Below are 57,671 nucleotides of genomic sequence, written 5' to 3'. Positions count from 1 at the left end.
TTATAATCCTACAACACGAGAACTTATTTTTAGAATAGATCCTTCTGTTGTAGAAGAAAACGATCCTGTTTCTGAAATTCGTTTTAAAGTAACAGTAGTTTCAACTTGTAGTTTACTTAGTGATGCTTGTTCAAATAATATTGATAATCAGGCTTATGCAACTTATAAAGGAACCATAAATCCAGATTTTGTAATATCAGATGATCCAAGTTATAACAGTAATACAGGATGTTTATTAACACCTGGAGCCACTAACTTTTTAGCCGATTTAAATGATTGTACGTTTACTGAAGACGTTATTTTATGTGGTGCTAGTACCGTATTAACAGCTGGTAGTGGTTATGATGCTTATTCATGGTCTACTAGCCCAACAGGAACACCGGTTATTGGAAATACACAATCTATTACTGTTACAACTCCAGGTACTTATTACGTTCATAATACCGCTGTTGCACCTTGTCAATCTACCGATCAAGTGTTTAATGTAGTTACTTTTGGTGCTGGTGTTACAAACCCAGTAATTCCTTTTGCAGATGAAGTTGTAACATGTCCAAATGATGGGAAATTACTACCTAATATATTCCTTTGTGGCGCGAATGATTCTCGTTTCATTCAAACTAACATCACCGATACATCATCCATGATTTGGGAAAAATTAGATGAAGCGAGTTGTGCAGCTGTTACAGAAGAAGATTGTGCCAATGAAAATCCTGCATGTACTTGGAATCAAGTAGCAACAGGACCAAATTTTATGGCTGACACAGCAGGACAATATAGGTTAACAATGAATTATACTGGTGGTTGTTTTAATCAGTTTTACTTTAATGTTTATGAAAACTTATTAGTGCCAACCGTAACTTCTAGAGATATTTACTGTACAACACCTGGTCAAATTACAGTTGGAGGTGTGCCAAGTGGATATGAATATAGTATTGATAATGTAAATTATCAATCAAGCAATGTATTTACTATAACATCTCCAAACTTATATTCTGTGTATGTTAGACAAATTGGTGTTTCACCAAACCCATGTATTTTTTCGGTACCAGATGTACAAATAAGACAACGCGATTTTACAGTTTCAACCATCGTTACACAACCTTATTGTAATGGCGAACAAGGTAGTGTTGTAATTGCAGCTAATGATGTGCGTCCGCAATATTTCTTTTCAATTTACCAAGGTGCAACGTTAATAAATAGTGTAGGACCAATAACTAATAATGATTATACATTTGCTAACCTTAACCCAGGAACGTATACTGTTAATGTTTCTACGGAAGATGGTTGTGTTTTTACAGGTGATATTGAAATTATAAATCCTCCATTATTAACAGCTACTTCGGCACTTACAAAACCGTTAACTTGTACAGATGGTGAAATTACAGTATATCCAGTAGGTGGTACGCCACCATATTATTATTTTGTGAATAGTACAACAGTTTTTCAAAGTACACCTATAATAGAAGTTACAACAGCAGGTGTTTATAATATTACCGTTGTAGATTCTAATAACTGTTCTGCCGATACGTCTATAACAGTTGCTGCAACACCTGCGCCAGATTTCAATATTGTTAAGTCAGATATTTTGTGTTCAGATGCTGGTAATGTTGGTGCTATTGGAATTAATGTAACTAATGCCAATGGCAACAGTTTAATGTATAGTATAGATAATGGTGTAACATATTTTAATTCACCAGCATTTACAGGATTAGCAGCTGGCACTTATGATGTTGTTGTTCAATACAGTATTGGAACAGATGTTTGTACAACAGCACCACAAACAATAACAATTACAACTGCTACAGCAATTTCTGGAACAGCTACATTAACATCGCCTTACACATGTACAACTAACGGTGTAATAACAGTATCTAGTGTTACAGGAGGTACAGCACCGTATTCATACAGTATTGATGGTGTAAACTTCCAACCAGGATTAACATTTTCAGGATTAGTGAATGGTACTTATACAATTACTATTCGAGATGCTAATAACTGTACATTTGCCACAGCACCAGTAACGGTAGATTCTTTAAACCCACCAACAGATTTAAGTTTTAGTAATACTGCTTTAAGTTGTCCGTCTGTAACTTCAACAGTAACGGTTACTTCAACAGGCGGTTTTGGTACTTTGGAATATCAAATTATAGCACCAGCAAGTTCTGCAACTGCATATCAAACTTCAAATGTGTTTTCAGGATTAACTCCAAACACTTATACATTTAGAGTGCGAGATGCTAATAATTGTACTTACACAGAATCGTTCACTATTGCGCCATTAGTTCCAATAACAATTAGTACAATTTTAACAAAAGACTTAGATTGTACAGCATCACCAGACGCTGTTATAACAGGAAGTTTTTCAGGTGGTGTTTCACCATTTACGTATGCAGTATCAATAAATGGAGGTACATATAGTACATTAGGAACTACAACTTCACCATTTACATATACAACACCAAACCCAGGAGCATATCAATTTAGAATAACAGATGCTAATAACTGTACTGCAGAGTCAAGTGTGCAAACGGTTAATGCCATTTCATTACCAGAAATAAGTTCGGTAACTTCAACGCCAAATTTATGTTTTGGAGAATCTTATGGTGCTATACAAGTAACTATTAATAATGCAGTTGGTACACCACCTTTTGTAATTAATGTAAATAATGATACAACAGGTACAAATTATGGTACACAAACATCTGGATTACCAGCTGGAAGTTATACAATAACGTTAACCGATTCTAAGTCTTGCCAAGATACAGCAACAATTATAATTGCTGAGCCTACACAGGTATTGGTAAATTATCATGCGGTAGATATAAGCTGTGACCCAATTTTTGGTGTATCAAAAGGTTCAGTTATTATAGATAATGTTACTGGTGGTACAGCGCCTTATAATTATTTTGTAACAGGAACAAATGGTTATGCAGCTTCAGAACTTAATTCATCTGGAACAACATCTGTAACTTTTGATGTTGTTGATTTTGGATTGTATCAAATAAATGTAGTTGATGCTAATGGTTGTTCTGTTTTAATTCAAGATGTTTTAGTGGCCTCACCACCAAACAATTTAGATATTGTAATAAACACTACAGCAGATTGTATTACTGGAGGTGAAGCAGAAGTAAGTATTGGTACTGCTCTGGCTAGTGTAGGTCCATTTTATTTTAGTATATATCATGGTCCAAGTTCAGTATATCCAAATCCAGTTGGAACATGGATTCCTGAAGATGCATTGGGTAGTAAAAAAGCAACATTTACAGGGTTAACACCAGGTGTTACTTATACATTTATAGTTTATGATGACGCAACAAATTGTAGTTATTACCAAACTGCAACAGCACCTATACCAACCAATTCAACCTTAACAACAACAGCACTAACATCTAACAATATAACTTGTGTAGGTAGTAGTGATGGAAATGTGTCATTTACAATTAACAGTACATATGGAATACCTACAAGTATAGTTTATGAAATATGGGATTCATTAGCAACAACACCAACAGGTATTACTGGAACAGGTGTTGTTCCTGCGGGTGGATCTTTATCAATAACAAATGCAGGTGCATTACCGTTTGGAACATATTTTGTTTTAGTAAGAGAAACTACAGGCCCAAATTTAGGTTGTAGTGTGGTAACTGTTCCTTTTAATATTACAGAATCTGCTATCGATTTAAGTATTACTGCTTCAGTAGTAAAAAATGCAAATTGTAATCCAGCATCTGGAGTAATTAGTGCTATTGCTAGAGATGGAACAGCGCCTTATTTATATCAAATTACTACATCGGCAGTTGCACCAACAGTAACAGACCCATCTTGGGCTTCTGTAAATACATTTAATGTTAATGCGAATAGTTATTATGTACACGTAAAAGATGCCTATGGCTGTATAAAAACTACACCAGTTGTTGTATTGCCATCAGATCCTACACCAGTAATTACGGCAACATTAAATAATCAATGTACTGTAACTGAAGGTAATTTTGCTATAGATGTTGCATTAACAACTACAGGAATAGCGCCGTATAGTTACAGTATAGATGGTGGTGTGTTTCAAACAAGAACAGCACCATTTACAATATCAAATTTAGCTTCTGGAACACATACTGTTGAAGTTCGAGACGCTAATGGCTGTGGAAATTTAGAAATAATAGATATTGTTGCACCGTTACAATTAACACCAACAGTTACAACATTAACAACTTGTAATGATGATGATGGTGTAATTACCTTAGCAGGTTCTGGAGGTTCTGGCACTTATACTTACACTATAAGTCCAAACCCTGCTACAATAAGCATTACAGGAAACATTATTTCTGGCGTACCATCAGGTACTTATACTGTAACAATGATAGACAATAGTACATTATGTACAACAGATGTTTCTGTGTTTATGCCATCAGCTACACTTCCTGTAGTATCTATTGGCTCGCCAACTGCGGTAACGTGTTTTGGAAATTCAGATGGTACTTTCGAAATAACTGTAAATGGGTATTCAGGCGCTTATAATTATGAAGTGTTTAATAGTTCAGGAACGTCAATAATTGGTGTTGTTTCTGCTAATACAGCATCTAATCCGTTATTAGTTACAGGAATTCCAGCAGGAAATTATACGGTTGTTATTACAGAAACTGCAAGCCCGTTTTGTTCGGCAACATCAAACGTAACAACTATTATTTCACCATTAGCACCATTAACTTTGGTTGTTTCTGAAACGTCTAACGTAACTTGTGATGACGATAAAGGAACAATAACTGCTGTAGCCTTGGGAGGTTATGGCACTTACGAATATGAATTAACTGGTGCAGTTTCAGTACCATATTCATCAAATGGTACATTTAGAAATTTATCAGCAGGTACATATACAGTAAACGTTAGAGATTCTGGCGGATGTATTGATACGGGTAATTTAACACTTACAATACCTACACCAATAACTGCAGCGGTTTCTGCAAATACAACTTTATTATCTTGTTTTGGAGATAGTAATGCTACTATAACAGCCAGTGCGGTTTCTGGTGGACAAGGAAGTAATTATTCTTATACGCTTCACATGTCTGCGCCAACAGTAACGTCATCCGGTCCACAAGCATCACCCGTTTTTGGTGGCTTAGGTGTAGGTACTTATTATGTGGTAGTTACTGATGGTTATAATTGTGAATTTACTTCACCAAACATTATTATATCACAACCAACACAAATTCAATCTACATTGGTTAAAGCTACATCGCAAACGTGTACAACCAATAGTACATTAACACTTAGTGCCTCCGGTGGTACAGGATTATATTCTTATAGTGATACTGCTTCATTTGCAACTATTTTAGGAACATTTACAACTTCTACAACTTTTTCAGTACCATCAGGTACCTATAAATATTATGTGCGAGATGCCAATGGTTGTACAGCTATTGTATCAAATGAAATAAAAATTGATCCATTACCAACTTTAACTGTCAATTTAGATGTTACAAATGCAACAATTAATTGTGCTGGCGATAATACTGGTGTAATTGTTGCAACAGCGCAAGGCGGTTTAGGTAGTTATGTATATACATTACAAAATAGTTTTGGAGTAAATATTCCTAGTGCTGTTCAAAACAGTCCAGGTGTTTTTACAGAACTTCCTATTGGAACGTATCAAGTACGTGTAGATAGTGGTGATTGTTTAACTACAACGGCACAAGTAACTATTACCGAACCTTCAGCACCTTTAACAGCTAATTTTGTGCCTACAAATATTACATGTCCTGGTACAAATAATGGTCAATTAGAAATTACTGCTTCAGGTGGAACAGGTATAATAAAGTATGCTATTTCACCGCGATTAGATCAATTTTTTGAATCATCAACGTTTTTAAATTTATCACCTGGAAATTATCAAGCTATAGCGCAAGATGAATTAGGTTGTTATATACTTTATAGCTTTGTTATAGATGAACCATTACCTGTAGTGCTAACTATTGTACCAAATTCAATAATTCCTGAAGTATGTACAGGTGATATGAATGGCGAATTTAGTATTGATATCTCAGGCGGAAACATGCCATATAGTGTTGCTTTAGATGATGCTAATGGAACATACATAACTGGAACAGCAACACAAACCCAGTTCGATTTTACTAATTTACCCGGTGGCGATCACATTGTTTATGTAAGAGATGCAAATGATTGTGAAACGGAATGGAATATTACTTTCCCAGAATCTGTATTAATTAATGCTGAGGTTGCAGTTGTTTTTGGATGTGAAAATAACATTTCAACTAATACAGTTACCGTAACGGTTGATGCTAGTACTGTTAATTTATCCGATTTAGATTATTCGTTAGATGGTGGTACATATCAAAGCAGTAACATATTTACCGATGTGCCAGCAGGAACGAATCATAGTATTACAGTAAGACATACTAATGGTTGTGAGAAACCTACATTACCTTTTGAAATAGAACCATACAGCCAGTTAGCATTAGTGTTAAACAATGGTGGTTTAAATGAAATTGTAGCTGTAGCCACAGGAGGATCTGGTGATTATGAATACACACTTAATGGTGAAGCCTACGGAAGCACGAATACCTTTTTAATTTACGAATCTGCCACGTATACAGTTACGGTTACCGATAGTTATGGATGTTTTGCAACTGCTTCTGGGTATTTTGAATTTATAGATTTGTGTATACCTAATTATTTTACACCAAATGGCGATGGCAATCAAGACCAATGGGGTCCAGGTTGTGCATCACAATACGGCAATTTAACATTCAATATTTTTGATAGATACGGACGAAAAGTGGCTACACTAGGTGTTGGACAAAAATGGGATGGTAAATATCATGGTAAAGAATTACCAACAGGCGATTATTGGTATGTTGTTAAACTAAATGATAAAAAGTACGATAAAGAATTTGTGGGGCATTTTACGCTTTACAGATAATTAGTGGGTTATTCACTAAGTAAAAATATTAATATGAAGAAATTAATCATATATCTACTATTCTTAGCTATAGCAACAAGCTATGGACAAGAGTTGAATTTACCTGTTTTTACACAATATTTAGCAGATAATAATTTTGTGGTTTCACCTACTTATGCAGGTATTGGTGATAATTTAAAAATTAGAGGCAATGCATTAACACAATGGGTTGGTATTAAAGATGCACCCGACAACCAATCGTTTTATGCCGATGTTAGAATTGCCGATAGAACAGGTGTTGGTGTTTCTTTTTATAATGACAAAAATGGATTTACCCTTCAAACTGGTGCTAAATTTTCTTTTGCGCATCATCTTATATTAGATTATTATTCAAAACAATATTTATCATTTGGTATTTCTTATAACTTAAATAATTTTAGAATCGATATTAGTAAATTTGAAAGCTATAACTTAAATAATGGTTCACCATACGTAGATCCAGGTATTACTGACGATAGACGAACTTCCAACAACAATTTCGACGTTGGATTATTATATAGAAACAAAGGATTTTTTGCTAGTTTTAATGCTAATAACCTTTTAGATAAAAAAATTGATGAAGGTATAAGAAAAGCAGAACCAAGTTTAATACTTAATTATCAAATTTATTCTGGTTATACCTTTAGAGGTCCTAAAAAAAGTGGTTTAGAATTTGAACCTTCTGTGTTTTATCAAATGTTTAGTAGTGATAAACGATCAAGTACCGACGTAAATTTTAAGTTTAGAAAATATAACAGAGATGAAGATTATTTTTGGGCAGGTGTATCATATCGTTTTCTTAACGACCAGTTTATGAAGCCTTTAAATGTTGGTCCTATGGTAGGTTTTAAAAAAGATATCTTTTATTTTGGATATGCCTACCAAGTAACAGCCAATGAATTATCTGGCTTTAACTCTGGTACACACGTTATTACCATTGGTTTAGAGTTTTTACAAGGTCTTAGCAATTGCCCTTGTACACAAAGTCCAGTTCACGATTAACATAAAATTAATAGAAAAAATAAACCTGTTACACTATTTTTGCACTTTATAAAATAGATTAGTAACAATAATGGAGTTAAAGCAAAAACAACGCATTGCACTAAGTATATATTTTTTTCTATCAGGCATTTGTTTTGCTTCATGGGCATCACGTATTCCAACCATAAAAGAAAATTTCAATTTTAACGATGCACAGCTAGGTACAATTCTTCTGGCAATGCCAATAAGTTCACTTATTGGACTTCCTATTTCAGGTTGGTTAGTTTCAAAATTTGATAGTCGCGTGCCGTTAATGGTATCCTTTGTGTTTTTTTCAATAGCATTAGCATTAATAGGTTTTGCAACAACCCCTTTTTTGTTGGTATTATCAGTTTGCCTATTTTCATTTTGCATGCGTATTTTAAATATTTCAGTAAATACACAATCTATTACGCTCCAAAAAAAGTTTGAAAAGCGAGTAGTTGGTGCGTTTCATGGTTTATGGAGTACAGGTGGTTTATTAGGTGTTGCATTTTCAACTTTAATGGTAAAAATGGGTATTTCTATGCAAATACATTTACTTAGTATTTCAATATTTGGTTTAATGTTGGCAATAATAACTTATAAATTCACCATAAAAGATGATAAATCAACTACTGGAAACAAATTAATAATGGGTAAACCAGACCCATTTATTTTGTATTTAGGTATTTTAATATTTTTTGGAGCTATTTGCGAAGGCGGTATGTTCGATTGGAGTGGTGTATATTTTAAAGAAGTAGTAAACGAAGATGTATTTACCTATGGTTACTTAATGTTTATGACTACCATGGCATTATCACGCTTTTTCTGCGATAAGTTAGTTGGCGTAATTGGTTTACAAAAAATGTATATTTTAAGTTCTGTTTTAATAGCATCAGGTATATTAATAGCTGTTTTATTTCCGTTTTTCTGGCCTGCATTGTTAGGTTTTTGTTTTGTAGGTTTTGGCACTGCTGCAATTTTTCCTGTAACTTTATCATTGGCAGGCACATCAAAAAAATACTCACCAGGCATGGCAGTATCTATTGTTACAACCTATGGAATAGTAGGCATGCTTATTGGACCACCGTTAATTGGCTATTTGGCGCATGCTTTTAACTTGCAGCGGGCGTTTATAGTTTTTATAATATTGGGTTTAATGTTTATACCCGTATCTCGTGCATTTTTCAAGTTTCAAGCTAAAAACGAATAGCTATTTTTGTGCGTTACCACAAGGGTCGGGCTATACGCTGCAAGTCCTCGCTCGTACCTCGCTGTGGGCTTTACGCTACTATCCCTAACGCAAGTTAAATGTCATCTAAAAATTGAAGTAATATTATATAAAAATTTACCAAAACTACTGCGTGGTAGCTCGCCATTTTTTATTTTCCGTTTACGGTCTTTTTGTTGTTTTTTATAAAAAGTAAAGTAATTTGAAGTTCTAAATTTATTTTGTCTTTTTCGTTCTAGTTCTTCAGGCGAACAAACATATGATGAATTTGATATAGCACCACCAACTACAACTAATTCTCCACTAACATCTTCAGTCATTTCAAGCATGATGTCGTATTTGGTGTTATCGGTTATTTTAAGTTCTCTAGTTTCAAATCCTAGGTAGCTAACAATCAAAACATCACCGTTTTTTGCATTAATTGAAAATTTGCCATCAAAATCGGTTACAGTGCCAACGGTTGTACCTTTTATTAACACATTTGCACCAGGTAATGGCTGTTTGCTTTCATCAATTATAAAACCAACTACCGAATCGCTTTTTACAACAGGTGGTGCTACTTTACCAATAATAATAGGTTTTGGTGTGCTTGTTTGTACAATATTAGGTTTTCCTTGCGAATGCATGTATTGACTACCTAAACCAATAAAAGCGAATAAACCCGAAGCCACTAAAGACAAATAGTTGTTAGTTTCCTTTCTACTAAAAACAATATCTCTTTGTAGTTGCGTTGTTTTAAAACGTCCACAAAGGTTTGTATTTTGCGCAATGGTTTTAAAAATTTGCTCGTCGGTTTTGCTAGTAAAGTCGAAAACAGTTTTTTTACATAAAGCGCAATGACGCCCTTTTTCTGTTGGTGTCATTGCATCCCAATTTTCGCTACAAGGCTTCGGAATATCTATTTTTATAATTTTTCTCATAGTTCAAATAACTATGAGAAAACCAATATTTAAAAGTTAGAATGCGTGAACAGGCTATTTCATTGCGTGAAATTTACTTTTCAGTAATTTCAACTTCAAAAAGTTTATCCCAGTATTTACCGGTAACAAAAACCGTTTTAGTTTCAGGGTTGTATGCAATACCATTTAAAACATCTAAGTTTGTGTGTTGCGTTACTAATTTTTTTAAAGGTGAAAAATCTATAACACCAATAATAGCACCGTTTTTAGGATTTATAATCGCCACACCATCTTTTTGCCAACGGTTAGCGTAAATGTTACCGTTTATCCACTCCAATTCATTAATCTCTACAATTTTACCTTTATTGGTGTAAACTTGTATCGAATCTTCTTCAATCAAAGTATCAGGGTTTAATATCCAAATAGTTTCGGTTCCATCACTTTTGTATAGTTTTTTAGAGTCATTACAAATACCCCAACCTTCTTTACTATTTCCATATTTAAAATCGTCTATTTTCTCAAAAGTATTAACATCATACACAAAACCAATACCAGCTTGCCATGTTAGTTGATAAATTTTATCATTTAAAATAGTTAAACCTTCACCAAAATAAGCATCAGCTAAGTTTATATTTTTTAAAACAGCTCCTGTTTTGTAGTTTATTTTGCGCAGTTTAGAGGCTTTGCGTTGTCCTGTGCTTTCATATAAATCACCTTTATAAAATTCTAGACCTTGGGTATATGAAGTTACATCGTGGGGATATTCATTAATTATTTTATAAGTATAAACTTTTGGAGCTTCACTATTCAAAATAGTTAAAGGTGTGTTTACTACGACCTTTTCATTGTTAAAATATACTGTAGCTTCAATGGTATGTTTACCTAATTTAAATGCGTTTAGACTAGTTGTCGCATCAATTTTTTTACCATTTAAAGTATAGTTTACAGAATCTAAAGAATGTCCTTTTTTGTTTTCTAAAGTGATTTTTAAGGTTTCATTGTTTGAAATATCGCCTTTTATAGCATTGGTTTGTATATTAAAATCATTTTTATTTTGTCCTGTATTAGATCCACAAGAAATAATAATGATACTTAAAGAAATGATTAATAGGTTTTTAAATGATATCATAAGAAATATAAAATTTGAAGCAAGATATTTATTTAAAATCAGTTTAAAAAATCATTGTGATAATTTTAAAAGATTGTATCTTTGCACTGGCAAGTCCTACACAACCAGCTCCTGTTGAATCCTCCAGGGCGGGAACGCAGCAAAGGTAAATGGTCGTAGCGGTGTGATGTAGGTAGCTTGCCTTTTTTTATTTCTTTTAAAAGCAGAAATCTTCTCTAAATTTTCAAATCTTTTTAGTTTTATATTCATTTACAATAATTCATTGTTAATTTTACATTGTTAATTTTTAGTTGAACATGAAAAAAGTTGTTTTAATCACTGGAGGTTCTTCAGGAATAGGAAAATCAGTTGGAGAGTATCTTACATCAAATGGGTTTATAGTATATGGCACAAGTAGAAATCCGGAAAACTATAAAAACAGTCAATTTCCTATTTTAGAATTGGATGTTAAAAAGATTGAAACCATTCAAAAAACCGTTAAAATAATTATAGATAAAGAAGGTAAATTGGATGTGCTAATTAATAATGCTGGTGCGGGCATTACTGGTGCTATTGAAGAAATACCTGAGGCTGAAATTAAGGCTAACTTTGAAACTAATTTTTTTGGACCTATTAATGTTATTAAAGCAGTGTTGCCTCAAATGCGAAAACAGCAAGCTGGTTTAATAATAAATATTACATCTATTGCTGGTTATATGGGTTTGCCATATCGTGGTATTTATAGTGCAAGTAAAGGTGCTTTAGAGCTTGTTACTGAAGCTTTTAGAATGGAGTTAAAAAGTTTTAATGTGAAAATGACAAATATTGCGCCTGGTGATTTTGCAACCAACATAGCAGCAGGAAGATACCATGCGCCATTACTTGATAATTCACCATATAAAAAACCTTATGGTGATACATTGAATTTAATGAATGCTCATGTTGATAGCGGAAGCAACCCAGATATGATGGCTAAAGCAGTATTAAAAATTATTAATACTAAAAATCCAAAAGTACATTACAAGGTTGGGGAGTTTATGCAGAAATTTTCAATTGTTTTAAAACGAATTTTGCCAGATACCATCTATGAAAAAATGTTAATGAAACACTATAAATTATAGTTATTTTCTATTAATAGCACCTAGAAGTTGTTCTTCAAAATTTATTGAAAAGATATTGGTATTATTATAAACTATTTTTTGATGCTTATCAACCACAATAGTTTTCGTCATGGGTTGAATAGCTAAAGCTTCAATAGATGCTTCAGGAGTTTTAAATTGGTATTCGTCTTTAAACTTAAACCTGTTTTCTTTTAAAGCGTGTTTTGGCTTTTCAATACCGTAATTATCAATATTTATTACGATAAATTTAACTTCAGGATATTTAGTTTTAAGTTCATTAAGTTTATAATGGCTTTCTTTAAAGTGATTATAAAATGTGTTAGACCAAAAACAAACAACAGTAGGTGTTGTGATTAATGAGTTAATTTCAACTTCATTATTGTTGTAATCAACCAATTTAACACTGGGGAAACTAGCACCTTCTTTTAAGTTGTTTAAAGATGCTACATAATGTTTTACTAATGTATTGTTTTTTTGATCTGTACTTTTACTTAAGAATGCATTTAAAATAACATCATTATTTTCTACATCTTTATTTTTCGATAAATAATTTATGGTAAAGTATTGTAAAAGATCATTTTTAACAACACCATCTTTTACCAAGCTATCGGTTATTTTAAGCTTATCCATATTATAGCACAACGAACTTCTTTTAAAAACTTCATTATCTGTACTATGTTTTAAGTGGTCTTTAAGTGCTAAGTTGTTAATTGTATATCTTAAAAATGAACTGTAATGATAATGGTCTTTAAAAAAAGCGTCGTTATAATCTATTGAGCTTCTGTAATTATAAAAATTATTAGGTAAAGATTTTAAAATAGCTTCTTTATTTTCATCAAAATGTACAAATGGATACACTTCTTTGCTTGAATAATAGCTAAAATCAATATTGGCTTTTGCTATTCTATTAAATAATTCCGACGTAGGGTATTTGGTTTTAAAAGCATTTAATTTTTCAAGTTTAAAGGCTTTTAATGAATCTATTCTGTTTTGGTAAACGTGTGGTTTTAATTGGCAAAATTTAAAAACTTTTTTTTCTTGAATTTCGTTTTCTAAAAATTCATTTATAAGATAGTTATTTTTTTTATCGCCTTCTCCAGTAAAAACTAACGATTCGTCAAATTCTAATGTGTTTAATCTAAAAATAATACTATCCTTTGGTTCTAATAACACCATTTGTATTTCTCCACCATGATAAAATGTATATAAACCAGCATCTAAATCGTTTACTTTGTAAAGAAATCTGTTTTTAGCATCCAGTTTAATGGAGTCTATTACAACATCCGATTTAGATAAAACAACATAATCGCTATTAGGATTTATAATTTCACCACCAAAATACGCATAATTATCCGCCGCATTATTGCCGTCATTTTTGCAATTAAACAGAGTTAGTAAGAGTAGTAGGCTTAAAAAATATAATTTCATCTAAGTAATGTCCGTTTCTAATTTATTATGAATTTATTAAATCATTAAAAATTCACAATTCTAATTCATGTGTTTTAAAACATACACAATTTACTATACAAAAATATGCGATGTATTTATAAAGTCCTGTTAATGCGTTGTTAAATGTTGCAATGTAATAAATGCCTAAAAAATTATAGTGTTTTTTTTGAATTTAGTGTCTATTTTAAAATAAACAAACTAAGTTTCGTCTTACCGTTTGAATTCTTTACTTTTGCAAAAAATTATATTTCAGTTTTATGTTATCAGTATCAAATCTATCAGTTCAATTTGGCAAACGTATTCTTTTTGACGAAGTAAATACCACTTTTAATACAGGAAATTGCTATGGCATTATTGGTGCAAATGGAGCTGGTAAATCTACTTTTTTAAAAATTATTTCGGGTAAACAAGATCCAACTTCTGGTCATGTGCATTTAGAAACTGGCAAACGTATGTCTGTTTTAGAGCAAGACCATAATTTATACGATGCTCATACAGTTTTAGAAACTATACTAATGGGTAACAAACCATTGTATAAAATTAAAACAGAGATGGATGCATTGTATGCTGATTATTCAGATGAAAATGCCGATAGAATAGGAGAACTTCAAGTACTTTTTGAAGAAATGAATGGGTGGAACGCCGATAGTGATGCCGCAGCAATGTTATCAAACTTAGGTATTAAAGAGGAATTTCATTATACCTTGATGGGCGATTTAGATGGAAAGCAAAAAGTACGTGTGCTTTTAGCACAAGCATTATTTGGAAATCCAGATGTGTTAATTATGGATGAGCCTACAAACGATTTAGATTATGAAACTATTTCGTGGTTAGAAAACTTTTTAGCTAATTATGAAAACTGTGTAATTGTTGTATCGCATGACCGTCACTTTTTAGATGCCGTTTGCACACATATTTCTGACATTGATTTTGGAAAAATTAATCATTATTCTGGAAATTACACGTTTTGGTATGAATCGTCTCAACTAGCAGCACGCCAGCGTTCACAACAAAACAAAAAAGCAGAAGAAAAGAAAAAGGAATTAGAAGAATTTATTCGTCGTTTTTCTGCTAACGTAGCAAAAAGCAAGCAAGCAACCAGTAGAAAAAAGATGATTGATAAACTTAATATTGCAGATATTAGACCAACAAGTCGCCGCTATCCAGCCATTATTTTTGAGCGCGATAGAGAAGCTGGCGACCAAATTTTAAATATTCAAAACCTTGCAGCTTCAAGTGAAGAAGGCGATGTACTATTTAGAGACATCGATTTAAACTTAGCTAAAGGCGATAAAGTAGTGGTATTTTCAAAAGATTCTAGAGCAACAACTGCATTTTATCAAATTTTGAATGATAAACAAAAACCAGATGCAGGAAAATTTGATTGGGGTGTAACAACTACACAATCGTATTTACCTTTAGATAATAGTGAGTTTTTTAATAACGATTTAACCTTAGTAGATTGGTTGCGCCAATGGGCAACTACCGAAGAAGAACGTGAAGAAGTACATATTAGAGGCTTTTTAGGAAAAATGATTTTTAGTGGTGAAGAAGCATTAAAAAAATCAAATGTACTATCTGGAGGTGAAAAAGTACGTTGTATGTTAAGTAGAATGATGATGGTAAGAGCTAATGTGTTAATGCTTGATGAACCAACAAATCACTTAGATTTAGAAAGTATTACGGCGTTTAACAACTCGCTTACAAATTTTAAAGGCACCATGCTATTTACAACGCATGATCACGAGTTTGCTCAAACCGTAGCAAATAGGGTGGTAGAGTTAACACCAAATGGTATTATTGATAGATACACAACATTTGATGAATACATGCAAGATTCAAAAATTAAGGAATTAAGAAATAAAATGTACTCGGTTACGGTTTAAAAACTGTTTCAATTTATATAATAAAAAAAAGAGTTACGATTGTAGCTCTTTTTTTATGTTTTCTAAAATACCAGTTGCTTTTTCAAACTCATCTTTATGAATATATACTTCTTGTTCGCCTTGAATAGAAGCTCCAAAACCGGCTAACCTTCCAGATTCACTTTCATCTTTAACAACGGGATTAATGCCTACATTTATTAAAGCATCATTAATGCGTTGCACAATAATAAAATTTCCTGTGAATATTTTTATATAATTAGAGTCTGTCATAATATCAGTTTTAATAAGTTATAGCATTTTAAATATACAAAATAAAACCTCAAAAAAAAAGCTCAACCGTTACGTTGAGCTTTAATTATATTTTAAAAGAATCAAATTTTATTTCTTTGCAGAAAGATTTTTCATTTCTTTTTCAACCATATCGTAGAATTGATCAATTTTAGGTAAAACTACAATTCTAGTGCGTCTGTTTTTAGCTCTGTTTTCAGATGAATTGTTTTCAACTAAAGGCACATAATCAGCACGTCCAGCAGCAATTAATTGTGCAGGGTTAACACCTAATGTTTGTAACACTCTAATGATAGATGTAGAACGTTTAACACTTAAATCCCAGTTGTCAATTAATACACCACCACCATTGTAAGGTACGTTATCAGTATGTCCTTCAACCATACATTCAAAATCTGGTTTGCTATTTACAACTTTAGCAACTTTTGCTAATACTTCTTTCGCTTTTGAAGTTACGTTGTAGCTTCCGCTTTGGAATAATAATTTATCAGCAATAGATATAAAAACAACACCTTTTTCAACATTAATTTCAATGTCTGGATCGTTAATACCTACTTCACGTTTTAAACTTGTTACAACCGCAAGTGTAAGACTGTCTTTTTTAGTTAAAGCATCTTGTAAACGTGTAATTTTCATATCTTTTTCTTTGATACTTTCTAACGTTTTTTCGATGTTGCTAGCTCCTTTTGCAGATAAAACTTGTAAATTGTCATTGCTTTTTCTTAAATCGGCAACTTGTTCTTCTAATGCAGCAGCTCTAGCAGTTGCAGAAGCTCTATCTTCTAAACATGTATTTAATTTTACAGTTGCAGAATTAAGTAAATCTTGTGTTTCTTTTTGTTTTGCTTCAAGATCTGTAAATTGTTTTTTAGATACGCATGAACTAAATAATACTAGTGCTGATACGCTAAGTAATAAAACTCTTCTCATAATTATTTGATGGATTAATGTTTCTTATTTTCCTATTGCAAAAGTATGTAAAAAAGGATTATTTGTTAAATTTTAACAAAACTTTTACTAAGAACTTATCAACTTTTGAATTTTATATCTTTTTTAATAAAATAATTAAAAACTATTGATATTTTTTGGTAATATGTTGCTTTATAATTAGTTAATTGCCGTTGTTTTAAAAGATTATTTAATTGCACGTAAAATTCAAAATGGGCTTTTAAAACAGCAAAAGTATGTTTTGGTTTTAGTTCGAATAAAAACTTTATACCAGCAATGCCATCTAAAAGTAAGCGTATAAAAACGATTGAAAATAGATTGCCTTTAGCATTTTTAGTAAGCGTAAATAAGCTATTTCTAAAATTAAGAAAGGTTTTTTTAGGATTGGTATTACTAAGGGTTGCACCACCAACATGATAAACTGTAGATTCTCCAATATAAGTAACAGAATAACCTAAGTTTTTTGCACGCCAACACAAATCAATTTCTTCCATGTGCGCAAAAAAAGTTTCATCAAACCCATTTAAATCGCGAAAAACAGAACTTTTTACAAAAAAACAGGCACCAGATGCCCAAAATATATCGGCAATATCGTTGTACTGCCCGTTGTCTTTTTCAATGGTATTGAAAATTCTTCCTCTACAATATGGGTAACCATATTTATCTATAAAACCGCCTGCAGCACCTGCATATTCAAAATAATCACGGTTTTTATAATCCAACAATTTGGGTTGAATAATAGCTGTATTTGGGTTGTTTTTAAAGTTATCTATTATTGGAATCAACCAATTTTTAGTAACTTCTACATCATTATTTAATAAGCAAAAAACATCAGCTTCAATATGTTTTAAAGCATCATTATAGCCTTTTGCATAACCATCATTTACTGTATTCTGAATTATTTTGACAGAGGGAAATGTACTTTTTACGAATTCAATTGAAGCATCAGTTGAGGCATTATCAGCAACATAAACATCGGCTTCTTTTGAATGCGCTACAACAGAAGGTAAAAACTGTTCTAAAAGTGTTTTTCCATTCCAATTTAATATTACTAATGCTATTTTTAATTCAGCCAAAGCATGATTATTAATTGTTGTTTTTCATTTTTAATTACAATAGTCAATTGTAACTAGGTATGTCTTTTAAAAAAATATAGCGTTCATTTTCAAAATCCATTTGGCAATAATAATGATTTAATCCGTTTGTTACCATCAAATAATTAGCTTGTAACGTTCTATTATATTGCGCTATTTGGTCGAAAGTATTTTGATTTATAGTTATTTCGGGTGCTTTACATTCAATAATCAAAAAAATACTACCGTTTGGGTTAAAAACAACAATATCATAACGTTTTTTTAAACCATTAACAACCAGTTCTTTTTCAACATTTATTAATGAAATTGGGTACTTTTTAATTTCAATTAAATATAAAACACAATGCTGCCTAACCCATTCTTCGGGTTGTAAAATCACAAATTTTTTGCGAATACAATCGAAAATAGAAATTTTATTTTCGCTATTTTTGAATCGAAACGAAAATTTTGGAAAGTTAAGCGCTTGCAATATGATTGTATTTGTTTTTTCAAAGTTACTGTTCATTAATCAAATACCAAATTCAAAAGGCGTAATTGTTGAATTTTGGAATTTATAAAATTGGAATTTAATACGTTGGACGAAGTAAAACAATTAGTTACAGATATAAAAAATGGCAACTTAAAACCTATTTATTTTTTAATGGGTGAAGAACCATATTACGTTGATAAAATTTCCGATTTTATTGAAGAAAATGTTTTAGCAGAAGCCGAACGTGGTTTTAACCAAATGGTACTTTATGGGCGTGATGTAGCCATTGAAGACGTAGTTAGTAATGCCAAACGCTACCCAATGATGGCTGAATATCAGGTTATTATTGTTAAAGAAGCCCAAGATTTATCGCGCACCATAGAAAAGTTGGTAGATTATGCCAAACAACCGCAGCCAACCACTATTTTGGTAATTAACTATAAGTATAAAACTATTGATAAGCGTAAAGCGCTATACAAAACGCTTCAAAAAACAGGTATTGTTTACGAAAGTAAAAAACTGTATGAAAACCAAGTTGCCGATTGGATTAGGCGTATTTTATCTGCAAAAAATTATACAATAGCACCAAAAGCAGCTCAAATGTTGGTAGAGTTTTTAGGTACCGATTTAAGTAAAATTAGTAATGAGTTGGATAAACTTCAAATAATTTTACCAAAAGGCACACAAATTTCGCCAGAACATATTGAAGAAAATATTGGGATAAGTAAAGACTTTAATAATTTTGAATTACGACAAGCCATTGGCGAAAAAAATATGCTTAAAGCGTATAGAATTGTCAACTATTTTTCAGAAAATCCTAAAGATAACCCAATGGTTGTTACAGTGTCGTTGTTGTTTAATTTCTTTTCGCAATTACTTCATTTTCATGGACTAGCAGATAAATCACCTAGAAATGTAGCTACAGCATTAAAAATAAATCCGTATTTTGTTAATGAGTATGTGTTGGCAGCAAGAAATTATCCAATGAAAAAAGTGAGTGAAGTAGTTTCTACACTTCGTGAGTTTGATGTAAAAAGTAAAGGAGTAGGTTCAAATGCTGTTCCGCAAGGCGATTTATTAAAAGAATTACTTGTAAAAATACTATCTTAGTAGTATTTAAATTGTAGATTAATAATTAGTTACCATGAAATATTCAAAATATATCCTATTTGTTACTATCGCTTTTTTAGTGTCTTGTAAGCAAAACACAAAAACACAAATTGAAACCCCAAAACAAGTTGAAATAACCCTAACTAAACTTTGGGAAACAGATACATTACTTAAAACATGTGAAGCTGTAAGGTATGATTCAGAAAAAAACATCATATATGTATCTAATATTGGCGGCGTTCCACCAAGTGAAAAAGATGGCGATGGCAGTATGTCAATCATTAATCTTGAAGGAAAAATTATAAACCAAAATTGGGTAACAGGTATTGATGCGCCAAAAGGTGTAAGCTATTTTAAGAATAAACTTTACGTAACTGATATTGATAACGTTGCAAAAATTGATTTAGAAACAGGTGTTATAGAAAAAAAATATACTGTTGAAAATTCAGTTTTTTTGAATGATTTGGATATTGATACAAATGGTGATGTGTATTTTACCGATTCTCGTGATGATAAAATATATAAACTTGTAAATGATGACATTTCACTTTGGTTAGATTTAAAAGGTGTAAACCCTAATGGTATTTTAGTAGAAAACGATAGAATTCTAGTAGTATCGTTTAGTGTAGGAGATTTTATTGCCATAGATAAAAAAACACAAGAACGAACTGTAATAGCTAACGGCATTGTTGGTGGTGATGGTATTGTACCTGTAAAAGATGGTTATTTGGTTTCTTCGTGGAAAGGTGAAGTTTATTTTGTTGGTTCCAACACATCAAACACAAAAGCTGTAAAAGTATTAGACACAAAAGACCAAAATCTTAATGCAGCTGATATTGGCATTATTCCTAATAAAAACATTCTTTTAGTACCAACATTTTTTGGAAACAAGGTGATTGCTTATAAAATAAATACTTCTTATAAATAAACAGAAATTGTTAATACCACCATTGTAAAAATTGTTAAGATTATTACTAGGGGCATTACAAATTTCAACCATTTGTTATAGCCTACTTTTACAATAGCTAATGATGCTAAAATTAAACCCGTAGGATTTATAAAAGCAAATAAACCCATACCGTATTGATAGGCATTTACTATTAATTCTCTGCCAATACCAACACCATCGGCTAAAGGCGACATAATAGGCATTGTTAAAACCGCCATTCCAGAAGACGATGATATAAAAAATGATAAACCACCATAAATATATAGCATGACATTTATAAATACTCCTTTGTGCATACCATTAGTAATGTTGCTAGCATAGTATAACATAGTATCACTTATTTGTCCGTCGTTCATTAAAACCGTTATACCTCTAGCAATACCAACAATAACGGCAACACCAAGTAAGTCACTTGCGCCTTTTATAAACGTATCAACAAATGTATATTCATTGATTTTTGCAATAAAACCTATTAAAATGGCACCAACTAAAAAAACAACGGTCATTTCTAAAAACCACCATTCTAGTTGTGAAACACCATAAATCATAACAACAAAACACATTGCAAATATGAAAAGTATGATGCGTAAGCGTGTTGTTAATTTAATATTATCAATTATAGTATTCCCAAATAGTTGTTCAATAGCTTCTTTCTGACTAAAAATAAGCGACTTTGATGGATCGTTTTTTACTTTTTGAGCATAACGAATAATATAAATAATACAAATAAGGGTTCCAAAAAACAGCATTATAAAACGTCCTGTTAAACCCGTTGTCCAGTTAATTCCTGCAGCATCCGAGGCTATAATAGCACTAAACGGGTTTGTTGTAGAACACATTGTACCTATAGAAGAACCAATGTAAACGCAAGCCAAAGCTACCATTGCATCATACTTGGCAGCTAAAAATATAGGTATAAGAATAGGGTAAAAGGCAATCGTTTCTTCAGCTAACCCAAATGTTGTGCCTCCAATAGCAACTAATCCTGTAACTAATAGTATTAAAATAAACTCTTTACCTTTTAGGGTTTCTGCTAACCAAGCTATACCAGCATCAAAAGCACCAGTATAATTCATTACACCAATTAAACCACCAATAAATAGTATTAAAAAAATAATATCAGCAGCTTCAATGATACCTTTAATAGGCGATTGTATAAAGGCCACAATACCTTGCGGTTTAGCTTCAACCAGTTTATATGTATTAGGTATGCTAATAGGTTTCCAAATATCACCGTTAGTAAATTTCTCTAAAGGAATTTTTATTTGTAACCTATCTAAGGTGTTTTGTGTAGCTTCAAGAGTTTCGGTAGTATTTAAACTATATTTTGTAAATGTATTTTCAGCTTTATTATAAGCTAATGAATCAAATTTTCCAGAAGGAACTATCCAAGTTAAAATAGCTACAAGTCCAGCAATAATTAGTAATATAGTTTGCGCTGTTGGGAATTTAAGTTTTTTCAATACTAAAATATTTTATTAAAACTAAAGATAGTATTATTTTAGATTTATAATACTGAAACAGCCATAACTAAAACAAAATACCTAAAATAATGATTGTGTATATTAATTACATAACCATTAAAAACAAAAAAAAACTACATGAATGTTGATATACACAAAAGCTGGAAACCTTATTTAGAGCCCGAATTTGAAAAACCATATTTTAAAGATTTAGTAAATTTTGTAAAAACAGAATATAAAACCACTAAGTGTTTCCCTCCGGGTAATCAAATTTTTAACGCTTTTAATCAGTGTCATTTTAATGATGTTAAAGTGGTTATTATCGGGCAAGATCCATATCATGATGATAACCAAGCAAATGGATTGTGTTTTTCTGTGAATGATGGTATTAAACACCCGCCATCGCTCATTAATATTTTTAAAGAAATTGAGATCGATTTAGGCATTCCATATCCTGAAAGTGGCAATTTATTGCGTTGGGCAAATCAAGGTGTTTTATTGCTAAATGCAACATTAACGGTTAGAGCGCATCAGGCTGGAAGTCATCAAAAAAAAGGTTGGGAATTATTTACTGATGAAGTAATAAAAACAATAAGCAATAATAAAAATCAAGTAGTGTTTTTACTTTGGGGTGGTTATGCCAAACAAAAATCAAAATTAATAAATCCTAAAAAGCATCATATTTTGTCTTCAGGACATCCATCGCCATTAAGCGCCAATAGAGGTTATTGGTTTGGTAATAGGCATTTTAGTAAAACTAACTTCCTGTTGGAGCAAGCCTTTCTGCCTCAAATTCTGTGGTAATCTCAGGGTTAAGTACAACAGGTTTTTTATTAAAATTAGAAGATTTTACAGATTTGTTCACACTAAATTTAAGTAATAAAAAATTTATAGCCACTAACGAAGCAATTAAAATAGTAATATTAACTAACATAGGCATTGGGGTTTTAATATCGACAATATACATATTAAAAACGATGAAATACGTATTTTTGAAGATATAATTATATTTTAAACAAAAATAATAAATAAAAGACTACAACGCTATACGTAACATCACTTATTTTGAATATTTTAATAAAGCCTATCAAATATTATAAATTTGATTTTTTTTGTAGTGGTTTTTTTATAATTTAATTATAAGCTTAGGTTTACTAAAAAGAATTAGATCTGCAGGTTATTCTTAATAATTAACTTAACATAAGAATTTCAAACAAAACAAAATATTGTGGTTATTTTTTCACATTTTAAGAAGTTTATTATTGAAATAAAATTTATTTTTGAACAAAATTCAGAATATGGAGGAAATTAAATGGGAAACTGTTAAAAAGTATGAAGACATTACTTATAAAAAATGTAATGGAGTTGCACGTATAGCTTTTAATAGACCAGATGTAAGAAATGCGTTTAGACCTAAAACTACAAGCGAACTTTATGATGCCTTTTATGATGCTAATGAAGATGTAAATATAGGTGTTGTATTACTTTCAGCCGAAGGTCCTTCAACTAAAGATGGCATTTGGAGTTTTTGTTCTGGCGGCGACCAAAAAGCCAGAGGTAAACAAGGTTATGTTGGTGATGATGGTTATCACAGATTAAACATATTAGAAGTACAACGCTTAATCCGTTTTATGCCAAAAGCAGTTATTGCAGTAGTACCAGGTTGGGCAGTTGGTGGCGGACATAGTTTACATGTAGTTTGCGATTTAACTTTAGCTAGCAAGGAACACGCTATTTTTAAACAAACCGATGCCGATGTTACCAGTTTTGATGGCGGTTACGGTTCTGCATATTTAGCAAAAATGGTTGGTCAGAAAAAAGCACGTGAAATATTTTTCTTAGGAAGAAATTACTCTGCACAAGAAGCTTTTGAAATGGGTATGGTAAACGCCGTAATTCCACATGAACACCTAGAAGCAACAGCTTATGAATGGGCGCAAGAAATACTAGCAAAATCGCCAATATCTATAAAAATGTTAAAGTTTGCTATGAATTTAACCGATGATGGTATGGTAGGGCAACAAGTTTTTGCAGGTGAAGCTACAAGACTTGCATACATGACAGAAGAAGCCATAGAAGGTAGAAATGCGTTTTTAGAAAAACGTAAGCCTAATTTTCAAAAAAAATGGATTCCTTAGTATGAAGAATATAGCTCTTTGGATTTCTTCAATGCGTTTAAGAACGCTACCACTTTCAATTTCTGGTATTATAATAGCATCTTGTTTTGCAGATTATAATGGTTGTTTTGAATGGCGAATATGCATTTTAGCAATTCTTACAACCGTAAGTTTTCAAATACTATCCAACCTTGCAAATGATTATGGAGATGGTATTAAAGGCACCGATAACAACGAACGTATTGGTCCTGAACGTGCTATACAATCTGGAAAAATAGCACCAGATGAAATGTTTCAAGCTATTAAAATAAACGTGTTAATATCAATTGGATTAGCATTTTTCTTAATTTTTTCAGCATTTGGTGTAAAGCATTTCTTTTTAACCCTCATATTTTTTGCATTGGGTATTGCCGCTGTTGTATCGGCAATTCGTTATACAGTAGGTAGTAATGCCTATGGTTATAAAGGCTTGGGCGATGTTTATGTATTTGTATTTTTTGGAGTAATAAGCGTAGTAGGTTGTTATGTGTTATATGCCAAAACAGTACATCATGTGGTTTTTTTGCCAGCATGTATTATTGGATTGTTAAGTGCAGCGGTTTTAAACCTTAATAATATGCGAGATATTGAATCGGATGCAAAATCCAATAAAATAACATTGGCAGTTAAATTAGGCATTAAAAACGCAAAAAGATATCATATATTTCTTGTGGTTTCAGCAATTTTTCTTTCAGTATTGTTTGGGGTTTTATATTATACATCAATATTAAATTTAATTTATTTTGTTGTGTTTATTCCTTTAATTCTTCATATAAAAAAAGTAATTAATAACACAGATTCTAAATTGCTTGACCCAGAATTAAAAAAAGTAGCTTTAACAACGTTTGCGCTTGCAGTTCTTATGGGAATTGGGCATTTATTATAAATATAAACTTATGAAGTGTTTTTTATTACCTATCGTATTTTTTTCAATGTTTGTGTGCTTTTCACAAGAACAAACCAAGTTAAAAATATTAGAAAGTCCAGAGTTTTATGATGATGTAAAATCAAATGAAGTAATTTCTATGCATACTTCAGAATCTGGTTTAATTGGCATTGTTAGAAACAGCAAAAAGCATTTGTTATTTGATATTTTTAATGAATCGTTAGGAAGAATTAAAAATGTTACTATTGAAACTGATAGAGATGAAAATTACTGTGGTTACCTATCTTTTGATAATGTAATGAAGATATTTACAGTTTTCGAACTCACAAAAAAAGATCGCATAGTATATTGCCATGAATTTAATATAAACGACGGTTCGCACAAAAAAACCGAGCTTTTTAAAGCAGAAGTAGAAAAAAACCAAAGTTTGTTTTCGGGTAGTAATAAACGTCAAACAGGTTTTGCAATGTCGCCAAATGGTGATTATTTTGTTATTTCAACAGATGACATCAAGAAAAACGCTAATTCCTATACCGTTCGTGTTTATAAATCGAGTGATTTAAGTTTAGTGTACCAAAAAGCCTATCAAGAAAATGTTGAAAAATTTTACCAACCTAACGACCTTTTTATAGATAATTCTGCCAATGTATTTGCCTTAGGAAAACTATTTTTAGAAGGTAGATCGCAAAAAAAAGATGGTAAAGCTAATTATGATTTTGTACTTAATAAACTTACCGAAACCAGTTCGAAAACAACACCAGTAAATTTCAATACTAACGAGCATATTAGTTCATTAATTATTTCTAATAGTAATGGGCAAATACGCTTATTAGGTTTTTATTCTGAAAAAAATGTAAGTGCAATAAAAGGCACATTGGTTTTTAATGTTGATACAGAAAGTATGCAAATCACGCAAAGTAAAGCATTCAAATTACCAGAAAATGTGTATAAAGATTTGTATAGCGAAACTGTAGCCGATAGAAAAAAGGACCAAGAACTATCAAGCTTTTATGTCGATTATTTAATTGAAGATAAAGAAGGAAACACATATTTATTAGCAGAAGAATTTTATGTAACAACGGTATATGTTTCTATGGGAATGAATGGTGGTTATTGGCAAACCGTTTACCATTATGATGATGTTATGGTTTTAAAATTAAATGCCCAAGGCGATTTGGAATGGGGTAGAAGCATTTTTAAACGAGCTACAGCACCATCGTACAATGCTTTTGTAAAAAATGGTGAATTGCATGTTATTTTAAATTCAGGTAAAAATTTAGTTGAAAAAGAAGATGGTAGGGTAAAAGTTTCAAAAGGGTTGTTTGAATCTTCATCTTTATACGATATTGTTTTTAATTCAAAAGGCGAAACAACATACAGTAAAATTCAAGACAATAAAAATAACACATTTTATTTGCCGTTTTATGGTATATTTAATGACGAACGATTTATTACAATTAGTGATGGTTCAGGAAAAAAGCAATTTTTAATATTGGAGTAATTATTTAAAAATATAAACGAATGAAAATTACATTTTACGGTCACGCTAGTTTGGGCATACAAGTAAATGATGTAAATATTCTTGTAGACCCATTTATTTCACCAAACCCAAAAGCGTCGCATATAGATATAAACGTTTTAGAAGCCGATTATATTCTACTTACACACGCACATCAAGACCATATTGCAGACGTTGAAGCTATTGCAAAACGCACCAATGCCGTTATTGTATCAAATGCAGAAATTGCTTCTTATTATCAAAGCAAAGGGTTTGAAGCACATCCAATGAATCATGGTGGTCATTGGGATTTTGAATTTGGCACCGTTAAATATGTAGTAGCAGTACATTCGTCGTCTTTTCCTAACGGAGCTTATGGTGGGCAACCAGGTGGTTTTGTAATTGAAGGCGAGCATAAAAACATTTATATTGCAGGTGATACAGCTTTAACGTTTGATATGAAGCTCATTCCTATGAAAACTGATTTAGATTTAGCCATTCTACCAATTGGCGATAATTTTACTATGGGAATTGATGATGCCATTATTGCTAGCGATTTTGTAAAATGTGATAAAGTATTAGGCTATCATTTTGATACCTTTGGCTATATTGAAATTGACCACGATGAAGCAAAGCGTAAGTTTTTTGATAAAGGAAAAGACTTGATGTTGTTAGAAATTGGTGAAAGCATAGTATTGTAAATGATAAAAGCCTTCTACAAAAAACATATTTTAAATTTTAAGCAAGCAAGTGGCACATCGCGTGGTGTTTTAAAAACCAAAGAAACCTATTTTCTTATCTTAAATTCTGAAGGAAAACAAGGCATTGGTGAGTGCGGTATTTTTAGAGGTTTATCAATTGATGATACACCAGATTACGAAGAAAAACTACAATGGCTTTGTAACAACATTCATTTAGATTTTAATTTTTTGTTGCATGAATTAACAGCATTTCCAAGCATTCAATTTGGGTTAGAAATGGCTTTCAAATCTTTAGAAAGCAACAATTCTTTTGAATTATTTCCTTCAAAATTCACACAAAGTGAAGATGTAATCGCTATAAATGGTTTAATTTGGATGGGCTCGGAAACATTTATGAAACAGCAAATTCAAGATAAAATTGAAGCAGGTTTCAATTGCATAAAAATGAAAATTGGAGCGATAGATTTTCAAACGGAAATTAAATTGCTAAAATCTATTAGAAACCAATTTACTTCAAATGACATCGAACTTCGAGTTGATGCAAACGGTGCTTTTTCAGCTTCCGAAGCTTTAGAGAAACTAAAAATTTTATCAGATTTAGATATTCATTCCATAGAACAACCTATAAAGCAAGGTCAAGTTAAAGAAATGGCTAAACTTTGTGCAGAAACTCCATTGTCAATAGCTTTAGATGAAGAATTAATTGGTGTGTTTTCTGTAAAAGAAAAGCAAGAGTTACTACAAACCGTAAAACCACAATACATTATTTTAAAACCTAGTTTGGTTGGCGGCTTTAAAGGAAGTAACGAATGGATAGCAATAGCAGAACAAAACCAAATTGGTTGGTGGATTACTAGCGCTTTAGAAAGTAACGTAGGTTTAAATGCCATTGCACAGTATACCTATACAAAACACAGTAAATTGCCACAAGGTTTGGGTACAGGTGGTTTATTTACCAATAATTTTGATTGCCCATTACAAGTAAAAAACGGTACTTTGCAGTACAATAATAATTTAAATTGGAATTTTAATTTATAAAACATGTATATAGCTCAAGCATTTAATGCATTACACGAATGGTGGCGATATTTAGTAGGAACTGTAATAATTGTAATTGCAGTTATAATTGGGCAATTACCATTTACTGCAGCAGTATTTTATCAAGCCTATAAAAATGGTGATAACATTTTTGGTATGGATGAAACCAAAATGATGACCTTGTTAGAGCCTAATTTAAACCTGTTTTTAATGTTATTATCATTTGCAATTGGCTTGGTAGGTTTGCTTGTGGTTGTAAAATATTTGCACAAACAATCGATAACTAGTTTAACTACATCAAGAAAAAAAATAGATTGGAAACGATTTTGGTTTATCTTTTTTGTGTGGGGTATTGTTTCAAGTGGTTTTGTTTTGGTAGATTATGTTATGTCGCCAGCAGATTATGTGTACAATTTTAAGCTAATACCATTTTTAATTCTGTGTGTTATTGCTATTATTTTCGTGCCATTACAAACCAGTTTTGAAGAATATTTGTTTCGAGGGTATTTAATGCAAGGTTTAGGAGTTGTTTTTAAAAATAAATGGATGCCGTTAATTACAACGTCGTTGGTATTCGGTTTACTTCATATCGCAAACCCAGAAGTTGATAAGTTAGGTTATGTGATTATGATTTATTACATAGGTACAGGGTTATTTTTAGGTATCATGACGCTTATGGATGAAGGTATGGAGCTTTCATTAGGTTTTCATGCTGCAAACAATTTATTTACCGCGCTTTTAGTAACTGCCGATTGGACAGCGTTTCAAACACATTCTATATTAAAAGACATGTCCGATCCATCAGAAATGGCACTAGGTGAAATATTTGTTCCTGTATTTGTGGTGTTTCCTGTTTTGCTATTTATTTTATCAAAAATTTATAAATGGACCGATTGGAAAGAAAAACTATTTGGCAATATAGTAGAACCAGAAAAAGAAGATGCTTTTGTGCTAGATAATGCTAATTCTAATGAAAACGAATTATAAAATAATTCACAAAAAATTTAAGTTAAATGGGGTTCATTATTCTAATGAAACTTTATTGCAAGTTGCTTACAATTTTATAAAAGAAGGCGATGCTTATCTACAAGAAATTGGTAAATTTTTGTATCAATGGTTAGATGATAACGATTTTGTTGAAGCAAAAACATCAGGCTCAACAGGAACACCAAAAAGCATAAAAATACGCAAACAAGCTATGGTAAATTCTGCCTTGGCTACTGGTGATTTTTTTGGTTTAAAACCAAGCGATACAGTTTTACATTGCCTTCCAACGCAGTTTATTGCAGGTAAAATGATGTTAGTAAGAGCCATGGTTTTAGGTTTGGAATTGGATTTAGTAGAACCAAACACCAAACCCGATTTTGATGTTAAGAAAAACTATGATTTTTGTGCCATGATACCGCTACAGCTTGAAAACACCATACAACATTGCGGGCATATTAAAACCATTATAGTTGGTGGCGCGCCAGTATCAAATATATTAAAAGCAAAAACACAAAGTGTTGATAATCATGTTTATGAAACCTATGGTATGACCGAAACGGTTACACATATAGCACTAAAAAACCTTAATCATTCACTAGTATTACCCAAGCTAACAAAGCAGCAACTTGTTGAATCTTATTTTAAACTACTTCCAAACGTTTCTATTTCAACAGATGAAAGAGATTGTTTGGTAATTGATGCACCACAACTTTCAGAAGAAAAAATTATAACAAACGATATTGTAAAAATCCATTCTGAAGCCGAATTTGAATGGTTAGGTAGGTTTGATAATGTAATAAACTCTGGTGGATTGAAATTGTTTCCAGAACAAATTGAAGCTAAACTACAAAACAAAATTCAAGCACGATTTTTTGTGGGCTCAAAACCACACGAAACATTAGGAGAACAACTTATTCTTGTTGTAGAAGGAATGATAGATGTTATTGATGCCTCAGCTTTTACGGTATTAAAAAAACACGAAAAACCAAAACGAATTTATACACTAAATAAATTTGTTGAAACAGCTTCAGGAAAAATTCAGCGTAAAAAAACATTGGAGTTAACAAATAATATTTAACTCATTCAAAAGGGCACTTCACTCATTGGCGATTTTAAAATAGGGTATTAGGCTTTAGTTTTATGCTAAACTTTAAAATAAGCTATTATGAAAATTTTACTAAAATTTATTTTTGTGTTGGCAGTTTCAATGCAAATACAAGCACAAGAGCGATTAATTTCCGGTAAAGTAACCGATGAATCTGGAACACCACTTCCAGCAGTTACAATTATAATAAAAGGTACTTCAACAGGAACAACAACCAATTTTGATGGGTTGTACCAAATTAAAGCTAAAAATACAGATGTTTTGGTCTTTACTTATTTGGGTTATATAAAGGAAGAGCGTGTTGTAGGAACATTAACCACTATTTCTGTAGCTCTAGAAGCCGATAAAGCAACTTTAGATGAAGTTGTAATAGTTGGTTATGGTACTGAAAAACGACGTTCGGTAACTGGTTCGGTTGCACAAGTTTCTGTTTCCCAATTAAATAAAAATAAAAAAGAGGCATATCATAATGCATTAGCAAATCAAATTCAGTACAATACGGTTACCGCTTTGCAAGGTAAAGTTGCAGGCGTTCAGGTAAATAGCACTAAAACGCCTGGGTCAAATTCACATATTGTTATTCGTGGTACAGCAACTATTTCAAATAATAATACACCATTAGTAGTTGTTGATGGAAAAATAATGCCATATAACACCGTAGAATCAATAAACCCAAAACAAGTAAACGATATCACAGTTCTAAAAGATAGTAATGCTACGGCAATTTACGGTAGCAGAGGTAGTAATGGTGTTATTATTATTTCAACAAAAAATAAAGAAACCGTTTTAATCGAACCGTTATATATTGTTGATGGTGTTCCAATTAAAAAAGAGCAAAATTATATTATTGAAAACTTACCAAAACAGGATATTGACACTAAAATACAGTACGATAAAGCGGAAGCTAAAGATAAGTTTGGCAAAATTGCAAGTAATGGTTGCGTGGTTATTACAACGCATCAAGGAAATTTCAGGTTAGAAAATCAAGAAAGTTATGCTGTAATTGAAGAGAATAATTTTGAGAGAACATCTTTAGCACCACTTTCTACCTTTTCAATTGATGTTGACAAAGCTTCTTATAGTAATATTAGACGAATGATTAACAGTGGGTTAGCTATTGAACCTGATGCTGTTAAAATTGAAGAAATGATAAATTATTTCGATTATAATTATCCGCAACCAACAGGCGAACACCCATTTTCTATAAACACAGAAGTTGCGAAAACACCATGGAATGCAGGTACAAAAATTGTTAAAATAGGGTTGCAAGGTAAAGCGTATTTAAACGACGAGTTGCCAGCATCAAACCTAACGTTTTTGATAGATGTTTCGGGTTCTATGAGTTCGCAAAATAAATTACCATTGTTAAAATCGGCTTTTAAATTGTTAGTAAATCAGTTACGCGAACAAGATAAAGTATCCATTGTTGTATACGCTGGTGCGGCAGGCGTTGTGCTTGAACCAACATCAGGGAAGCATAAAGAAAAAATAATTGCAGCTTTAGATAATTTAAATTCTGGAGGTTCAACAGCTGGTGGCGCAGGTATTAAATTAGCTTATAGTTTGGCTGAAGAAAATTTTAAAAAGAATGGTAATAACCGCGTTATTTTGGCAACCGATGGCGATTTTAATGTTGGTGCTTCATCCGATAAAGCCATGGAAAATCTTATTGAAGAAAAGCGAAAATCTGGTGTGTTTTTATCGGTTTTAGGTTTTGGATACGGAAATTATAAAGATTCAAAACTTGAAATTTTAGCTGATAAAGGTAACGGAAACCATGCATACATCGATAATATGCAAGAAGCCCAAAAAGTATTTGGAAAAGAATTTGGCGGCACATTGTTCACCATAGCTAAAGATGTAAAAATTCAAATTGAATTCAACCCAAATAAAGTACAAGCTTATAGATTAATTGGTTATGAAAACAGAATGCTTGCTGATGAAGATTTTGTAGATGATACTAAAGATGCGGGCGAATTAGGAAGCGGACATACCGTAACGGCGCTTTATGAAATAATTCCTGTTGGTGTTGATAGTAAGTATTTAAAAGATGTAGCCGATTTAAAATACACGAAACCTGAAGCTGTTAAAGATTATTCAGATGAATTGTTTACAGTGAAATTTAGATACAAAAAGCCCGATGGTGATAAAAGTATTGAAATGGTACATATTCAAAAAGATTTGGTTTCAGAAGCTTCAGAAGATTTAAAATTTGCAACATCGGTAGCGTTGTTTGGAATGCAATTACGACAATCAAAATACCATAACAATTCAAAAATTGATGATGTTATTGCATTAGCAAAATCGGGTAGAGGTGAAGATAGAGATGGTTATCGCTCAGAGTTTATGAGGTTAGTTTCTTCGTATCAAAGTTTGTAATTTAAAAAAAAGCGACCAATTTGTGTCGCTTTTTTTTATCAATCTACATGTAAAAAATTTAATTTATGTCCTGTTTCTTTTAAAAGCTCTTTAGCTTTTTTGTGTTGATTTTCAAAAGTTTCTAGATTAGTTCCTTTACAAATACCATAAGAGTAATGATATTTAATTATTTCCAAATCTAAATTAGTTAATGTTTTTTTCTCTGAAGCACAGTTAGAAAAATAACTATTACAATCAAATTCATTACTTAATTTAAAAAATCCTAATGATTGGATGAAGTAATCTTTCATCTTATCCTCCAATGATATGTCATCAGGATATAATTTAATAGCACCTTTATATATTTTGTTTTGTTTCCAATAAATATAATAATTTGTGTTTTTATTGTTTTTAAGATTTTCTTCATATTCATAATCCCCATCATTATAAATAAAATAGTTTGCGTCTTTAGCTTTTTTTACTATGAATATATTTAAAGAATCAACTTGATCAGATATATTTTTTACAAATGGAATAAAATCTTTTTTTGTACTTTTTTTAATGCTTTTAGAAAAGAAAATTCGAATATCTTTTTTCCAATATTTCATTGACGTTTTAGTACTATATAAATTATTTTTATGATTGAAAGCTACTTTTTTATAATAATGTAGAAAAGTAGAATCCTTAAATTCGTATGGAACTCTAACACCTTTTGGTTCTAAATAGTTTTTAATAAGAACTAGTGTATCATTATTTCTATATTGAAAGTTTAATGAATCTTCTTTTGTAAGTGGTTCTTTGTATTTTAATTTATAATACTTCAGTGAAATAAAATGTCTTTGTTCAACTTTCTTCTCAAGATTTTGTGAAAAACTTAAAGAAAAAATGAAGTTAAAAATTAAGCAGAATAGTGTGTTTATTTTCATGGGTAATTTTATATGAATTCTTAATATTTTTTATTTAAGAAATTGCAATTGTTAATTCCTAATTCTTAAACCTGTAAAACACCTAAATTAAAAGCTTTTTCAATAGGTGCGTGGTTTGCGGCTTCAATGCCCATACTTAGCCATTTACGCGTATCCAATGGGTCTATAATGGCATCCGTCCAAATACGTGAAGCAGCATAATATGGCGATACTTGGTTGTCGTAGCGATTTTTGATTTTGTTGTAGAGTTCATCTTCTTTTTCCTTGGTGATTTTTTCTCCTTTCTTTTCTAAAGAAGCTTTTTCTATTTGAAGCAATACTTTAGCGGCAGAATTACCACTCATTACTGCCAGTTCTGCACTTGGCCATGACACAATTAATCTTGGGTCGTAGGCTTTTCCGCACATGGCGTAATTACCTGCACCATAACTATTTCCAATAATAATTGTGAATTTAGGTACCACCGAATTACTAACGGCATTTACCATTTTAGCACCATCTTTAATAATGCCACCATGTTCACTTTTACTACCAACCATAAAGCCGGTAACATCTTGTAAAAACACTAAAGGGATTTTTTTCTGGTTGCAGTTTGCTATAAATCGGGTGGCTTTGTCGGCGCTATCGTTGTAAATTACACCACCAAATTGCATTTCGCCTTGTTTGGTTTTTACCAGTTTGCGTTGATTTGCAACAATACCAACTGCCCAACCATCAATTCGGGCGTAACAGGTAATAATGGTTTTTCCGTAGCCTGCTTTATATTCGTCAAATTCCGAATTATCAACCAATCGCTTGATAATTTCATACATATCATATTGGTCGGCTCTCGATTTTGGTAAAATTCCATAAATATCTTCGGGATTTTCTTTTGGTTTTACAGCATCAATTCTATTAAAACCAGCTTTATCAAAATCACCAATCTTATCAATTATATTTTTTATAGTATCTAAAGCGTCTTTATCATCTTTCGCCTTGTAATCGGTAACACCAGAAATTTCACAATGCGTTGTTGCGCCTCCTAAAGTTTCATTATCAATAGTTTCTCCAATAGCAGCTTTTACCAAATAACTACCAGCTAAAAAAATACTTCCAGTTTTATCAACAATCAATGCTTCATCACTCATAATAGGTAAATATGCACCACCAGCAACACAACTTCCCATAACCGCTGCAATTTGAGTAATGCCCATACTACTCATAATAGCGTTGTTTCTAAAAATACGACCAAAATGTTCTTTGTCTGGAAAAATTTCATCTTGCAATGGTAAATAAACACCAGCGCTATCTACTAAATAGATTATTGGCAAGCGATTTTCTATAGCAATTTCTTGAGCTCTTAAATTCTTTTTTGCGGTAATAGGAAACCAAGCTCCAGCTTTAACAGTGGCATCATTAGCAACAACAATGCATTGTTTTCCTTTAATGTAACCAATTTTTACAACAACGCCTGCAGATGGACAACCACCGTGCGATTCATACATATCTTCGCCTGCAAAAGCAGCAATTTCAATAGATTTTGTATTGGCATCTAAAAGGTAATTAACGCGTTCATGTGCCGTCATTTTACCTTTAGCGTGTTGTTTTTCAATACTTTTTTTTCCACCACCTAAATGGACTATTCCTAATCGTTTATTAAGTTCTGATACTAAAAGTTTATTGTAATCTTCGTTTTTATTGAAGTTTAAATCCATTGCTATTTTGTTTGAAGCTAAAATACAAAAGTTTCATTTTATAGATAGTTTTTGTTAATGTTTTATTAAATAATATAACATGGAAATAGTTTCCTTGGAAAATAAATAATTTTGTCATACATTTGTGTCAACAAAAAAAAGATAGTAATATGAAAAACATAATAGCCTTTGCAGGTACAAGCAGTAAACAATCAATCAACAAGCAATTAGTTACTTATGCTTCAAGTTTGGTAGAAAACGTTAATACAACCATTTTAGATTTAAACGATTTTGAATTGCCACTTTATAGTATCGATTTAGAAAAGGAGCAAGGTATTCCTGAAAATGCACATAAGTTTTTGGCGTATTTAAAATCGTCTGATGGTTTAGTTATTTCTTTAGCAGAACATAATGGCGCATACACTACGGTTTTTAAAAACTTATTTGATTGGATGACCCGAATTGAAGGTAAACTATTTTTTAACAAACCAATGTTACTCATGGCAACATCGCCAGGTGGTAGAGGCGGATTAACAGTTTTAGAAATTGCACAAGGCAGATTTCCATTTCATGACGGTAACATTATTGAGGTTTTTTCATTACCTTTTTTTGGAAATAATTTTTCTGAAGGAAAAATAACTAATGACGATTTTGATGAGCAGTTAAAAAATGCTGTTCAACAATTTCAAAAAAGCTTATAAAATGGAAGTTAAGCAAATAGACAATGGAACTAAAGGTGCTTTTTACATTGAAATAGATGCTGTAAAAGTTGCAGAAATGACCTATTCGCACGCTAAACCCGATAAAATAATTATAGATCATACAGAAGTTAGTGAAACCTTGAAAGGACAAGGTGTTGGTTATAAATTAATTGAAGCATCTGTTGAATACATGAGAGCTAATAGATTAAAAGTTATTCCATTATGTCCTTTTGCAAATGCTGTTTTTAAGAAAAAGCACAACGAATATGCAGATGTAATTGCTTAAATAAACAGATATGGGAAATTTATCAAAAGAAATAAATTCAACATTCGCAAATAATAGAATAAAGGCATTGTTAAATATTTTATATACTGCCAACTGGATTTCAGGTTTCCAAAATGAATTTTTTAAAACCTATGGAATTTCACCACAACAATACAATATTCTTAGAATATTACGTGGTGCTGGCGAGCCTATAAATGTTCAAATTATTAAAGATAGAATGATAGAACGGTCGCCAAACGCAACGCGTTTAATGGACAAATTATGTGCTAAAAACTATATTGAACGGTTGGCTTGCGACCATGATAGGCGTGTAGTTAAAATAGCTATTACCAAAGAAGGAAATGCACTTTTAGATGCCATTCCAGATAATTTTAATAACGATTTATTAAAAAATTTGAGTGAACAAGAAGCAGAACAATTAAGCAATTTGCTTGATAAAATGCGATAACATTCCTACCGAAGCAGGAATCTATTAAAACTAATAATTAATAAAAGATAACCGCCTTCGCGGGCGTAAAAAACATGAAAACTATAATACACAAAGCAACTGAACGCGGTTTTGCAAACCACGGTTGGTTACAAGCAAACCATTCATTTAGTTTTGCTAGTTATCATAATCCTGAAAAAGTACATTTTGGTGCACTACGAGTGCTAAATGATGATATTGTAGCGCCAAAAATGGGTTTTGGAACACATCCACATGATAACATGGAAATAATTACCATTCCGTTGAAAGGTGTTCTTAAGCACAAGGATAATATGGGTGATACTTGGATAACTGTATTACCAAATGAAGTACAAATTATGAGTGCAGGAACAGGTGTGCAGCATTCTGAAATAAATGGTTCAAATGATGAGCATTTAAGTTTATTTCAAATTTGGATTTTTCCAGACAAACAGAATGTTACACCACGTTACGACCAAAAGAAATTTGATGTAAATGATAGAAAAAATAAACTTCAAACACTAGTTACATCAATTGATGAAAGCCATGAAGGAAGTTTAAAAATTCATCAAAACGCTATCATTTCAAGAATTGATTTGGATAAAGATGTTGCTTTTGAATATAATCTTAAAAGTAAAAATCATGGCGTTTATGTTATGAATATACATGGTAACGTATTGATTAATAATCAAACTTTAGAAACACGTGATGCAATTGGAGTATCAGAAACAGCGATTTTTTCTATTACACCACAAGACAATTCAAGTTTGTTATTTATAGAAGTTCCAATGGAATTTTAAAATCAAAATCAAAAACTTTTCAAAAGCATTCTTTTACAAAAAAAGGATGCTTTTTTATGTGTTAAATTTATAATAGCTTCAAAATTTTCGTCTTAACGAGTATTTATACAATTCATGGCATATATTTTAGTTGTTTTTTTAGACAATTTACTTTTATACAAATTTTTAACCCCAAATTTAAATGATACTTAAAAAGCAATTTTTATTGGTATTTCTTATTGCCAATATTTTCACAATACATTCGCAAACATCACCACTAACCAAAAAAGATTCTACAATTGTTAGTTCATGGATGTTTGGTGTTGGTTTTAATGTTGTTGATGATTCAGACGATACATTTAATAGATTATTCGATTTTAAAAGTGCTTGGAATGCTGTTCCTTATCCATCTAGGGTAAGTGTTGGAAAATATTTTAAAAATGGTTTGGGTATTGAAGGTATTCTATCTTATAACAAGTATAAAAAAGGTAAAATTGCAGACGGCTTACCTGTAGATAAAGACAAAGATTATTTTGCAATTGACTCAAGATTAAGTTACGATTTAAACAAAATTATAGGCTATACAGGTTGGTTTGATCCATATTTAGGTATTGGTGCTGGTTTTACACATGCTAACGATATTCCTCGTGGTACATTTAATGCTGTTTTAGGTTTTAGAACCTGGTTTTCTGATAAGTTTGGTTTAGATGTAAATACTTCAGGAAAATGGGCAATGAATACAAATTATACTAACCATTTACAACACGTTGTAGGTGTGGTGTATAGATTTGATTTTGATAAAGAATTAACCAAAAAAGGTGAAGAAAAATTAGAATTAATTACCGCTGAAGAAAATGAAGCTTTAAGAATTAATGATTCTATTTTACTAGCAAATAAACAAGCTGAAGCAGAACGATTTTTAGCTGAAAAAATAGCTAAGGAAAAGGACGCTTTAAGACTTGCTCAACTTGAAAAAGAACGAACAGACTTAAAGAATGAAATACAAAATAAAATAGATGCATTAGAGAATATTTATTTTCCGTTAGATGCTTCAATGTTAACAAAATCTTCAAAAGACATATTGAATAAATTAATATTAATATTGAATGAATATCCTAAATTAACATTAGAAATTACATCACATACCGATTCTAGAGGTTCAGCTACATATAATCAAAAGCTTTCTGAACGCAGATTGAAAAGTACACTTGATTATTTATTTGAAAAAGGAATAGAAACTAATAGAATTACAGGCGGTGCTTTTGGTGAAAACAAATTGGTTAATGCGTGTGATGATACCGTAAAATGCCCAGAAGTTAAACACAAACAAAATAGAAGATCTGAAATTAAAATAATTAATTATTAATTTCTTTTGAAATAACGCTTCAAAAACAAAAAAAGGGGAAATCTATAAAATATTTCCCCTTTTTTATATCGTAAAATATATTTAAATAGATCTTTTTATTTGAATATTAGTATCATCAATGGTTGTTTGAATATCACCAATAATGGAGTTTGTTTTTAACTCATTAACTTTCTTTTTTACAACACCAAATTTGTTAGTATCTGTAAAATCGCCTGCTTCATTATTATTTTTATCTAGCGAAGTAACAACAAAAACTTTATTAGTTATTTGTTCTAGCGTTAAATTTAATTCATTGCCAGCAACAATATCTAGTATTTTAGAACCATCATTCATATTTGAAATAGCTTCAGCAGCATTATTAAAAGCATAAATAACATATTTTACAGGTAAATCGCCATCAACAGCAGCTTCGGGCGTATCCCATAAAATTTTTAAAGGTTCAAATCTAATATTGTCTGGTTTTTTTGGGCAAATAGCATCTTTACCATAGCCTAAAACCGGAGGCGCAAATGATTTATATTTAAATTGAGTAGCATTTAATGCACTATTAATACCTTTTAAATTGCTTTTTATGGTATTGTAACTGTATGCTATTTGGCCAAAAGTGGCATGCATATTTGCAATTCTATTATGGTTTATTTGGTTTTGAATTTCAATAATATCCCAAGGTTTTGTTTGGTTTAAATTATAATAACCTTGGCTAACATATAATTGTTTGTTATAAAGATTTGCTTGATCGTTCCACCATTTTGATAATGAAATATAATCTTGGGCTTTTGCAATTTTCCAATACAATTGTGGTGCTATATAATCTACTTTATTAGATTGTAACCAAGCAATTGGATCGCAATATAAAGCACTGAAAGATGAAGTTCCTTTAATGCCTGTAGGTGTATCTGCTTTCCAAATTCCGAACGGACTAACACCAAACACGATATTTTTATTCTTTTTGGTGTTTATATCTTGAATGGCATCATAAACCATCCCAATCATTAGGTTTACGTTATTTCGCCTCCAATCTTCTATAGTTGCTATATTGGTAGGATTATTTTCTTTAAAGGTTTTAGCATCCTGTGGTACGGTATTCATGCCAGAATAAGGGTAAAAATAATCATCAAAGTGAATACCATCTATATCATATCTATTAGCAATATCTTTTATTACGCTAACAATGTAGTTTCTAACATCTGGAAGTCCAGGGTTTAGCATTTTTAATGATAATGCTTTATCAGTATTATTTAATTTTGCTTGAAACGTCCAATTTGGATGTAAATTAGCTACGTTATTAGGTGCTAATTCCATAGTTGGAGTTTGTTTAACACGATAAGGGTTTAACCAAGCATGTAAATCTAAACCGCGAGCATGGGCTTCTTTAACGGCAAATTCTAATGGATCCCAAAGTGGTGATGGTGCTTTTCCTTGTGTTCCAGTAAGCCAGTACGACCAAGGATCGATAGTTGAGGCATATAAAGCGTCACTTTCTGGACGTACCTGTAAGAAAACGGTATTGTAACCATTCGCTTTTAAATCGTTTAAAATTTCAATTAATTCAGCCTGTTGTACTGCAGGTGTTGCTTTACGGTTTGTTGGCCAAGATAAGTTTGAAACTGATGGTAAAAAAACACCTCTTAAATCGCGTTTAGGCGTTGTAATGTTATGCTCTGCACCAATTACACTATGAGATTTTAAATTTGACAAAGATTTTGCTTCTGTAATTGTTGAAGCTTGTTCTATGTTGTTTGAATCAACTTTTAAAGCAGTAAGTTTTTTGTTTACTTGTGCTTGTATAGCTATACATAAAAATAGAAAATAAGGGGCTAATATTTTCATATTACTTGATTTAAAATAGGGTTTTTTTAAATTACATTTATTAAATAATTGCAAAAAAGGGTAAATTTAAATAATATAATGACACAAATATAAATTTTAGCTAAAAATATATAGATGAAATGCGCTTTTTTTCGGACAAATAGCATTTTGCTTAAATATAAAAATAGTTGATAAACGTTAAAATTATATTTTTAAAAAGATGCTTTTATATATAAAAATACGATATTTGTCCTGTGAATTTGCGCAAGGGATTGAAGCGGCATCCTTTTTTATGTGTTTATAAAAACATCTTCTTGTAACCTTTGGGTTAAAAACATAAAAAAGATATAGCGAAAAGCCCGACCTTGCTTTTTCAAGGTTGCGCCTTAAAAAACTAAATTAATTATGGCAATGAATAAAAATACAGTGTTGGCTTGGGCAACAGTTTTAATGATTATTATGGGTGTAGTTCTAATATTAATGGGAGCTTACAGGTATAATGATGTAGCAGGTTGGGGCTTTGCAACCGTAGGTTTTGGTTTTTTTGCCATTGCATGGGTTTTTAACGCTTTAAAAGGTAGAGTGTAATAAAAAGTTTTGTCGGTTGTTGTTAAGTTTAAGCAACTTTAAAACAACAGCTAAAAACAGTTAAGACGTTTTTAATTCTAAATTATAAGTAAAACAGCTTAACAGTAAACAACTTAACAATAAACAATAATGAGTGACGATAAGAAAGTAATATTTTCAATGTCTGGGTTAACCAAGACGTTTCAAGGAGCAAATACACCAGTTTTAAAAAACATTTATTTAAGTTTTTTTTACGGTGCTAAAATTGGTATTTTAGGTTTAAATGGTTCGGGTAAATCTACGTTACTTAAAATAATTGCAGGCGTTGATAAAAACTATCAAGGTGATGTTACGTTTTTGCAAGATTATTCGGTTGGCTATTTAGAGCAAGAACCAAAGCTTGATGAAAATAAAACGGTTATTGAAATTGTAAGAGAAGGTGCTGCAGAAACAGTGGCTATTCTTGATGAATACAATAAAATTAACGATATGTTTGGTTTGGAAGAAGTGTATTCTAACCCAGACAAAATGGATAAATTAATGGCTAGACAAGCTGAACTTCAAGATAAAATTGATGCTTCTAATGCTTGGGAATTAGATACTAAATTAGAAATTGCCATGGATGCGCTTCGTACGCCAGATGGTGATAAAAAAATTAGCTTACTTTCTGGAGGTGAACGTCGTCGTGTTGCTTTATGTAGATTGTTATTGCAAGAACCAGATGTATTATTGTTAGATGAGCCTACTAACCACTTAGATGCAGAATCTGTACATTGGTTAGAACAGCATTTAGCACAATATAAAGGAACTGTAATTGCTGTAACGCATGATAGGTACTTTTTAGATAATGTTGCTGGTTGGATTTTAGAGTTGGATAGAGGTGAAGGTATTCCATGGAAAGGAAATTACTCATCTTGGTTAGACCAAAAATCGAAACGTTTAGCACAAGAAAGTAAAACAGCTTCTAAGCGTCAAAAAACGTTGGAGCGCGAACTAGAATGGGTTCGTCAAGGCGCAAAAGGGCGTCAAACTAAACAAAAAGCACGTTTACAGAATTATGATAAGTTACTAAGTCAAGACCAAAAGCAGCTTGATGAAAAACTAGAAATTTACATACCAAATGGACCACGTTTAGGAACGAATGTTATTGAGGCAGTTGGTGTAAGTAAAGGTTTTGACGATAAATTATTGTACGAAGAATTAAACTTCAAATTGCCACAAGCAGGCATTGTTGGTGTAATAGGACCAAATGGTGCTGGTAAAACCACCATTTTTAGAATGATTATGGGAGAACAAACCCCAGATAAAGGCGAGTTTGTAGTTGGCGAAACTGCTAAAATAGCTTATGTAGACCAAGCACATTCAAACATAGACCCAGAAAAAACCATTTGGCAAAATTTTAGCGACGAGCAAGAATTAGTTTTAATGGGTGGACGCGAAGTAAATTCTAGAGCTTATTTAAGTCGATTTAATTTTTCTGGTGGTGAACAAAATAAAAAAGTAAAACTGCTTTCGGGTGGAGAACGTAACCGCTTGCATTTAGCTATGACATTGAAAGAAGAAGGTAATGTATTACTTTTAGATGAGCCTACTAACGACCTTGATGTAAATACATTACGCGCATTAGAAGAAGGTTTAGAAAACTTTGCTGGTTGTGCAGTAGTAATATCGCATGATAGATGGTTTTTAGATAGAATATGTACACATATTTTAGCTTTTGAAGGCGATTCGCAAGTATATTTCTTTGAAGGTAGTTTTAGTGAATATGAAGAAAACAAAAAGAAACGTTTGGGTGGCGATTTAACACCGAAACGTATTAAGTATAAAAAGCTAGTTCGCTAATAAAAAAACGCTCACTAATTAGTGGGCGTTTTTTTTTTATAAAATATGTTTTAAACTTAAATAAACTATCTAATACTATTGCATAGAAATTAGATTTTAATTCCCGCCATACATATGGCCATCAGTAAAATCTTTATATTCTTCTTCTTGTTTAGCTAACTCTTCACTTATTTTATCAAGTTGTTCGTTTTCTTTTTTAAGCTTATAAGATTTTCTAATACCTAAAATTAAAAGCAGAGAAAAAAAAGCAACCACCACAATTAATACGGTTACTATATCTTTTTGACTTATAAGTGAAATTGTTGAAAAAAAGTTAGTTGGCATCATCAATGCAAGATTTGGTTTAATAGCTATTTCAAATATAATATTTTTTATTCACTAAACAATTATAAATGAATTTATTAAATGTCTTTTTGTATGATAATATGGCGTTAGATTTAAAGCTACTTCATTTATTTTAAGTTAATTACACTTAAAATAATCTTGTATTTTGAATTTAACATAAAACACTTTTTTAATTAGGTTATTTTATTTTTTTTTAACGAAATTGCTTGCCATTTCAATTATAAAATAAATGCTAATGTCTCTAAATACATTAAAAAATATTAAAACAGAGTTACTTTCTAACCATTATTACACATTAAATAAGCTAACGTTTGATTATCAATTACGAAACGGAAATTGGGTAACACAAGTACGTGAATGTTATGATAGAGGCGATGGCGCCGGTATTTTGTTATATAGCAAAGAAAAGGGAACGGTTATTTTAACAAAACAATTTAGAATGCCAACTTTTTTAAATGATAATAAAGATGGCTTATTGATTGAAGTTTGTGCTGGTATGCTTGATAAAGATAATCCAGAGGCGTGCATTATTAGAGAAACAGAAGAAGAAGTAGGGTATAGACTGAAAGAAGTAAAAAAAGTGTTTGAAGCCTATTCTTCACCTGGTGTAATGACTGAAAAAATGCATTTTTTTATTGGTGAATATACTGATGCAATGAAAGTAAATGAAGGTGGCGGATTGGAAAGTGAACACGAAGATATAGAAGTTTTAGAATTGCCATTTACTGAAGCTATTAAAATGCTTAACAATGGAAAAATAAACGATACACGAACAATTGTTTTATTGCAATATGCTATTATACATAAACTATTACATTAATTTTTATCATTTAGAGTTTCATTAATAAAATCGGTAATTAAATAAGTGATTAATTTTCCAACTTGGGTTTCAGTTTTTTTAGTTGGTGAAGCTTCACAAATATGCAAATACATTACATTTTCTTGTTTTGAAAAAAACTTTATAAAATTTCTAGCTTTGTTAACACTAAATCCGCTTGGTGTCATTGCACTACTTGGTATGTTTTCAATGGCATCACAATCTATTTCAACACCAAAAGGTCTATCATGAACGTGATTTAATGCACGTTCTAATTCATCTTTAAACTTTAATGTTTTATCAACTTCCAAATCTTCAAACGTTGAAAATTTAACTAGTTTTAATTTTTTAAGGGTTTTAAATAGTTTATCAGATGTGTAGTTTTTTTGCAACCCAAAAATAAAATAGTTTTTTAAGAATCCTTCAGCATAAGCATAACTAAAACCATTACCACTATGTCTGCCTTCTTCTGGTCTAAAATCGGAATGTGCATCAAAATTTATAACATTAACAGGTTGTTTTAACGCTAAACTAGTACCTTTTATATTGCCATAGGCATTGTTGTGACCGCCTCCAATAATAATAGGTTTTTTGCCAGCAGCAATAATTTGTTGTACAGCATGTGTTACATGTTTATCAATATCGCTCACAATTTTCCGAGCTTTTTTAATACTTTTTTGGTTGGATTTATCTAACTCTGAAATTTTTAATAATTCAGCTGAAAAATCTAAATGACCTAGAATTAAAACTTTGTTAGCATTAGTAAACTCGTTACTTTGTATGTTTAGTAATACTTTTAAAGTAGCATCCCAAGCTTTGGAAGTGCCTGTTTTTCCATAGTTTGCATACACACCAACATCTTCAGGTAAACCAATAATTACATACGTAACATCCAAATTTAAAAGTTGGTCGTATATATGTGAAATGCTGGTTAATATTTGAATATGTTCACCAAATTTGGATTCGCCTAGGCGTTTGTTTAATAACTCATTTAAAGTTGTTGTGTTAAATAAAACTAGTTTATCCATAAAAAAGTAAATAATTTGAATTAAAAATACATCATTATTTATTTATAGCATTAAAAATTTAAGTAATAAATAAAAGAACGTTAGACTATTAAAAAAAACATTAAAAACAAGTAATTATGGAAAACAACAAAAGTAGCATGGGGCTTAAAGTAGCATTAGGTATTGCATTAGTTTTATTTTTAGGAACTGCATTTTATACCATGAATTTGTACAAAAGCAGCGAAAAAGTTCAGAATGATTTAACTGAACAAAAACAATTAGTAATGAACGATTTAAATGCGATGGCTAAACAATATGATGAAGCTATAGCAGAAAACGATGTAGCAAATAAAGATTTAATTGAAGCAAGAGCTAGAATTCAAGGGTTAATTGATTCGTTAAAAATATCTGAAACTAATGTGAAAAGTTTGTGGAGTTACAAACAAAAATACATTTCATTACAAAAAGAAATGGATGTTTTATTAGCTGAAAATGATAAATTGAAAATACAAAATTCGTATTTAGCAACATCATTAGATAGTACACGTGTAAGTTTAGAAGAACGTAAAATGTTTAGCGATTCTTTATTAGTACAAAACAATGCTTTAGCTGAAGTTGTTTCAAATGCAGCTGTATTAGGAGCGGTAAACATGAAAGGTTTTGGTGTTATTGAAAGAACTTCTGGAAAATTAATTCCAACAGAAAGAGCTAGTAGAACAGATAAAATTAGAGTTTGTTTTACTGTACCAAAAAACAAATTGGTACAAGCTGGAGACCAAGAATTATATGTTCAAGTTATAGATCCAAAAAACAATACTTTAGGTTTAAACGACCAAGTAACTTTTGGAGGTAAAACTTTAAACTACAGTATTATAAGTAAGTTTAATTACGAAAAAGCAAGTTTAGATGTATGTGAATTTGTAGCATCAAAAGGAAAATCTGAATTTCAAAAAGGACGTTACATAGTAAACGTATTTAATGAAAAAGATTTAGTTGCAACATCAGAATTCACTTTAAAATAAACCAAATACACAGATTGTAAAGCCTTGGGATTTCTCAAGGCTTTTTTTTGTTTATTACTACAGGCTTTTGCATCTAAACAAATTTTTATGCAAATTGTAGAGATTTTAATTAGGCATCAAATAGAACATGTAATTTTAATCACGACCAAGAAAACAATATAAAATAAATGTTGCAATCGCTATGAATCAAATAGATTATCATGCTAATTTTTTAAACTCTATAAGCGATATATCTGAGGATATTGTTGAAGAATTATTAAAAATTTCAGATTTAAAAACGGTAAAAGCTGGAAACCAAATTGTGAAATTAGGAGAAATACCCTCTAAAGTTTACATGTTAGTTTCTGGAGTTGTTAGATGTTACATTAGTACTGAATCTGGTAAAGAATTTAATAAAAGTTTTTATTTACCCATAACATTTGTAGCACCATTAACGGCTTTAATAAACCAATGCCCTTCAATATTTGTTTTTGAAACGTTATTAGATTGTGAATTGTACGAGGTTGATTATAAAAAATTTATGGAATTATGTAAAAAATATGATGACCTAAATACGCTATATACTAAAATTATAGAAACTGTTTATATAACTTACGAGAAACGACTTGTAGACTTAATTTCTTTAGATGCGAAAGATAGGTATTTAGAATTAAGAAATGAAATTCCTAATGTTGAAACATTAATTCCGCAATACCATATTGCTTCATATTTAGGTATAACACCAGTTCAATTAAGTAGAATTAGAAAGAAAAATGGTAGTTGTTAACATTTGTTAATATCTAATAAAATGTTAAATTATATATTTGGCTTGATTTCCTTTTGAACATTACAAGGATTGATAGCTAACCAACCAAAAAAAAACAGGTAAAAATTTTACCTGTTTTTTTATTTATAGCAGTTTGTGTGTTTATTTTAAACCACCAACCATATCTTCTGGTTTTACCCAAGCATCATAATCTTCGGCGGTTACATAGCCTAAATTAACAGCTTCTTCTTTTAATGTTGTGCCATTAGCATGCGCAGTATTTGCAATTTCAGCAGCTTTATAATATCCAATTTTAGTATTTAAAGCAGTAACCAACATTAAAGAATTGTTTAGTAAGGTTTTAATAACGTTGTGGTTAGGTTCAATACCAACAGCACAATGCTCATCAAAACTAGCACAAGCGTCACCAATTAATTGTGCTGATTGTATAGCATTTGCAGCCATAACAGGTTTAAACACGTTAAGTTCATAATGTCCTTGCATACCGCCAACAGCAATAGCAACATCATTACCAATAACTTGAGCGCAAACCATAGTTAAAGCTTCACATTGTGTTGGGTTTACTTTTCCTGGCATGATAGAACTACCAGGTTCGTTTGCAGGAATAATAATTTCACCAATACCACTTCTTGGTCCGGAAGCCATCATTCTAACATCGTTAGCAATTTTGTTTAAAGAAACAGCTAGTTGTTTTAATGCACCATGTGTTTCAACAATAGCATCATGTGCTGCTAATGCTTCAAATTTATTAGGTGCGGTAACAAAAGGAAGTCCTGTAAATTGCGCAATATATTCTGCTACGCGTTTGCTGTAACCTTTTGGTGTGTTTAAACCAGTGCCAACAGCAGTTCCGCCTAAAGCTAATTCGCTTAAATGCGGTAATGTGTTTTCTAAAGCCTTTAAACCATGGTCTAATTGTGCAACATAGCCAGAAAGTTCTTGACCTAAAGTAAGTGGTGTAGCATCCATTAAGTGCGTACGACCAATTTTTACAACATTTTTAAATGCATCAGATTTTTTCTTTAACGTATCACGCAATTGTTTTACACCAGGTATTGTTACTTCAACAACTTTTTTATAAACAGCAATGTGCATGCCTGTTGGAAATGTATCGTTTGATGATTGCGATTTGTTAACATCATCGTTTGGTTGAATAACTTTTTCACCTTCACCAATAATTTTACCAGCCAATTGTTGTGCTCTGTTTGCAATTACTTCATTCGCATTCATATTGCTTTGTGTTCCAGAGCCTGTTTGCCAAATAACTAACGGGAATTGATCGTTATGTTTACCTGCTAAAATTTCATCACAAACAGCTGCTATTAAGTCGCGTTTTTCAATTGGTAAAACACCTAATTCGCAATTAGTATACGCTGCAGCTTTTTTTAGATATGCAAAGCCATAAATTATTTCTAAAGGCATCGATGCAGAAGTACCTATTTTAAAATTATTTCTAGAGCGTTCAGTTTGTGCACCCCAAAGTTTATCGGCAGGTACTTTTACCTCGCCCATAGTATCTTTTTCTATTCTAAAACTCATTTTAGTAACTGTTTAATTAATGCAACAAAGTTAATGGTTTTAGCTATTTATTGTTATGATATCTGTTAGTTTTTAAAAGTTTTTTTTAACAGATATATAACGCCTTGATTAATTATGAAATCAATAAAAAACGGTATATTAGCTAGTATAATTAACAATAATTTTAATAAAAACAGATACAATTATGGCAACAATAAGATTAGGTGATGTTGCACCAAATTTTACAGCAAAATCTACAGAAGGCACTATTAATTTTCATGAATGGCTAGGGGATAGTTGGGGTATTTTATTTTCGCATCCTGCTGATTATACGCCTGTTTGTACTACAGAATTAGGTACAGTAGCAAAATATAAACCTGAATTTGATAAACGCAATGTAAAAGTTGTAGCGTTAAGTGTTGATGGTGTTGAATCTCATCATGGTTGGATAAATGATATTAATGAAACCCAAAATACAACAGTAAATTTTCCAATTATTGCAGATGAAGATAAAAAGGTTTCAGAACTATATGATATGATTCACCCAAATGCGAGCGATAAATTTACAGTACGTTCTGTGTTTGTTATTGGTGATGATAAAAAAGTAAAACTTATTATAACCTATCCAGCATCAACAGGTAGAAATTTTGAAGAATTATTGCGTGTTATTGATAGTTTGCAACTTACGGCATACCATAAAGTAGCAACACCTGCCAACTGGAAACATGGTGAAGATGTGGTAGTTAGTCCTGCAATTTCTACAGCCGATGCTAAAAATATTTTTACCAAAGGCGTTGATGAGATTAAACCGTATTTAAGAATGACACCACAACCTAATTTAAAATAACAACGTGTTGTTAATAAATTTTAATTTGATATTGTATAACAAGAACCTTTGCATTATCTTTGCGTAAGATTTTTAAAAGATACTTACAATTATGTTTGATTTTGACCAATATTTAGGATTTTTAGCTTTTTTAACCATTTTAACAATAGGTTTTTGGTTAATGATATTTTTGTTAACCTTCGTTATTCCTTACTGGATTGGTGGTTCTTTAATTGAAAGATTAAAAGAAATTAGAGAAGAGAAAAAGGCGAAACGTCAAAATTCATAACATTATTAAATTATACTAATAAAAAAAGGGAAGCTAATTTAGCTTCCCTTTTTTTATTTCTTTTCATATTTATACTATCCTTCAAAATCCATATTATCCATACCACCGCCATTTTGACCACGATCTCTGTTTTGTTTCTTTTGTTGGTTGAATCTGTAAGTGAATGATAGATTAAAACTACGTTGTCTCCACTGGAATTCGCTATTACTTAAAAAAGTAGCTGTAGTAGATTCTGTAATTCGTTTTCTGCTATTAAACACATCGCTTATATTAAATGCTAACGACGCATTATCATTAAAGAAATCTTTACTAAATGCTAAATCGGTAGAAAATATACCTTTTGTTTTATTTTGCGCATCTTGACTTGGTCCGCCGTAAAACAAGCGTGTTTGCCAATCAATTTTACCCGGAAGTGTGTATTTATTATTCAATCTTGCAAACCAACTTAAATTTTCTGCACCAAAATCGGTACCGTTATAATCGCCTTTTGTTACAGAATTAAATAAGTTAAAGTTTCCATTTAAATTCCATTTTTGGTTAGGTCTGTATGTTAATGTAAACTCAAACCCAGTACGATCATTAGTTGCTAAATTTATTGGTGTTCTTCTTATAACAGGAACTTCTGTACCGCCAACTGTAGCTGTTGTACCTGTGTCTTCAGCTATAAAGGTGAATACATCTGTAGCATGTTCAAAATAAATAGACGAGTTTAAAGTTATTTTTCCAAATTTATTTAAATAGCCTAAGTCAACTTTATTTGAATAACTTGGGTTTATATCTGGGTTACCTTGAAATAAGTTGGTAGCACTACTACGCGATGGAAATGGGTTAATAAAGCGCGAACGCGGTCTGCTTATTCTTCGGTTATATCCAAAAGTTAAACTTTGTTTATCGCTAATTTCATAGCCTAAATTAACCGTAGGGAAAAAGCCTAAATAGTTTTTTCTTTCAAAATCGCCACTTGTTATTTGATTAATGGTAATTTTTGAATCTTCCATTCGAAGACCTAATAAGTAAGAAAATTTGTTTTTAATTTTACTACCAAATTGTGTGTAAAAAGCGTTTATATATTCACTGTAAATTAAATTATTACTTACATTGGTGTCTAAAACATAAGAACCATTATTATTAAATTCAAGACTATAATCGGTATCTAATTGGTTGAAATTACCTCTATAACCAAGCTCAAATTGGCTTGCTTCACCAATAGGTAATACATAATCACTTTGCAATAAAATATTTCTTTGTTCTTCTAGAGTTTGCACTCTTTCAGCAGCATTACCGTCTTGAGATATTAATGAAAATTCATCTTCATTAGAGTTTTCAAATTGAAAATCGAATGTTAATTTATGAGATGAATTGCCATCAAATTGCTTATTAAAATTAACAGCATATTGAATGGTTTTATCATCTTCAGTTTCAGGATCGAATCGATTTGATTGGTTTATTAAGTTGCCATTAGCATTTAATTCATTAATAGTGTTTGTTGTTTCAGTTTTATTATCACTATTACGTAATACAATTGATGTTGTTAATGAAGCGGTGTCGTTAATATACCATTCAACACCTGTGTTTGTGGTTATTCCTTTTCTTATTCTATCAGTCGCTCTGTATTCATTTAAAAAGGTACTAGGATCGCTTCCATTAAAATATTCACTTTCAGTTGTAGATTTCCCTGGAGATTTTCTATAATCATATCCAGTAGTATTGAAAAAGTTAAAATTACCAGTTCTGTAATTAACGTTTCCAGAAACGCCAGCAGTTAAAGGATAACCAGAATTTACAGTTACAGCACCATTAAAACCTTGAAGTTTACTTCTTCTGAGAATAATGTTAAGAATACCACCAGTGCCTTCGGCATCATATCTTGCTGAAGGTGAGGTTATAACTTCAACACGTTCAATGGCATCTGCAGGAAGTTGTCGTAAAGCATTGGTAGAATTTAAACCAACCAAACCAGATGGTTTTCCATTTATTAAAATGGTAACGTTATCATTACCACGTAAAGCCACATTACCTTCAACATCTACAGAAACTGAAGGAATGTTATCTAAAACATCGCTTACTGTTCCACCTCTTACAGTTAAATCGCTACCAACAGTATATATTTTTTTATCAAGTTTAATTTCTACGGTTGTTTTTTCTGCAATAATTTCAACTTCACCTAATGAAGCAAAATCAATTTCTAAAAAAATAGTTCCTAAATTGGTATCAGAATCTAATTTTCTATTGGATAGTGTTATTTTTTTATAGGATATGTATTCAATGGAAATATCGTAAACACCATTAGCTATTTTAATATTAAATTGTCCATTAGCATCTGTAATGCCGCCATTTACAATTTTGTTTTCTTTTTTACTAAAAAATGCAATTGTAGCATATTCTAAAGGCGTATTGGTGTCTTTGTCTATTACTTTTCCAGAAATGGTAATGTCTTTATCAGTAATATCATTTTTGGAAAGTGCATTTCCTGAAAAGGTAAGAATAGATAGTAAAAAAATGCTTATAAAAATTTTGGTCATGGTTTATTTTTCCATGTTAGACGAGCAAAAGTAAACATGGTTTAATGGTGTTTTGTTAAATATAAGTTAATTAACGAAACTTGATTTAACCTTATTTTTAGATAATTTCCCCTATTTTCTCGGTTGGTCTGCCAATTACAGCTTTATTGCCGTTTATAACTATTGGACGTTCAATAAGTTTCGGATTTTTAACCATAACTTCAATTAATTGGTCATCGGTTAATTTTTTGTTTTTAAACTCGGTTTTCCAAATGGCTTCATTTTTTCTAACTAAATCAATTGGTTTTATGCCTAAAAGGTTTATAATTTCTTTTAGTTCCTTAGCCGAAAGAGTGTCTTCAAGATATTTTACAACCTCAAAAGGTTTTCCTGAATTTTCTAAAAATTCTAACCCGAAACGCGATTTACTACATCTATTGTTATGAAGTATTTTTATCATTATACGTAAATATTATATGTTTTTAATTGCTGAATGAGTTCTGCTGGATTTTTAAAATGAATACCGTTTATACCCAAAGCATTTGCTGCTTCAATATTTCTTAAATTGTCATCTATGAAGACTGAATTTTCTGGAATTATATTAAACCTTTCAAGAGTTATATTGTAAATTTCCTTAAATGGTTTTCTTGTTTTTTCATCACCCGAAACTACAATACCTTCAAACCATTGTAAAAACTCAAATTGTTTTTGTGCAATAGGAAAAGTTTCGCTACTCCAATTTGTTAGTGCAACTATTTTGTATTTTTTTGATGCAATTAAATTTTTTAATATTTCAACAGTTGCTTCAATTTCGCCACCTAACATGTTTTCCCAAGAACCATAAAATAGTTTTATATAGTGTTCATAATCTGGAAATTTTTCAACCAAATCTTGTGTTGCTTTTGCTAATGGATAACCTGCATCTTGATTTTCATTCCAATCACTTGTACAAATGGTTTCAAAAAACCACAGCATTTTTTTTCTATCACCATGAAAAGCATCTAAAAAAACGTATTCAGGATTCCAGTCAATTAAAACGCCACCTAAATCAAAAATTATGGTATTAATTTGCATTATAAGGTATTATTATCTTCAACTTTTTGCCCCATCATCATTAAATAGGCTTTTAAAAACGGACCAATATTTCCATCCATAACAGCATCAACATTGCTGGTTTCGTGTGCAGTTCTTACATCTTTAACCAATTTGTAAGGTTGCATTACATAGTTTCTAATTTGGCTTCCCCATTCAATTTTCATTTTTCCAGCTTCAATATCTTCACGCTGTGCCATTTGTTTTTGCAGTTCAATTTCGTATAACTGCGATTTTAGCATTTGTAAGGCTCTGGAGCGGTTATCATGTTGCGAACGTGTTTCTGAACATTGTATTTGAATACCTGTTGGTTTATGCGTTAGTTGTACCTTTGTTTCAACTTTATTTACGTTTTGTCCACCAGCACCACTAGAACGTGCGGTTGTAATTTCAATATCGGCAGGGTTTATTTCAATTTCAATAGTGTCATCAACTAACGGATATACATAAACAGAAGCAAAACTGGTATGACGTTTGGCATTGCTATCAAACGGTGAAATACGCACCAAACGATGTACACCATTTTCACCTTTTAGCCAACCAAACGCAAAATCGCCTTCAATTTCTAAAGTCACGGTTTTTATACCAGCCACATCACCTTCTTGAAAGTTGAGTTCTTTAACTTTAAATCCGCTTTTCTCGGCATACATTAAGTACATACGCATAAGCATACTTGCCCAATCGCAACTTTCGGTACCACCAGCACCAGCAGTTATTTGTAAAACAGCACTTAAACTATCACCTTCATCAGAAAGCATGTTTTTAAATTCAATATCTTCAAGTAGTGTAAAGGCTTTTTCATATTGTAATTCAACATCTTCTGCGGTAGCGTCACCTTCTTTATAGAATTCATAAAGCACCTCTAAATCTTCGGTAAGCGTTTTGGCTTTGTTGTAGTCTTCAACCCATTTTTTAGTAACACGAAGCGATTTCATAATGGCTTCGGCAGCTTTGGCATCATTCCAAAAATTAGGGTCAAAAGTTTTTTCTTCTTCGTTTTGTATTTCAATAAGCTTTTTATCTACGTCAAAGATAGTGCCTAAGTTTGTCTAGGCGGGTGTTAAGATTTTTAATTTGATCGGAAGTAATCATAGTTTTTTATTTTGAACAAAAATAGAATTTAAACAAGGAGTAGAAAACAAATCTTCATATAATTTTTATAGCTTTACCTATATTTTTATTGAAATGATAATAGATTTAAGAAGTGATACTGTTACAAAACCATCAAAAGGCATGCTAGAAGCCATGATGGAAGCTAAAGTAGGCGATGATGTTTTTAGAGAAGATGAAACTGTTAATCAGCTAGAAACACGTTTAGCCAATATGTTTGGAAAACCAAGTGCTTTATTTTTTCCAAGCGGAACAATGGCAAACCAAACCGCAATAAAATTACATACTAACCCAGGCGACCAAGTTGTTTGTGATAAATATGCCCATATTTATAATTATGAATCTGGCGGTGTTGCGTTTAATAGTGGTGCTTCTTGTAAATTAATTGATGGCAATCGTGGTATGTTTACAGCACAACAAGTTATTGATGCAATAAACCCTGAGGCTTATTATTATAGTCCAACACGTTTGGTTGAAATTGAAAATACAGCCAATAGAGGTGGCGGTTCGTGTTGGGATTTTAATGAAATTTTAAAAATAAAAGCCGTTTGCAATACTAATAATTTGGGATTTCATTTAGATGGTGCTAGATTGTGGAATGCGTTAGTAGAAAAAAATGAAAACACGAAGCAATATGGTGATGTTTTTAATACGATTTCAGTTTGTTTAAGTAAAGGTTTGGGTTGCCCAATTGGTTCTGTTTTAATAGGCGATGAAGCAATTATGAAAACAGCCATTAGAATACGAAAAGTATTTGGTGGTAATATGCGACAAGCAGGTTATTTAGCTGCAGCAGGACTTTATGCTTTAGATAATAATATTGACAGATTGGTTGAAGACCATAAAAAAGCTAAGGAAATAGGGCAGATGCTTTCTAAATTATCAATTATAAAAACTGTTGAACCTATTGAAACAAATATCGTTATTTTCGAATTAAACAAAAATGTAAATGAAAATTCATTCATTCAAAAATTAAAAGAAAAAAACATTCACATAATAGGTATGGGTACCAATAAATTACGTATTGTTACCCATTTAGATTATACCGATACCATGCATGAAAAATTTCTAGAAATTCTCAAAAACCTAACTATCTAAACCGTCTAGAATTCTAAGAAGTCAGATAATTTAAGAAGTCTATTTAAACATATCCAAACCTGGAATATTTGGCATACCTTCTTTAGCAACAGCCGCAAGTTCTGCTTCGTTTACATTAGTAGCTTTAGCAATTACTTTATTTAATGTTATAATTAAGTAATCTTCAAGTTGTTCTTTATCTTGAAGCAAACTTTCATCAATATCAATAGATTTTATGGTTCTATTGGCGGTTAGTGTTATTTTAAGTTTATTGTCGTTGCTTTTTTCATCAATTAAAACGGTATCTAACCGTTTTTTAGTTTCTTCAACTTTACGCTGGGTTTCTTTAAGTTTACCCATCATATTCATCATATCTCCAAACATAATTTTATAATTTTTTAAATCATTACAAAGCTATTTAATTTTTATATTTTTACCGTCTTAATTTAAGAATAAAATGTCGTTGAAAACCATACTTCAAATACCTAAAGCCACAAAAAAGCCAAAAAAATTAGTAAAACACAAAGATGTTCGCATCGATAATTACTATTGGTTGAACGATAGGGAAAACCCAGAAGTGATTGATTATTTGAATGCTGAAAACGCCTATACAAAAAACGTTATGCAGCATACAGAAGCCTTTCAAAAAGCATTATTTGAAGAAATGAAAGGTAGAATTAAGGAAGATGACACATCGGTTCCATATAAATTAAATGGTTATTGGTACATAACACGTTATGAAAAAGGGCAAGATTACCCAATTTACACTCGAAAAAAGGAAACTTTAGAAGCGGCAGAAGAAATATTATTTGATTGTAATGAGATGGCAAGAGGTTTTACGTTTTTTAACCTAGGAAGCATGTCTATTAGTCCAGATAATACAATGGTTAGTTTTTCAATTGACACAGTTGGAAGACGACAATACACTATTCAAATTAAAAATTTAGTAACAGGCGAAATTTATCCTGATAAAATTGAAAATACCACAAGCAGTTCTACATGGGCAAGCGATAATAAAACCTTGTTTTACTGCATGAAAGACGATGTTACGTTGCGTTCGCATAAAATTTTTAAACATAAATTACATACCAATTCTAAAGAAGATATTGAGGTTTTTTATGAAGCCGATGAAACATTTAACACGTTTGTTTATAAAACAAAATCTAAAAAATATATTGTTATTGGGTCTTCTAGTACGGTTTCTTCAGAATATCGTATTTTAAATGCCGATACACCTGATGGGGAATTCAAAATATTTCAAAAACGTAAGCGTGACCTGGAATACAGTATTGCACATTATAATGATAGTTTTTACATCATTTCAAATTGTGATGATGCAACTAATTTTAAACTACTAAAAACAAGTGAAACTAAAACAGAAAAACGCTATTGGAAAGATGTTATTCCTCATAGAAACGACGTTCTTTTAGAAGATATCGAAATATTTAAAGATTATTTAGTTGTTAATGAACGTGAAAACGGACTTAATAATTTAAGAATTATGAGTTGGGATGGTTCTGAAGATTACTATTTGCCTTTTGAAAGCGAAACCTATACAACGTATATTAGTAATAATCCCGATTTTGATAGTGACGTGTTGCGTTATGCCTTCAATTCACTAACATCGCCTAGTTCTGTAATTGATTATAATTTTAAAACGAAACAAACCGAAATTAAAAAAGAACAAGAAGTTTTAGGTGGGAAATTCCAAAAAGAAAATTATGAATCTAAACGTATTTGGGCAACAGCACGTGATGGTGTAAAAGTACCTATTTCTTTAGTTTACAAAAAAGGAACAAAATTAGATGGTACAAGTCCGTTATTACAATACGCTTATGGCTCGTATGGTTCAACTATAGATCCATCATTTTCAACAGTACGTTTAAGTTTGTTAGACCGCGGATTTGTTTACGCCATTGCGCACATTCGTGGTGGCGAATATTTGGGACGCCATTGGTATGAAAACGGAAAGCTATTAACAAAACTAAATACCTTTTACGATTTTATAGATTGTTCAAAATATTTAATCGAACAAAAATATACATCCGCAAAGCATTTATATGCTTATGGTGGTTCAGCAGGAGGTTTGTTAATGGGTGCAGTTATTAATTTGAACCCAGAATTGTATAACGGTATTTTAGCCGCTGTACCGTTTGTTGATGTAGTTACAACGATGTTGGATGATACTATTCCACTTACAACAGGT

General features: G+C 31.3%; 49 protein-coding genes and 1 other RNA gene (2 of these 50 running past the window's edge). 31 read left to right on the top strand and 19 right to left on the bottom strand.

What is annotated here, in order from left to right; all coding sequences use genetic code 11:
* From ACFQ1R_RS01785 to ACFQ1R_RS01775, 3 genes are all read left to right on the top strand, one after another.
* A protein-coding gene (locus ACFQ1R_RS01785; protein ID WP_379924396.1) for a T9SS type B sorting domain-containing protein crosses the window boundary here: on the top strand, positions 1-6,937 show its 3' portion. 1,298 nt of this gene lie to the left of the window's left edge; 6,937 of the gene's 8,235 nt are visible here — the last part of the coding sequence; the start codon falls outside the window, past its left edge; its stop codon occupies positions 6,935-6,937.
* A 33-nt stretch (positions 6,938-6,970) separates the two neighbouring features.
* On the top strand, positions 6,971-7,957 hold the full coding sequence (locus ACFQ1R_RS01780; protein WP_379924395.1) for a PorP/SprF family type IX secretion system membrane protein: 987 nt from the start codon (positions 6,971-6,973) through the stop codon (positions 7,955-7,957).
* 70 nt (positions 7,958-8,027) lie between these two features.
* Positions 8,028-9,170 carry an MFS transporter gene (locus ACFQ1R_RS01775; protein ID WP_379924394.1) on the top strand — a complete coding sequence of 381 codons (1,143 nt, stop codon included), beginning with the start codon at positions 8,028-8,030 and terminating at the stop codon, positions 9,168-9,170.
* Between the two features lie 101 nt (positions 9,171-9,271).
* Here ACFQ1R_RS01775 and ACFQ1R_RS01770 read toward each other — a convergent pair whose 3' ends face one another.
* Complete coding sequence (locus tag ACFQ1R_RS01770; protein ID WP_379924393.1) at positions 9,272-10,108, bottom strand: carboxypeptidase-like regulatory domain-containing protein; 837 nt, start codon at positions 10,106-10,108, stop codon at positions 9,272-9,274.
* A gap of 73 nt (positions 10,109-10,181) precedes the next feature.
* On the bottom strand, positions 10,182-11,216 hold the full coding sequence (locus ACFQ1R_RS01765; RefSeq protein WP_379924392.1) for a glutaminyl-peptide cyclotransferase: 1,035 nt from the start codon (positions 11,214-11,216) through the stop codon (positions 10,182-10,184).
* Positions 11,217-11,303: 87 nt separating this feature from the next.
* Here ACFQ1R_RS01765 and ffs point away from each other — a divergent pair.
* Together ffs and ACFQ1R_RS01755 are read left to right on the top strand one after the other, a co-directional pair.
* Positions 11,304-11,402, top strand: an RNA gene (ffs, locus tag ACFQ1R_RS01760) — signal recognition particle sRNA small type.
* Positions 11,403-11,512: 110 nt separating this feature from the next.
* Positions 11,513-12,316, top strand: a complete 804-nt coding sequence (locus tag ACFQ1R_RS01755; protein ID WP_379924391.1) for an SDR family oxidoreductase — start codon at positions 11,513-11,515, stop codon at positions 12,314-12,316.
* Here ACFQ1R_RS01755 and ACFQ1R_RS01750 read toward each other — a convergent pair whose 3' ends face one another.
* On the bottom strand, positions 12,317-13,744 hold the full coding sequence (locus tag ACFQ1R_RS01750) for a TlpA family protein disulfide reductase (protein ID WP_379924390.1): 1,428 nt from the start codon (positions 13,742-13,744) through the stop codon (positions 12,317-12,319).
* Between the two features lie 278 nt (positions 13,745-14,022).
* On the opposite strand from ACFQ1R_RS01750, the gene ACFQ1R_RS01745 reads away from it, so the two are divergent.
* Complete coding sequence (locus tag ACFQ1R_RS01745) at positions 14,023-15,651, top strand: ABC-F family ATP-binding cassette domain-containing protein (protein ID WP_379924389.1); 1,629 nt, start codon at positions 14,023-14,025, stop codon at positions 15,649-15,651.
* A gap of 33 nt (positions 15,652-15,684) precedes the next feature.
* On the opposite strand, the gene ACFQ1R_RS01740 is transcribed toward ACFQ1R_RS01745, so the two are convergent.
* From ACFQ1R_RS01740 to ACFQ1R_RS01725, 4 genes are all read right to left on the bottom strand, one after another.
* Entirely contained in the window at positions 15,685-15,921 is a 237-nt protein-coding gene (locus ACFQ1R_RS01740) for a putative signal transducing protein (protein WP_379924388.1), read from the bottom strand.
* Positions 15,922-16,029: 108 nt separating this feature from the next.
* On the bottom strand, positions 16,030-16,869 hold the full coding sequence (locus ACFQ1R_RS01735; protein ID WP_379924387.1) for an OmpA/MotB family protein: 840 nt from the start codon (positions 16,867-16,869) through the stop codon (positions 16,030-16,032).
* Between the two features lie 98 nt (positions 16,870-16,967).
* Positions 16,968-17,963 carry a glycosyltransferase family 2 protein gene (locus tag ACFQ1R_RS01730; RefSeq protein WP_379924386.1) on the bottom strand — a complete coding sequence of 332 codons (996 nt, stop codon included), beginning with the start codon at positions 17,961-17,963 and terminating at the stop codon, positions 16,968-16,970.
* Between the two features lie 43 nt (positions 17,964-18,006).
* Complete coding sequence (locus tag ACFQ1R_RS01725) at positions 18,007-18,450, bottom strand: type I restriction enzyme HsdR N-terminal domain-containing protein (protein ID WP_379926291.1); 444 nt, start codon at positions 18,448-18,450, stop codon at positions 18,007-18,009.
* A 105-nt stretch (positions 18,451-18,555) separates the two neighbouring features.
* On the opposite strand from ACFQ1R_RS01725, the gene holA reads away from it, so the two are divergent.
* Together holA and ACFQ1R_RS01715 are read left to right on the top strand one after the other, a co-directional pair.
* Entirely contained in the window at positions 18,556-19,560 is a 1,005-nt protein-coding gene (holA, locus tag ACFQ1R_RS01720; protein ID WP_379926290.1) for a DNA polymerase III subunit delta, read from the top strand.
* 34 nt (positions 19,561-19,594) lie between these two features.
* Positions 19,595-20,488, top strand: coding sequence for a hypothetical protein (locus ACFQ1R_RS01715; RefSeq protein ID WP_379924385.1), 894 nt, complete (start codon positions 19,595-19,597; stop codon positions 20,486-20,488).
* Here the strand turns inward: ACFQ1R_RS01715 and ACFQ1R_RS01710 are convergent.
* Positions 20,479-21,972, bottom strand: a complete 1,494-nt coding sequence (locus tag ACFQ1R_RS01710; RefSeq protein WP_379924384.1) for a YfcC family protein — start codon at positions 21,970-21,972, stop codon at positions 20,479-20,481. The genes ACFQ1R_RS01715 and ACFQ1R_RS01710 overlap by 10 nt on opposite strands.
* 138 nt (positions 21,973-22,110) lie before the next feature.
* Here ACFQ1R_RS01710 and ACFQ1R_RS01705 point away from each other — a divergent pair, with 138 nt between their 5' ends.
* The 9 genes from ACFQ1R_RS01705 (at position 22,111) to ACFQ1R_RS01665 (ending at position 32,722) form a co-directional block, all read left to right on the top strand.
* Positions 22,111-22,776, top strand: coding sequence for a uracil-DNA glycosylase (locus ACFQ1R_RS01705; protein ID WP_379924383.1), 666 nt, complete (start codon positions 22,111-22,113; stop codon positions 22,774-22,776).
* Positions 22,777-23,270: 494 nt separating this feature from the next.
* Positions 23,271-24,110 (top strand): 1,4-dihydroxy-2-naphthoyl-CoA synthase, encoded by an 840-nt coding sequence (locus tag ACFQ1R_RS01700; protein ID WP_379924382.1) that lies wholly within the window; start codon positions 23,271-23,273, stop codon positions 24,108-24,110.
* 1 nt (position 24,111) lies between these two features.
* Positions 24,112-25,014 carry a 1,4-dihydroxy-2-naphthoate octaprenyltransferase gene (gene menA / locus ACFQ1R_RS01695; RefSeq protein ID WP_379924381.1) on the top strand — a complete coding sequence of 301 codons (903 nt, stop codon included), beginning with the start codon at positions 24,112-24,114 and terminating at the stop codon, positions 25,012-25,014.
* A 10-nt stretch (positions 25,015-25,024) separates the two neighbouring features.
* Complete coding sequence (locus tag ACFQ1R_RS01690) at positions 25,025-26,515, top strand: hypothetical protein (protein WP_379924380.1); 1,491 nt, start codon at positions 25,025-25,027, stop codon at positions 26,513-26,515.
* Positions 26,516-26,535: 20 nt separating this feature from the next.
* On the top strand, positions 26,536-27,213 hold the full coding sequence (locus tag ACFQ1R_RS01685) for a metal-dependent hydrolase (RefSeq protein WP_379924379.1): 678 nt from the start codon (positions 26,536-26,538) through the stop codon (positions 27,211-27,213).
* Positions 27,214-28,251, top strand: coding sequence for an o-succinylbenzoate synthase (locus ACFQ1R_RS01680; protein WP_379924378.1), 1,038 nt, complete (start codon positions 27,214-27,216; stop codon positions 28,249-28,251).
* A 3-nt stretch (positions 28,252-28,254) separates the two neighbouring features.
* Positions 28,255-29,238, top strand: coding sequence for a CPBP family intramembrane glutamic endopeptidase (locus tag ACFQ1R_RS01675; protein WP_379924377.1), 984 nt, complete (start codon positions 28,255-28,257; stop codon positions 29,236-29,238).
* On the top strand, positions 29,222-30,316 hold the full coding sequence (locus ACFQ1R_RS01670) for an AMP-binding protein (protein WP_379924376.1): 1,095 nt from the start codon (positions 29,222-29,224) through the stop codon (positions 30,314-30,316). The genes ACFQ1R_RS01675 and ACFQ1R_RS01670 overlap by 17 nt, the downstream gene beginning before the upstream one ends.
* Before the next feature lie 87 nt (positions 30,317-30,403).
* Positions 30,404-32,722, top strand: coding sequence for a YfbK domain-containing protein (locus ACFQ1R_RS01665; RefSeq protein WP_379924375.1), 2,319 nt, complete (start codon positions 30,404-30,406; stop codon positions 32,720-32,722).
* Between the two features lie 38 nt (positions 32,723-32,760).
* Here ACFQ1R_RS01665 and ACFQ1R_RS01660 read toward each other — a convergent pair whose 3' ends face one another.
* Positions 32,761-33,627, bottom strand: coding sequence for a hypothetical protein (locus ACFQ1R_RS01660; RefSeq protein WP_379924374.1), 867 nt, complete (start codon positions 33,625-33,627; stop codon positions 32,761-32,763).
* Positions 33,628-33,692: 65 nt separating this feature from the next.
* Positions 33,693-35,321 carry an acyl-CoA carboxylase subunit beta gene (locus tag ACFQ1R_RS01655; RefSeq protein ID WP_379924373.1) on the bottom strand — a complete coding sequence of 543 codons (1,629 nt, stop codon included), beginning with the start codon at positions 35,319-35,321 and terminating at the stop codon, positions 33,693-33,695.
* Positions 35,322-35,470: 149 nt separating this feature from the next.
* Between ACFQ1R_RS01655 and ACFQ1R_RS01650 the strand changes: the two genes are divergently transcribed.
* The 5 genes from ACFQ1R_RS01650 to ACFQ1R_RS01630 all read left to right on the top strand — a co-directional run bounded on the left by ACFQ1R_RS01650 (position 35,471) and on the right by ACFQ1R_RS01630 (position 38,877).
* Positions 35,471-36,001, top strand: coding sequence for an NADPH-dependent FMN reductase (locus ACFQ1R_RS01650; RefSeq protein ID WP_379924371.1), 531 nt, complete (start codon positions 35,471-35,473; stop codon positions 35,999-36,001).
* A 1-nt stretch (position 36,002) separates the two neighbouring features.
* Positions 36,003-36,287: a GNAT family N-acetyltransferase gene (locus ACFQ1R_RS01645; protein WP_379924369.1), complete on the top strand. Its 285-nt coding sequence runs from the start codon at positions 36,003-36,005 to the stop codon at positions 36,285-36,287.
* Between the two features lie 10 nt (positions 36,288-36,297).
* Positions 36,298-36,735 (top strand): MarR family winged helix-turn-helix transcriptional regulator, encoded by a 438-nt coding sequence (locus tag ACFQ1R_RS01640; RefSeq protein WP_379924367.1) that lies wholly within the window; start codon positions 36,298-36,300, stop codon positions 36,733-36,735.
* A gap of 74 nt (positions 36,736-36,809) precedes the next feature.
* Positions 36,810-37,532, top strand: coding sequence for a pirin family protein (locus tag ACFQ1R_RS01635; protein ID WP_379924365.1), 723 nt, complete (start codon positions 36,810-36,812; stop codon positions 37,530-37,532).
* 181 nt (positions 37,533-37,713) lie between these two features.
* Positions 37,714-38,877, top strand: coding sequence for an OmpA family protein (locus tag ACFQ1R_RS01630; RefSeq protein WP_379924363.1), 1,164 nt, complete (start codon positions 37,714-37,716; stop codon positions 38,875-38,877).
* Between the two features lie 81 nt (positions 38,878-38,958).
* Here ACFQ1R_RS01630 and ACFQ1R_RS01625 read toward each other — a convergent pair whose 3' ends face one another.
* Entirely contained in the window at positions 38,959-40,707 is a 1,749-nt protein-coding gene (locus tag ACFQ1R_RS01625; protein ID WP_379924362.1) for a glycoside hydrolase family 10 protein, read from the bottom strand.
* A 384-nt stretch (positions 40,708-41,091) separates the two neighbouring features.
* Here ACFQ1R_RS01625 and ACFQ1R_RS01620 point away from each other — a divergent pair, with 384 nt between their 5' ends.
* Together ACFQ1R_RS01620 and ettA are read left to right on the top strand one after the other, a co-directional pair.
* Positions 41,092-41,274, top strand: a complete 183-nt coding sequence (locus tag ACFQ1R_RS01620) for a CAL67264 family membrane protein (RefSeq protein WP_379924361.1) — start codon at positions 41,092-41,094, stop codon at positions 41,272-41,274.
* A gap of 129 nt (positions 41,275-41,403) precedes the next feature.
* Positions 41,404-43,095 carry an energy-dependent translational throttle protein EttA gene (gene ettA / locus ACFQ1R_RS01615; RefSeq protein WP_379924359.1) on the top strand — a complete coding sequence of 564 codons (1,692 nt, stop codon included), beginning with the start codon at positions 41,404-41,406 and terminating at the stop codon, positions 43,093-43,095.
* Between the two features lie 96 nt (positions 43,096-43,191).
* On the opposite strand, the gene ACFQ1R_RS01610 is transcribed toward ettA, so the two are convergent.
* Positions 43,192-43,422 carry an FtsL-like putative cell division protein gene (locus ACFQ1R_RS01610; protein WP_379924357.1) on the bottom strand — a complete coding sequence of 77 codons (231 nt, stop codon included), beginning with the start codon at positions 43,420-43,422 and terminating at the stop codon, positions 43,192-43,194.
* A 253-nt stretch (positions 43,423-43,675) separates the two neighbouring features.
* Here ACFQ1R_RS01610 and ACFQ1R_RS01605 point away from each other — a divergent pair, with 253 nt between their 5' ends.
* Positions 43,676-44,260 carry an NUDIX domain-containing protein gene (locus ACFQ1R_RS01605; RefSeq protein ID WP_379924355.1) on the top strand — a complete coding sequence of 195 codons (585 nt, stop codon included), beginning with the start codon at positions 43,676-43,678 and terminating at the stop codon, positions 44,258-44,260.
* Here the strand turns inward: ACFQ1R_RS01605 and ACFQ1R_RS01600 are convergent.
* Positions 44,257-45,285, bottom strand: coding sequence for a formimidoylglutamase (locus ACFQ1R_RS01600; protein WP_379924354.1), 1,029 nt, complete (start codon positions 45,283-45,285; stop codon positions 44,257-44,259). The two genes, ACFQ1R_RS01605 and ACFQ1R_RS01600, sit on opposite strands and share 4 nt — an antisense overlap.
* 116 nt (positions 45,286-45,401) lie before the next feature.
* On the opposite strand from ACFQ1R_RS01600, the gene ACFQ1R_RS01595 reads away from it, so the two are divergent.
* Complete coding sequence (locus ACFQ1R_RS01595; protein WP_379924353.1) at positions 45,402-46,286, top strand: chromosome partitioning protein ParA; 885 nt, start codon at positions 45,402-45,404, stop codon at positions 46,284-46,286.
* 181 nt (positions 46,287-46,467) lie between these two features.
* Positions 46,468-47,052, top strand: a complete 585-nt coding sequence (locus tag ACFQ1R_RS01590) for a Crp/Fnr family transcriptional regulator (protein ID WP_379924352.1) — start codon at positions 46,468-46,470, stop codon at positions 47,050-47,052.
* Between the two features lie 141 nt (positions 47,053-47,193).
* Here the strand turns inward: ACFQ1R_RS01590 and fumC are convergent, their stop codons facing one another.
* Entirely contained in the window at positions 47,194-48,591 is a 1,398-nt protein-coding gene (fumC, locus tag ACFQ1R_RS01585; RefSeq protein ID WP_379924351.1) for a class II fumarate hydratase, read from the bottom strand.
* Positions 48,592-48,775: 184 nt separating this feature from the next.
* Here fumC and ACFQ1R_RS01580 point away from each other — a divergent pair, with 184 nt between their 5' ends.
* Together ACFQ1R_RS01580 and ACFQ1R_RS01575 are read left to right on the top strand one after the other, a co-directional pair.
* The gene (locus ACFQ1R_RS01580) at positions 48,776-49,417 is read left to right on the top strand and encodes a peroxiredoxin (RefSeq protein WP_379924350.1); all 642 of its coding nucleotides are present in this window, start codon (positions 48,776-48,778) and stop codon (positions 49,415-49,417) included.
* Between the two features lie 91 nt (positions 49,418-49,508).
* The gene (locus ACFQ1R_RS01575; RefSeq protein WP_162880248.1) at positions 49,509-49,685 is read left to right on the top strand and encodes a hypothetical protein; all 177 of its coding nucleotides are present in this window, start codon (positions 49,509-49,511) and stop codon (positions 49,683-49,685) included.
* 74 nt (positions 49,686-49,759) lie between these two features.
* Here ACFQ1R_RS01575 and ACFQ1R_RS01570 read toward each other — a convergent pair whose 3' ends face one another.
* From ACFQ1R_RS01570 to prfB, 4 genes are all read right to left on the bottom strand, one after another.
* Entirely contained in the window at positions 49,760-52,207 is a 2,448-nt protein-coding gene (locus ACFQ1R_RS01570) for a TonB-dependent receptor domain-containing protein (RefSeq protein ID WP_379924348.1), read from the bottom strand.
* Positions 52,208-52,304: 97 nt separating this feature from the next.
* Positions 52,305-52,646 (bottom strand): arsenate reductase (glutaredoxin), encoded by a 342-nt coding sequence (gene arsC / locus ACFQ1R_RS01565; RefSeq protein ID WP_379924346.1) that lies wholly within the window; start codon positions 52,644-52,646, stop codon positions 52,305-52,307.
* Positions 52,646-53,260, bottom strand: coding sequence for an HAD family hydrolase (locus ACFQ1R_RS01560; RefSeq protein ID WP_379924345.1), 615 nt, complete (start codon positions 53,258-53,260; stop codon positions 52,646-52,648). Before ACFQ1R_RS01560 ends, arsC begins: the two co-directional genes overlap by 1 nt.
* A protein-coding gene (gene prfB / locus ACFQ1R_RS01555) for a peptide chain release factor 2 (RefSeq protein WP_379924344.1) occupies positions 53,260-54,370 on the bottom strand; the annotation gives its coding sequence in 2 pieces (ribosomal slippage) (positions 53,260-54,306 and positions 54,308-54,370; 1,110 coding nt in all). The genes ACFQ1R_RS01560 and prfB overlap by 1 nt, the downstream gene beginning before the upstream one ends.
* A 93-nt stretch (positions 54,371-54,463) precedes the next feature.
* Here prfB and ACFQ1R_RS01550 point away from each other — a divergent pair.
* Positions 54,464-55,486 carry a threonine aldolase family protein gene (locus tag ACFQ1R_RS01550; RefSeq protein WP_379924343.1) on the top strand — a complete coding sequence of 341 codons (1,023 nt, stop codon included), beginning with the start codon at positions 54,464-54,466 and terminating at the stop codon, positions 55,484-55,486.
* Positions 55,487-55,525: 39 nt separating this feature from the next.
* Here ACFQ1R_RS01550 and ACFQ1R_RS01545 read toward each other — a convergent pair whose 3' ends face one another.
* Positions 55,526-55,849: a YbaB/EbfC family nucleoid-associated protein gene (locus ACFQ1R_RS01545; protein ID WP_379924342.1), complete on the bottom strand. Its 324-nt coding sequence runs from the start codon at positions 55,847-55,849 to the stop codon at positions 55,526-55,528.
* Between the two features lie 73 nt (positions 55,850-55,922).
* Between ACFQ1R_RS01545 and ACFQ1R_RS01540 the strand changes: the two genes are divergently transcribed.
* A protein-coding gene (locus ACFQ1R_RS01540; RefSeq protein ID WP_379924341.1) for a S9 family peptidase crosses the window boundary here: on the top strand, positions 55,923-57,671 show its 5' portion. The gene runs 318 nt beyond the window's last position; the window shows 1,749 of its 2,067 coding nt (coding positions 1-1,749); the start codon lies at positions 55,923-55,925; its stop codon lies beyond the right edge, outside the window.

Source organism: Mariniflexile jejuense, from assembly GCF_042675665.1.
Classification (GTDB): domain Bacteria; phylum Bacteroidota; class Bacteroidia; order Flavobacteriales; family Flavobacteriaceae; genus Mariniflexile; species Mariniflexile jejuense.
This window is presented reverse-complemented; position numbering and strand designations above follow the sequence as displayed.

Bases quoted from the DNA above. Each gene is read 5' to 3' on its own strand.
- ACFQ1R_RS01780 (WP_379924395.1), top strand. From the start codon at position 6,971: ATGAAGAAATTAATCATATATCTACTATTCTTAGCTATAGCAACAAGC.
- ACFQ1R_RS01775 (WP_379924394.1), top strand. From the start codon at position 8,028: ATGGAGTTAAAGCAAAAACAACGCATTGCACTAAGTATATATTTTTTT.
- ACFQ1R_RS01770 (WP_379924393.1), bottom strand. From the start codon at position 10,108: ATGAGAAAAATTATAAAAATAGATATTCCGAAGCCTTGTAGCGAAAAT.
- ACFQ1R_RS01765 (WP_379924392.1), bottom strand. From the start codon at position 11,216: ATGATATCATTTAAAAACCTATTAATCATTTCTTTAAGTATCATTATT.
- ACFQ1R_RS01755 (WP_379924391.1), top strand. From the start codon at position 11,513: ATGAAAAAAGTTGTTTTAATCACTGGAGGTTCTTCAGGAATAGGAAAA.
- ACFQ1R_RS01750 (WP_379924390.1), bottom strand. From the start codon at position 13,744: ATGAAATTATATTTTTTAAGCCTACTACTCTTACTAACTCTGTTTAAT.
- ACFQ1R_RS01745 (WP_379924389.1), top strand. From the start codon at position 14,023: ATGTTATCAGTATCAAATCTATCAGTTCAATTTGGCAAACGTATTCTT.
- ACFQ1R_RS01740 (WP_379924388.1), bottom strand. From the start codon at position 15,921: ATGACAGACTCTAATTATATAAAAATATTCACAGGAAATTTTATTATT.
- ACFQ1R_RS01735 (WP_379924387.1), bottom strand. From the start codon at position 16,869: ATGAGAAGAGTTTTATTACTTAGCGTATCAGCACTAGTATTATTTAGT.
- ACFQ1R_RS01715 (WP_379924385.1), top strand. From the start codon at position 19,595: ATGAAATATTCAAAATATATCCTATTTGTTACTATCGCTTTTTTAGTG.
- ACFQ1R_RS01705 (WP_379924383.1), top strand. From the start codon at position 22,111: ATGAATGTTGATATACACAAAAGCTGGAAACCTTATTTAGAGCCCGAA.
- ACFQ1R_RS01700 (WP_379924382.1), top strand. From the start codon at position 23,271: ATGGAGGAAATTAAATGGGAAACTGTTAAAAAGTATGAAGACATTACT.
- menA (WP_379924381.1), top strand. From the start codon at position 24,112: ATGAAGAATATAGCTCTTTGGATTTCTTCAATGCGTTTAAGAACGCTA.
- ACFQ1R_RS01690 (WP_379924380.1), top strand. From the start codon at position 25,025: ATGAAGTGTTTTTTATTACCTATCGTATTTTTTTCAATGTTTGTGTGC.
- ACFQ1R_RS01685 (WP_379924379.1), top strand. From the start codon at position 26,536: ATGAAAATTACATTTTACGGTCACGCTAGTTTGGGCATACAAGTAAAT.
- ACFQ1R_RS01680 (WP_379924378.1), top strand. From the start codon at position 27,214: ATGATAAAAGCCTTCTACAAAAAACATATTTTAAATTTTAAGCAAGCA.
- ACFQ1R_RS01675 (WP_379924377.1), top strand. From the start codon at position 28,255: ATGTATATAGCTCAAGCATTTAATGCATTACACGAATGGTGGCGATAT.
- ACFQ1R_RS01670 (WP_379924376.1), top strand. From the start codon at position 29,222: ATGAAAACGAATTATAAAATAATTCACAAAAAATTTAAGTTAAATGGG.
- ACFQ1R_RS01665 (WP_379924375.1), top strand. From the start codon at position 30,404: ATGAAAATTTTACTAAAATTTATTTTTGTGTTGGCAGTTTCAATGCAA.
- ACFQ1R_RS01660 (WP_379924374.1), bottom strand. From the start codon at position 33,627: ATGAAAATAAACACACTATTCTGCTTAATTTTTAACTTCATTTTTTCT.
- ACFQ1R_RS01655 (WP_379924373.1), bottom strand. From the start codon at position 35,321: ATGGATTTAAACTTCAATAAAAACGAAGATTACAATAAACTTTTAGTA.
- ACFQ1R_RS01650 (WP_379924371.1), top strand. From the start codon at position 35,471: ATGAAAAACATAATAGCCTTTGCAGGTACAAGCAGTAAACAATCAATC.
- ACFQ1R_RS01645 (WP_379924369.1), top strand. From the start codon at position 36,003: ATGGAAGTTAAGCAAATAGACAATGGAACTAAAGGTGCTTTTTACATT.
- ACFQ1R_RS01640 (WP_379924367.1), top strand. From the start codon at position 36,298: ATGGGAAATTTATCAAAAGAAATAAATTCAACATTCGCAAATAATAGA.
- ACFQ1R_RS01635 (WP_379924365.1), top strand. From the start codon at position 36,810: ATGAAAACTATAATACACAAAGCAACTGAACGCGGTTTTGCAAACCAC.
- ACFQ1R_RS01630 (WP_379924363.1), top strand. From the start codon at position 37,714: ATGATACTTAAAAAGCAATTTTTATTGGTATTTCTTATTGCCAATATT.
- ACFQ1R_RS01625 (WP_379924362.1), bottom strand. From the start codon at position 40,707: ATGAAAATATTAGCCCCTTATTTTCTATTTTTATGTATAGCTATACAA.
- ACFQ1R_RS01620 (WP_379924361.1), top strand. From the start codon at position 41,092: ATGGCAATGAATAAAAATACAGTGTTGGCTTGGGCAACAGTTTTAATG.
- ettA (WP_379924359.1), top strand. From the start codon at position 41,404: ATGAGTGACGATAAGAAAGTAATATTTTCAATGTCTGGGTTAACCAAG.
- ACFQ1R_RS01610 (WP_379924357.1), bottom strand. From the start codon at position 43,422: ATGATGCCAACTAACTTTTTTTCAACAATTTCACTTATAAGTCAAAAA.
- ACFQ1R_RS01605 (WP_379924355.1), top strand. From the start codon at position 43,676: ATGTCTCTAAATACATTAAAAAATATTAAAACAGAGTTACTTTCTAAC.
- ACFQ1R_RS01600 (WP_379924354.1), bottom strand. From the start codon at position 45,285: ATGGATAAACTAGTTTTATTTAACACAACAACTTTAAATGAGTTATTA.
- ACFQ1R_RS01595 (WP_379924353.1), top strand. From the start codon at position 45,402: ATGGAAAACAACAAAAGTAGCATGGGGCTTAAAGTAGCATTAGGTATT.
- ACFQ1R_RS01590 (WP_379924352.1), top strand. From the start codon at position 46,468: ATGAATCAAATAGATTATCATGCTAATTTTTTAAACTCTATAAGCGAT.
- fumC (WP_379924351.1), bottom strand. From the start codon at position 48,591: ATGAGTTTTAGAATAGAAAAAGATACTATGGGCGAGGTAAAAGTACCT.
- ACFQ1R_RS01580 (WP_379924350.1), top strand. From the start codon at position 48,776: ATGGCAACAATAAGATTAGGTGATGTTGCACCAAATTTTACAGCAAAA.
- ACFQ1R_RS01575 (WP_162880248.1), top strand. From the start codon at position 49,509: ATGTTTGATTTTGACCAATATTTAGGATTTTTAGCTTTTTTAACCATT.
- ACFQ1R_RS01570 (WP_379924348.1), bottom strand. From the start codon at position 52,207: ATGACCAAAATTTTTATAAGCATTTTTTTACTATCTATTCTTACCTTT.
- arsC (WP_379924346.1), bottom strand. From the start codon at position 52,646: ATGATAAAAATACTTCATAACAATAGATGTAGTAAATCGCGTTTCGGG.
- ACFQ1R_RS01560 (WP_379924345.1), bottom strand. From the start codon at position 53,260: ATGCAAATTAATACCATAATTTTTGATTTAGGTGGCGTTTTAATTGAC.
- ACFQ1R_RS01550 (WP_379924343.1), top strand. From the start codon at position 54,464: ATGATAATAGATTTAAGAAGTGATACTGTTACAAAACCATCAAAAGGC.
- ACFQ1R_RS01545 (WP_379924342.1), bottom strand. From the start codon at position 55,849: ATGTTTGGAGATATGATGAATATGATGGGTAAACTTAAAGAAACCCAG.